General features: G+C 44.7%; 43 protein-coding genes, 1 tRNA gene, 1 pseudogene and 1 riboswitch (2 of these 46 running past the window's edge). Of the genes and pseudogenes, 16 read left to right on the top strand and 29 right to left on the bottom strand.

Annotated features, from left to right (window positions below):
* From AABW11_RS05590 to AABW11_RS05575, 4 genes are all read right to left on the bottom strand, one after another.
* On the bottom strand, window positions 1-437 hold the 5' portion of the coding sequence (locus AABW11_RS05590; RefSeq protein ID WP_340103804.1) for a hypothetical protein. It extends 337 nt beyond the left edge of the window; only the first 437 of its 774 coding nucleotides appear in the window; its start codon is at window positions 435-437; the stop codon falls past the left edge of the window.
* 157 nt (window positions 438-594) lie between these two features.
* Window positions 595-1,884, bottom strand: coding sequence for an ATP-binding protein (locus AABW11_RS05585; protein WP_340103803.1), 1,290 nt, complete (start codon window positions 1,882-1,884; stop codon window positions 595-597).
* Window positions 1,885-2,559: 675 nt separating this feature from the next.
* Complete coding sequence (locus AABW11_RS05580; protein ID WP_340103802.1) at window positions 2,560-6,177, bottom strand: vitamin B12-dependent ribonucleotide reductase; 3,618 nt, start codon at window positions 6,175-6,177, stop codon at window positions 2,560-2,562.
* Between the two features lie 714 nt (window positions 6,178-6,891).
* Window positions 6,892-8,802 carry a TonB-dependent receptor plug domain-containing protein gene (locus tag AABW11_RS05575; protein ID WP_340103801.1) on the bottom strand — a complete coding sequence of 637 codons (1,911 nt, stop codon included), beginning with the start codon at window positions 8,800-8,802 and terminating at the stop codon, window positions 6,892-6,894.
* A 140-nt stretch (window positions 8,803-8,942) separates the two neighbouring features.
* Window positions 8,943-9,153, bottom strand: a riboswitch (cobalamin riboswitch).
* 745 nt (window positions 9,154-9,898) lie between these two features.
* Here AABW11_RS05575 and AABW11_RS05570 point away from each other — a divergent pair.
* Entirely contained in the window at window positions 9,899-10,639 is a 741-nt protein-coding gene (locus AABW11_RS05570; RefSeq protein WP_340103800.1) for an acyl-[acyl-carrier-protein] thioesterase, read from the top strand.
* On the opposite strand, the gene AABW11_RS05565 is transcribed toward AABW11_RS05570, so the two are convergent.
* The 7 genes from AABW11_RS05565 to AABW11_RS05535 form a co-directional block, all read right to left on the bottom strand.
* Window positions 10,636-10,800, bottom strand: coding sequence for a hypothetical protein (locus tag AABW11_RS05565; protein ID WP_340103799.1), 165 nt, complete (start codon window positions 10,798-10,800; stop codon window positions 10,636-10,638). The two genes, AABW11_RS05570 and AABW11_RS05565, sit on opposite strands and share 4 nt — an antisense overlap.
* A gap of 315 nt (window positions 10,801-11,115) precedes the next feature.
* Window positions 11,116-11,937 carry an aldo/keto reductase gene (locus AABW11_RS05560; protein ID WP_340103798.1) on the bottom strand — a complete coding sequence of 274 codons (822 nt, stop codon included), beginning with the start codon at window positions 11,935-11,937 and terminating at the stop codon, window positions 11,116-11,118.
* A 254-nt stretch (window positions 11,938-12,191) separates the two neighbouring features.
* The gene (locus tag AABW11_RS05555) at window positions 12,192-14,696 is read right to left on the bottom strand and encodes a T9SS type A sorting domain-containing protein (protein WP_340103797.1); all 2,505 of its coding nucleotides are present in this window, start codon (window positions 14,694-14,696) and stop codon (window positions 12,192-12,194) included.
* Window positions 14,697-14,773: 77 nt separating this feature from the next.
* Window positions 14,774-15,712, bottom strand: a complete 939-nt coding sequence (locus tag AABW11_RS05550) for a tetratricopeptide repeat protein (RefSeq protein WP_340103796.1) — start codon at window positions 15,710-15,712, stop codon at window positions 14,774-14,776.
* Between the two features lie 39 nt (window positions 15,713-15,751).
* The gene (locus tag AABW11_RS05545) at window positions 15,752-17,056 is read right to left on the bottom strand and encodes a dicarboxylate/amino acid:cation symporter (protein WP_340103795.1); all 1,305 of its coding nucleotides are present in this window, start codon (window positions 17,054-17,056) and stop codon (window positions 15,752-15,754) included.
* A gap of 10 nt (window positions 17,057-17,066) precedes the next feature.
* Window positions 17,067-17,894 carry a DUF92 domain-containing protein gene (locus AABW11_RS05540; RefSeq protein WP_340103794.1) on the bottom strand — a complete coding sequence of 276 codons (828 nt, stop codon included), beginning with the start codon at window positions 17,892-17,894 and terminating at the stop codon, window positions 17,067-17,069.
* Window positions 17,891-18,151, bottom strand: coding sequence for a DUF3098 domain-containing protein (locus AABW11_RS05535; protein WP_340103793.1), 261 nt, complete (start codon window positions 18,149-18,151; stop codon window positions 17,891-17,893). Before AABW11_RS05535 ends, AABW11_RS05540 begins: the two co-directional genes overlap by 4 nt.
* 179 nt (window positions 18,152-18,330) lie before the next feature.
* On the opposite strand from AABW11_RS05535, the gene AABW11_RS05530 reads away from it, so the two are divergent.
* From AABW11_RS05530 to AABW11_RS05510, 5 genes are all read left to right on the top strand, one after another.
* Window positions 18,331-18,939 (top strand): Maf family protein, encoded by a 609-nt coding sequence (locus tag AABW11_RS05530; RefSeq protein ID WP_340103792.1) that lies wholly within the window; start codon window positions 18,331-18,333, stop codon window positions 18,937-18,939.
* A complete protein-coding gene (locus AABW11_RS05525; RefSeq protein ID WP_340103791.1) occupies window positions 18,936-20,903 on the top strand; it encodes a tetratricopeptide repeat protein in 1,968 nt (655 codons plus the stop codon). The genes AABW11_RS05530 and AABW11_RS05525 overlap by 4 nt, the downstream gene beginning before the upstream one ends.
* 4 nt (window positions 20,904-20,907) lie before the next feature.
* Window positions 20,908-22,176, top strand: a complete 1,269-nt coding sequence (locus AABW11_RS05520; RefSeq protein ID WP_340103790.1) for an asparagine synthetase B — start codon at window positions 20,908-20,910, stop codon at window positions 22,174-22,176.
* A gap of 243 nt (window positions 22,177-22,419) precedes the next feature.
* Window positions 22,420-23,205, top strand: coding sequence for a nucleoside triphosphate pyrophosphohydrolase (mazG, locus tag AABW11_RS05515; protein ID WP_340103789.1), 786 nt, complete (start codon window positions 22,420-22,422; stop codon window positions 23,203-23,205).
* 224 nt (window positions 23,206-23,429) lie between these two features.
* The gene (locus AABW11_RS05510; protein WP_340103788.1) at window positions 23,430-24,581 is read left to right on the top strand and encodes a citrate/2-methylcitrate synthase; all 1,152 of its coding nucleotides are present in this window, start codon (window positions 23,430-23,432) and stop codon (window positions 24,579-24,581) included.
* A 105-nt stretch (window positions 24,582-24,686) separates the two neighbouring features.
* Here AABW11_RS05510 and AABW11_RS05505 read toward each other — a convergent pair whose 3' ends face one another.
* A complete protein-coding gene (locus tag AABW11_RS05505; RefSeq protein ID WP_340103787.1) occupies window positions 24,687-26,180 on the bottom strand; it encodes a T9SS type A sorting domain-containing protein in 1,494 nt (497 codons plus the stop codon).
* Between the two features lie 298 nt (window positions 26,181-26,478).
* Here AABW11_RS05505 and AABW11_RS05500 point away from each other — a divergent pair, with 298 nt between their 5' ends.
* Window positions 26,479-26,604: a hypothetical protein gene (locus AABW11_RS05500; protein WP_340103786.1), complete on the top strand. Its 126-nt coding sequence runs from the start codon at window positions 26,479-26,481 to the stop codon at window positions 26,602-26,604.
* A 93-nt stretch (window positions 26,605-26,697) separates the two neighbouring features.
* A pseudogene (locus tag AABW11_RS20095) lies at window positions 26,698-26,916 on the top strand (cupin domain-containing protein); the annotation flags it as partial.
* Between the two features lie 224 nt (window positions 26,917-27,140).
* On the opposite strand, the gene AABW11_RS05495 reads toward AABW11_RS20095, so the two are convergent.
* The 4 genes from AABW11_RS05495 to AABW11_RS05480 form a co-directional block, all read right to left on the bottom strand.
* The gene (locus AABW11_RS05495) at window positions 27,141-27,608 is read right to left on the bottom strand and encodes a nuclear transport factor 2 family protein (RefSeq protein WP_340103785.1); all 468 of its coding nucleotides are present in this window, start codon (window positions 27,606-27,608) and stop codon (window positions 27,141-27,143) included.
* A gap of 100 nt (window positions 27,609-27,708) precedes the next feature.
* Entirely contained in the window at window positions 27,709-27,996 is a 288-nt protein-coding gene (locus tag AABW11_RS05490; protein ID WP_340103784.1) for a hypothetical protein, read from the bottom strand.
* Between the two features lie 253 nt (window positions 27,997-28,249).
* Window positions 28,250-29,362 (bottom strand): alanine dehydrogenase, encoded by a 1,113-nt coding sequence (gene ald, locus AABW11_RS05485; protein ID WP_340103783.1) that lies wholly within the window; start codon window positions 29,360-29,362, stop codon window positions 28,250-28,252.
* Window positions 29,363-29,684: 322 nt separating this feature from the next.
* A complete protein-coding gene (locus AABW11_RS05480; RefSeq protein WP_340103782.1) occupies window positions 29,685-29,918 on the bottom strand; it encodes a hypothetical protein in 234 nt (77 codons plus the stop codon).
* Between the two features lie 267 nt (window positions 29,919-30,185).
* Here AABW11_RS05480 and AABW11_RS05475 point away from each other — a divergent pair, with 267 nt between their 5' ends.
* Window positions 30,186-31,061 (top strand): DUF58 domain-containing protein, encoded by an 876-nt coding sequence (locus AABW11_RS05475; protein WP_340103781.1) that lies wholly within the window; start codon window positions 30,186-30,188, stop codon window positions 31,059-31,061.
* Window positions 31,062-31,255: 194 nt separating this feature from the next.
* On the opposite strand, the gene AABW11_RS05470 is transcribed toward AABW11_RS05475, so the two are convergent.
* Window positions 31,256-32,578, bottom strand: coding sequence for a M23 family metallopeptidase (locus AABW11_RS05470; protein WP_340103780.1), 1,323 nt, complete (start codon window positions 32,576-32,578; stop codon window positions 31,256-31,258).
* Window positions 32,579-32,977: 399 nt separating this feature from the next.
* Here AABW11_RS05470 and AABW11_RS05465 point away from each other — a divergent pair, with 399 nt between their 5' ends.
* The 5 genes from AABW11_RS05465 to AABW11_RS05445 all read left to right on the top strand — a co-directional run bounded on the left by AABW11_RS05465 (window position 32,978) and on the right by AABW11_RS05445 (window position 41,149).
* Window positions 32,978-33,949 (top strand): hypothetical protein, encoded by a 972-nt coding sequence (locus AABW11_RS05465; protein ID WP_340103779.1) that lies wholly within the window; start codon window positions 32,978-32,980, stop codon window positions 33,947-33,949.
* Window positions 33,946-34,944 carry a vWA domain-containing protein gene (locus AABW11_RS05460; RefSeq protein WP_340103778.1) on the top strand — a complete coding sequence of 333 codons (999 nt, stop codon included), beginning with the start codon at window positions 33,946-33,948 and terminating at the stop codon, window positions 34,942-34,944. The genes AABW11_RS05465 and AABW11_RS05460 overlap by 4 nt, the downstream gene beginning before the upstream one ends.
* A gap of 44 nt (window positions 34,945-34,988) precedes the next feature.
* Entirely contained in the window at window positions 34,989-38,336 is a 3,348-nt protein-coding gene (gene mfd / locus AABW11_RS05455; RefSeq protein ID WP_340103777.1) for a transcription-repair coupling factor, read from the top strand.
* The gene (locus AABW11_RS05450) at window positions 38,333-39,277 is read left to right on the top strand and encodes an L-threonylcarbamoyladenylate synthase (protein WP_340103776.1); all 945 of its coding nucleotides are present in this window, start codon (window positions 38,333-38,335) and stop codon (window positions 39,275-39,277) included. The genes mfd and AABW11_RS05450 overlap by 4 nt, the downstream gene beginning before the upstream one ends.
* Before the next feature lie 144 nt (window positions 39,278-39,421).
* Window positions 39,422-41,149, top strand: coding sequence for a fasciclin domain-containing protein (locus tag AABW11_RS05445; protein ID WP_340103775.1), 1,728 nt, complete (start codon window positions 39,422-39,424; stop codon window positions 41,147-41,149).
* 193 nt (window positions 41,150-41,342) lie between these two features.
* Here the strand turns inward: AABW11_RS05445 and AABW11_RS05440 are convergent, their stop codons facing one another.
* The 6 genes from AABW11_RS05440 to AABW11_RS05415 form a co-directional block, all read right to left on the bottom strand.
* Window positions 41,343-41,978 carry an SDR family oxidoreductase gene (locus tag AABW11_RS05440; RefSeq protein ID WP_340103774.1) on the bottom strand — a complete coding sequence of 212 codons (636 nt, stop codon included), beginning with the start codon at window positions 41,976-41,978 and terminating at the stop codon, window positions 41,343-41,345.
* Window positions 41,979-42,064: 86 nt separating this feature from the next.
* Window positions 42,065-42,928, bottom strand: a complete 864-nt coding sequence (locus AABW11_RS05435; protein WP_340103773.1) for an SDR family oxidoreductase — start codon at window positions 42,926-42,928, stop codon at window positions 42,065-42,067.
* Between the two features lie 334 nt (window positions 42,929-43,262).
* Window positions 43,263-44,450: a thiolase family protein gene (locus tag AABW11_RS05430; RefSeq protein WP_340103772.1), complete on the bottom strand. Its 1,188-nt coding sequence runs from the start codon at window positions 44,448-44,450 to the stop codon at window positions 43,263-43,265.
* Window positions 44,451-44,521: 71 nt separating this feature from the next.
* On the bottom strand, window positions 44,522-44,863 hold the full coding sequence (locus tag AABW11_RS05425) for an endonuclease domain-containing protein (protein ID WP_445263742.1): 342 nt from the start codon (window positions 44,861-44,863) through the stop codon (window positions 44,522-44,524).
* A gap of 303 nt (window positions 44,864-45,166) precedes the next feature.
* The gene (locus AABW11_RS05420) at window positions 45,167-47,554 is read right to left on the bottom strand and encodes a 3-hydroxyacyl-CoA dehydrogenase/enoyl-CoA hydratase family protein (RefSeq protein ID WP_340103770.1); all 2,388 of its coding nucleotides are present in this window, start codon (window positions 47,552-47,554) and stop codon (window positions 45,167-45,169) included.
* A 97-nt stretch (window positions 47,555-47,651) separates the two neighbouring features.
* Window positions 47,652-49,439, bottom strand: a complete 1,788-nt coding sequence (locus tag AABW11_RS05415; RefSeq protein ID WP_340103769.1) for an AMP-dependent synthetase/ligase — start codon at window positions 49,437-49,439, stop codon at window positions 47,652-47,654.
* 277 nt (window positions 49,440-49,716) lie between these two features.
* Between AABW11_RS05415 and AABW11_RS05410 the strand changes: the two genes are divergently transcribed.
* Complete coding sequence (locus tag AABW11_RS05410) at window positions 49,717-50,160, top strand: hotdog fold thioesterase (protein ID WP_340103768.1); 444 nt, start codon at window positions 49,717-49,719, stop codon at window positions 50,158-50,160.
* A 146-nt stretch (window positions 50,161-50,306) separates the two neighbouring features.
* On the opposite strand, the gene AABW11_RS05405 is transcribed toward AABW11_RS05410, so the two are convergent.
* Both AABW11_RS05405 and AABW11_RS05400 read right to left on the bottom strand, forming a co-directional pair.
* Entirely contained in the window at window positions 50,307-50,516 is a 210-nt protein-coding gene (locus AABW11_RS05405; protein WP_340103767.1) for a YgaP family membrane protein, read from the bottom strand.
* A gap of 566 nt (window positions 50,517-51,082) precedes the next feature.
* Complete coding sequence (locus AABW11_RS05400; RefSeq protein WP_340103766.1) at window positions 51,083-51,844, bottom strand: creatininase family protein; 762 nt, start codon at window positions 51,842-51,844, stop codon at window positions 51,083-51,085.
* Window positions 51,845-52,235: 391 nt separating this feature from the next.
* On the opposite strand from AABW11_RS05400, the gene AABW11_RS05395 reads away from it, so the two are divergent.
* Window positions 52,236-52,322: transfer RNA gene (locus tag AABW11_RS05395), tRNA-Leu, on the top strand.
* 336 nt (window positions 52,323-52,658) lie between these two features.
* Here the strand turns inward: AABW11_RS05395 and AABW11_RS05390 are convergent.
* From AABW11_RS05390 to AABW11_RS05375, 4 genes are all read right to left on the bottom strand, one after another.
* Complete coding sequence (locus AABW11_RS05390) at window positions 52,659-54,047, bottom strand: PQQ-dependent sugar dehydrogenase (RefSeq protein ID WP_340103765.1); 1,389 nt, start codon at window positions 54,045-54,047, stop codon at window positions 52,659-52,661.
* A gap of 92 nt (window positions 54,048-54,139) precedes the next feature.
* Window positions 54,140-55,156, bottom strand: a complete 1,017-nt coding sequence (locus AABW11_RS05385; RefSeq protein ID WP_340103764.1) for an SMP-30/gluconolactonase/LRE family protein — start codon at window positions 55,154-55,156, stop codon at window positions 54,140-54,142.
* Between the two features lie 523 nt (window positions 55,157-55,679).
* Window positions 55,680-56,141, bottom strand: a complete 462-nt coding sequence (locus tag AABW11_RS05380; protein WP_340103763.1) for a hypothetical protein — start codon at window positions 56,139-56,141, stop codon at window positions 55,680-55,682.
* A gap of 175 nt (window positions 56,142-56,316) precedes the next feature.
* Window positions 56,317-57,671: the 3' portion of an O-antigen ligase family protein gene (locus tag AABW11_RS05375; protein ID WP_340103762.1), read on the bottom strand. Its footprint extends 109 nt past the window's final position; only the last 1,355 of its 1,464 coding nucleotides appear in the window; the start codon falls outside the window, past its right edge; it ends in the stop codon at window positions 56,317-56,319.

Raw genomic sequence — 57,671 nt, 5'->3', positions numbered from 1 at the left:
ACAATGAGTTGAAGGAAAATTAAAAATTCGGAAGGATTATTATTTCCCTCCAAGATGTATTGGTTAAATCGGCTCAAAATTTCAATAAACTTTTTGTCGGCATTTCCTGATCTGGCGTTATTATAAAGCGTTTTAAACAGCCACCTTGCGAGTAAAGAAAAATTACAATTGAACGAAATTTGATCATTCGGTTCTATTATAGTTTTTATGTGTGTATCGTACAGCTTGCAAAAATAGCTGTCTAATTCTGCCAGCTTTTCGTTATTACATCTCCTGCAGACATCTCTTACTTGTAATGAGTTCGGACCTATAAACTTATTGGGTACAGAGTTGCTAGCATATTTTTTGTTTCCTTTTCTCTTTTCTAAAAGGCAAGAAGACCAAACATGTTCTTTTGAGATGTTATTACTATATCCACAGAAGACACATTCTCTCATGAGTATATTGTTTTAAATTTTGGCATAACGGCCTGCGGTTTAACCGGCTTGGCCTTAATGACTGGTAATGTGTTAATAACTCGGATTATCTTTCTAGCCAATGAATTTTGAGACGGCGAAGATTGGCCAAGTCCGCGTTGAAACAGTTGTTATTAATTTAACCTCGAAGCTGGCAATAAATTCTTAAGATTGGATTTATAAACTCATAATATCCTGTCATGTCAGGTACTTTTCTAAGTACAGGGCCGTATTTGGGATCAATCAGTCTCGGTAACTGTTGATCTATGTGTTTAATATCAAGGTCTTCAGCATCTCTTCTTGCTTTTTTCAAAACAAGCTTTCCTACTTCTGTGTCAAACATCGTCCTATCTTCTTTTTGATGCGCTAATATGTATAGTAAATTTTTTCTATCCTCAGATTGTCCAATTGCCCTTATGTATTGCCTTTCTAAAGTTGGAAAAGCCTTACCATTTGAGATGTCACTTTTTACTTCATCAAGCACTTCACTATCAATGATATCTGTGTTTGTAATATTTGCTTTAGAGACACATTCCTTTCCAATTAATTGTACAAGATATGGATAGCCTTGAGATAGGCTTGCAATCTCAGATTTAACTTCCTGAGTAAATTTAATCTCACCATCGAATAGAACTTCTGCTCGTGAGATTATTTCTTCACATTCATGAAGCGGCATGGGCTCAACATTGATACTTCCTTCCTCAAGCAACCTCTCAACAGAACTATGATCACTAATTATTTCAAATAAATCATCACCAATTCCACAGATAGCGAATTTTAAACTTTCAGATGATAAAGATTTAATTAATGATCCTATGCCAGATTTGTCTTGAATAACATCGATTTCATCAAGAATGATTAGCAAACCATCTCTTTTCATTTTCTTTTTTACTTGATGAGTTATAGCAGCGTCTACAAAATTTCTAAATGTTTGAACAGTATTATTTTCAACAACTTTAGCGTACCTAGAAGATTCAATACCTTTTGCTCCCCAATTTATGACTTTTAAATCCATGCCGACGTCGGTTTCATCTGCCCTTGAGAATTCGACGATTTCTTTACCTTCATTTGGTATAAGTCTTAATAAACCATCACTATCATTTTGATCATTCAATAGCCTTTCAAGTAAATCTTCAACATTCTTTATAATGGAATCACATTGATAGTAAACAGTAACATACTCTCTAGATCTTTCAGGAATCTCATGTTTCAAACCTGAATTAATAAGAGTTTTGTAATTACCTACTGCGATTTGTTGAATTTGTCTTGCTAAAGAAGATTTTCCAACACCTCTTTTCCCATGTATTCCTATTAAGCTTAAAGGCGTATTTACCGCTTTTAGACAATTTCTAAGCAACTCAGTACGGCCAACAAATCGATTTGGATTTGTAATTACGTCAGAAGTAAAACCAATTTCAGGATTTATCATTATGTGATATTTCAGTTTAGCTTTTAAAGCAATAACATTTAATTCCGCATCATGCTACTGTTTTCCGGTGTTACTGTCGCAAAAAGTTTCAATGATTTATTATTATCAAACATCAGACTTTACCTGGTATATGATATATTATACTTTATGACCTTTTATCCTGTAACAGAGATTTTACTTCGGCATTTGTTTCGTAACAGCATAAAGTTTTCATCCCAATCACCCAAGCTCAGAAAGCCATCCGCTGCCCCCGCGGCATAGAGTCTCTCCTAAGCTCTACTACCAAAAAAGCAACTCAAATTAAACTCTCTCCATACCCATCAAAAAAAAGCCCGCCGGGTATTTCTCCCAACGGGCTGGAAATTGAATGTGAAAGTATGTGTGTAGTACCGGTTTTTCTGTCCGCGGGGTGTGAAAGCAAAGGGTTGAGCTCATATGTCAAAAAAAAGCTCATGAACACCCCTCGCATTCATTCGGGAACATCCGAATGAATGATCTCTCCTCGAGCCACACTTGGTGCCGAGGCTTCGGCGGGGAGATCTTCTCACTTTTCACCTTTCACTTCTCTACCCAACAAAGCCTTCGCGAAGGAGGATGCTCCAGACGCTGACAGGACCTACGGACGCTGTCAGGTCTTGAATCCTGCACCTTGCTCCCTGTACCCTGCACCTTAACTTACGAACAACCTGTCGTCGACCCACACGTAATGCACTTCTGGCATGTGCCGTTACGGATCATCGTCATGCTGCCGCATTCGGGGCACGAGTCGCCGGTATAGCCAAGCTGCTTGGCGCGGTCGTAGTCGCTTTGAGGTTTGTCTTCGCCGGCCATCATTTTTTTGCTGCCGGTTACGGTTGTTGAAGCAACAGGCTCAGCAGGTGTTGGCTCCTTTTCGGGTGCCGCGGATGTGGTTCCGGAACCTGACGCAGAACCGCCTTTGCCGGATTCATCCTCATCAGACGGACGAAGATTTCTCTTCATGATATCTTCAGACGGCACATGTGCCAGGTCTTCGCGGCCGAGATAGGTGACTGCCAGCTCACGGAAAATATAGTCGATCACAGAGGTGCTCATCTTCACGTGCGGGCTGCCTTTTACCATGCCGCTCGGCTCAAATTTGGTGAATACGAATGCATCCACAAATTCTTCAAGCGGAACGCCGTGCTGCAGACCGAGTGAGATGGCAATCGCGAAGCAGTTCATCAGGCTTCGGAACGCGGCGCCCTCGCGGTGCATGTCCACGAAAATTTCGCCAATCTGGCCGTTGTCGTATTCGCCGGTGCGCAGGTAGACGCTCTGTCCGCCAATTTTTACTTTTTGCGTATAACCCGATCGGCGGTACGGCAGGCGCTGACGGTTCGCCACATACTTGTGAATGATCTTCTCAGCAGCTTTCACCACTGTGTTTTGCGCCTCTTCGGTATCTTCATCCTCGTCTTCCAGCTCCTCGAGCACATCGCTCATGGAGTTCAGCGGCTGACTCAGTTTCGACCCGTCACGGTACAGCGCGTTGGCTTTCAGCATTTTCTCCCACGACTCCATGTAGGCATCTTTGATGTCCTCGATGGTCGCCTCGTTCGGCAAATTAATCGTTTTGGAAATTGCGCCTGAAATAAACGGCTGTGCGGCTGCCATCATGTTGATATGGCCTGACGCGGAAATGTAGCGAGTTCCTGTACGGCCGCACTTGTTGGCGCAGTCGAAAACGGCAAGATCTTCATCTTTAAGATAAGGGGCACCTTCCACGGTCATAGTACCGCACACATAGTCGTTTGCTTCCTGGATCTGCTCACGGCTGAACCCGAGGTAACGAAGCATATCGAAGTTCATGTCGTTGAGCTGCTCTTCGGTAATGTCGAGCACATCCTTGCAGAAATCTTCGCCGAGTGTCCATTGGTTAAACGCGAACTTGATATCAAAACTGCTGGGCAGCGCCTTGTTAACCGCCTCAATCTTATCATCAGTAAAGCCCATCTCTTTCAGGCTTTCCGGGTTGATGTGAGGACAACCTTCCAGCGTTCCGTGACCTTTGGCATAATCAATGATCTCTTTGATCTCACGCTTCTCATAACCGAGATTTTTCAGCGCAAGCGGCACACTCTGGTTGATAATCTTGAAGTACCCGCCGCCGGCCAGTTTCTTGAACTTCACAAGCGCAAAGTCCGGCTCGATACCGGTTGTGTCGCAATCCATCACCAGGCCAATGGTTCCGGTCGGCGCAATCACGGTGACCTGCGCATTGCGGTAGCCGTGCTTTTTGCCAAGCTCCACTGCTTCGTCTGAATTCTCTCGCGCTGCCTTCAGCAGGTAAGCCGGGCAAACGTGTTCATCAATTCCCACGGGAGTGATGGTCAGATCTTCATACTCGGAAGCCGCTACATTGTAGGCTGCACGCCGGTGATTGCGGAGCACTTTCAGCATGTGCTCTTTATTGGCATCGTACCGCTCAAATGTGCCCAGCTCTTTCGCCATTTCGGCACTTGTGGCGTACGATTTCATGTGCATCATTGACGTGATGGACCCTGCAATTGCACTTCCTTTTTCACTATCGTAGGGAGCGCCCTGCACCATCAGCGCAGCGCCGAGGTTAGCATAGCCCAGTCCCAGCGTTCTGAATTTGTAAGAAAGCTCAGCGATCTCTTTGGAAGGAAACTGCGCCATCAGCACAGAAATTTCCAGCACGACGGTCCACAGCCGTGATGCATGGTTAATAGATTCAATATCGAACTCCTGGCAGTCCTTATCCTTGAAGTATTTCATCAGGTTGAGCGATGCAAGGTTGCACGCAGTATTGTCGAGGAACATGTACTCTGAACACGGATTACTCGCTTTAATCGGCCCGTCTTCTGGGCAGGTGTGCCACTCATTAATAGTGTCGTGATACTGTGTTCCGGGATCGGCACAGCTCCACGCTGCGTAACCGATATCTTCCCAGAGATCCTGGGCACGCATCGTCTTCATCGGTTCGGGATCGCGTCCCTCCTCGCGGGCGTTCCGCTTCTCAATGCGTCCGTATAGATTCCACTCTTTGTCCTCTTTCACGGCTTTCATAAAGCTGTTGGGCACGCGAACGGAGTTGTTCGAGTTCTGGCCGCTGACCGTCAGGTAGGCTTCGGAATTCCAGTCGGTGTCGTATGTATCAAATTCGATATCGGTGAAGCCCTGTGCGGCAAGCTGAATCACGCGCTCAATATAGTTCAGCGGCACCTGGCTGCGCTTGGCTTCTTTAATCGCCTGGCCCAGTTCTTTATTTTTGAGCGGATCGCGGCTCATGGCGCCGTTCATCTTCCGCCCATCTACTTCAACCGGCGTGTTGCAAAGCTTGATAATCTTTTTGAGATGCTTTTCGGTCATTTTAGACCCGGACACGATCGCCGCTACTTTCTGCTCTTCGCGGACCTTCCAGTTGATATACTCTTCAATGTCGGGGTGATCCAGATCGAGCGTCACCATTTTTGCAGCACGACGAGTCGTTCCGCCCGATTTGATCGCGCCCGCGGCACGGTCACCGATTTTCAGAAAGCTCATCAGGCCTGACGATTTTCCGCCGCCACTCAGTTTTTCACCCGCACCACGAATATCGGAAAAGTTAGAGCCTGTGCCTGATCCATATTTAAACAGACGAGCCTCACGAACCCACAGATCCATAATCCCGCCTTCGTTCACCAGGTCGTCATTAACACTTTGGATAAAGCAGGCATGTGGCTGCGGATGGCTGTAAGCATCCTTAGATTTTTTCAGTTTGCCGGACTTGCCGTCCACGTAATAGTGACCCTGCGCAGGTCCGTTAATCCCATATGCCCAGTGCAGCCCGGTATTAAACCACTGCGGGCTGTTGGGTGCCGCCATCTGGGTGGCCAGCATGTAGCAAAGCTCGTCATAAAAAATCTTGGCGTCTTCTTCAGAATCAAAATAGTCGTTCTTCCATCCCCAGTATGTCCAGCACCCGGCGAGCCGCGAAAACACCTGGCGGCTGTCAATTTCATGAGTATACCGGTCATCTTCATCAATTTTTTTGAGTGCTGCTTTATCTTCTTCGGATCGCTGCAGCCACTTCGGCACATCTTTCTCTTTTACTTTCTTGAGTTCGACCGGAACTCCCGCTTTTCTGAAATATTTTTGAGCGATGATGTCTGTGGCAACCTGCGACCAGCTCTTAGGAACATTTACGTTTTCCATTTGAAAGATCAGAGACCCGTCAGGATTCTTGATTTCTGATTTACGGGTTTCAAAATCGATATTGTCGAAGGGAGTTTTCCAGCTTTTTTTGGTGTGGAATCTGCTAAATTTCATAGGTGTAGGCTCGTTAAAAACTTAATATTCTATCGGGTACAGGTGCTGATCTGATGGGTTCGCCAGAAGATGGCGATTACTTTCTTGTTGGGCTTAATAAGATATTCCCGAATGCGGCAAGCATCAAATTATTTCTGAAATACTTTTCCACAAATACCGCGGGTTATCCACAATCAAAAAAATAGACAAAACATAAAAATTGAATTTGAATGCCTTAAGGGGCAATCGTCGAGAATCAATTCTTTTAGAAACCCACTGAGAGTTCTCCTGAAGGGGTTATCAACATTCAGGATAATCAAAAACGCATCATAAGGGCGCTAAATGAATAATATAGAGTTATCCACAATATGACCGAGTTATCCACAATTCGAATCAAACATTCTAAAACGAACTAATCCCGTTCGCTCCAGGCAGAGTCATATAATTTGACGGCAGGACGTTTTTTCTGACTAATTGTATAATTCAATATTAAAATTATTAATCACGTTTTACCATCTGTTTTTATACATGAAAATCAAATAAGAAGATCGTCTGATCTTATACGTGAGCTCCCTCTCTTACATTAGCTGAGCTTCGGAAAAGAGGGAGATTTGAACGCGTATGGAATCAAATACTCACAAACTGAATTAGTGGATCAATTGGTTTTCATAACTGCTGCAATGCTTGCAATCACGGCCTCGGCAGCTTCGAGAGGATCCAACCTAAATCAAACAACTAAAAATTGACCTTCACACCCGCTTTCAGGGAGGTTCCGATCGTGTTATATCCGTAGACTTCAGTGAAGTCGGTGTTGAACAGATTTTGCACATCACCAAACAGAGTAAGCCGCTGATCGAGCAAACTATATTCTGCATACACATTCACCAGCGTATAGGCGTCCAGTGTCACGTCTTCGGCTGCAAAATTGTTATTGGGATTGAAATAAAGTTCCGATCTCTCACTATTATATTCTCCATTCAGCCGGATGGTGAGATGCTCCAAAGGCTGCACATCCGCCCGAAATCCAAAACTATTTTCCGGTCGCCGGATGAGGTTACTTTCGGTTACCGATCCGTTTTCACCTTCCTGAGTGATCTCACCGTCGAGGTTATTGTACCAGCCGCCGAGAGTTAGATTACTATTAACAATCCAGTCACCCGACAGTTCGATGCCCTGGTCGTTTTGCCGGTCGCGATTAACAAAACCAGCGGTGGCGTAAATGATCAAATCATCAATTTCACGATTAAAGTATTGAGCGCTAAATTTCAGCGACTGATCCAGAAGATAGGCTTCAACTCCGGCATTCATGTAGAGACTACGCTGAGGGTCGAGGTCAGGGTTGGCACCAAACTGCCCGAACAGCTCGTCCAGTGTCGGGGCTTTAAACCCGGTCGTTACGGAACCAAATAGTTTAACATTTTCAGCCAGTTTGTACGACGGGGCTACGCTAAATGTAGAATTGCTGCCGTACTCAGTATGGTTATTGAGCCTGTAGCCGAGTTCAGCGCTGAAACCGGCGGCATCGTTAAGATATACGGTGGCATACGGGCTTATGATCGACGCGTTGCGCGATGAACCACCTTCGGCCGCAGGAATCGAAAACCCCTGGTAGTTCAGGCCCGCTAAAACCTGCACATAATCAGTGAGGCTATAATTCCCAAACAGATCAGCATTATGAAACCTGCCTTCAAACTCGTTCTCGCCAAAAGAGTTTACAAAAGAACGCTCTGTGCGAGTATAGTTATACTCCGCGTTAACCCGGGCCCGCTCTGCATTGTACTCCACCTGTAATCTGGGGCTGAACATCTTTAGTGTAAACTCGTTTTCAGCATCCGAAAATGCACCGCCATCATAATCGCCATCATAGCTGGAATACTGGAGAAACGGGCTGATGGTGAGATTTTCAACCGGGGTGATGTCAATGCGGCCAAAAAATGAATCGTTGTTAAATCCATCCTTATCAAATGAGCCTTCAGATCCTGGATTTTCTGCGGCGCTGATTCCCTCAGCTGACTCACGGCTGTAGCTTACATTATATCGGACGCCCTGAGTAACAGCGCCGTTAACCCCAAGACTTCCGTTGAATGTATCGTATGACCCGTATGAAAACTGCCCGTTTCCGTTGATAGAGTCATCGCCGCCTTTCCGGGTAATAATATTGATGACACCGGCAATAGCATCCGTTCCATATAATGTAGACTGGCTACCCTTGATGATCTCAATTCGCTCGATGTTCTCTGTCGAAAGCAGTCTGAGATCAAACAAACCGCCGGTACCTGATGGATCGCTGATAGCCAGGCCATCCACGAGAATAAGTGTATTCGTGGCGGCAGCACCCTGCATATACAGAATTCTTCCGTTTGATGGAGCTCCAAACGAGTCGTTCACACGAATGCCGCTCTGCTGGTTCAGGATCTGTGAAAGATTGCGGCCGGTATTTTTTTCAATTTCAGCTCGATCAATAATCTGTACCGGCTTGGTGGTTTCACGCCGGGCCTGGGGAATTTTGGATGCTGTTATTACGATGTTGTCGAGCTCCAGTGAGTCGACAGTCGCCGATTCTGTCGATTGCGCGCTGACCTTCACCTGTAAAAGCAAAAGGCATAGAATGAAACATATTGTAATTAGTGGATAGAGTTTGCTCATGGTTATGTTTAATTTTAAAGATTTAAACCGATGAGCTTCCGAATATGAAAAAAGATGGGAGATTCCGATGGCAGGGGTTTGCGTATGAGAAGAAACACTGACCGACCGATCGTTCATTCCCGGCCTTTCCTCCGAAAGCCTGAATTATGTGCAATCAGGCAGGTCTTCTGACTTACTCCACCCCGGCGGCCTTCCCGATCTTATGTGAAGATCAGTGGCAATTGAGTACCGGGGCGTCTTGGAGCTTACAGCTACGGGGATAGTCCCGGATTTTCACCGGATTCCCTTTTCATCCGTTGCGAGCGAATTTATGATGTCGCCGCCAACGGAACCTAACGCGTGATTATGGTACGGGCTTCAGGAACCGAAATCAATCATCAATAAGTATTTTCTTGATGGTTTTTTTAGCGTGTACCGATAGCTGAAACTCTAAGGCAATCGCTGGGTGACCTGGGATGATTGGCGACTTCAATGCTTCAATACCCATCCACACCACACCCAGAATGTATCATCCGCTTAGCGGATTTTACCCGGGTGGATCGTCGCATAGAACCCGGCAATGAATTGCCGGGCTACCAAGCGTCCGTCTCTTCGAGACTGTGGAGGGCGAATTGAGAGGCCATTCAATCCCATGTCAATGTCCCGCCGAATATATCATTCATCGTAAAAAAATTATTTCAATGCTTCAATCCACTCCACACCACACACCCTGAGTCCGAACGGGGCGAACGCTTCGTTTCCCCACGTTTCGCCGCAGGCACTCATTGGGCAACGTGGGGTAAATGGCGGACACATTGATACAAAAGAGTCCGTGGAACGGACGGGACTCCAAATTCCCGATGAATTATGTAGCCAATTTATCGTAATCATACCCACCCAATGCTGGATTTTGATGATTGATATGAGATCTTTATCCAAACCAGGATGTGCCATCGTTTTCCTGTATGAACGGAATAAAGATTTCCAGCCGGTACAACTACTTTCAGATAAAAGACCGCACACTGAAACAGTGCAGCTGAAAATCTATGTTCATAAATTCAAAACTGTATTTTGTATTATTACTTAACAAATATCAATTCATCCTAATAAAGCAATTATGAGCGTCATCAAACACACAGAAGAATTTGTGGTTCGGTCCTACGAAATTGATCAAACCGGAAAGACTGCCCTGCCTGTCATTGCAAACTATTTCCAGGAAGCGGCCGGTAAAAATGCAAAAGACCTGACATTTGATATCGAGGATCTTCACAAGAAAGGAGTCACGTGGGTGTTATACCGTTTGCACATCAAAATGGACAAATTCCCAAGGCGCTGGCAGCGAGTTGTCGTGAATACCTGGCCGTCTTCGGGTGATGGGATTCGGGCATTCAGAGATTATGAGCTTACCGATGAAAACGGCATGACGATGGGCGTCGGCGTCAGCCAGTGGATGGTGTTGAATATCAAAAATCGCCGGCCTGTTCGTATTCCGGAAGAGATTATAGAAATGGGGCTTGATGTTGATGAGCACAAACTATCAATCGAGAAGTCATCATTTCCATCAATGGATTCACCTGACCGTATAACGACTCTAACGGTAAGCAGCCACGATATAGATATGAACCACCACGTAAATAATGTGACTTACATTGAGTGGATGACAGGATTCATGCCCGATGAGATGCCGCCAAAATTGACGTGCCACGAAATTAATATACAGTTTCACAAAGAGGCGAGTTTATACCAGCAAATTGTGATAAATACGAGATGGCTGAACGACAATACCTATCTCCACACAATTGAAAAGGCAGACTCCGGCCACATATTGGCCGAAGGGATTTCGGTATGGAAAGATTAAGGCTTCTCCTCTTCTGTATCAATCACGGCTGCATCATTTCGGCGACGGTAGTCTTCAGGATGTTTTTCCATCTCTTTGAATTCCTTAAAGGTATAAATCAATCCTATCAAGAACAGAATGACTACTATTATACCCGATGAAAATATAAACTGAATACTCATGGCATACTCCTGTATTTAATGATTTTAAAGTATGCTCCAAATCCGAGTATAGAGGGAACCCATATTCCAACAAATAAACCTGCATCGGTATTACCACTAAACCATAAACCGATGGATAGCATCATTGAAATAAGAGCGGCGATGAGTATGAAGTAATCTGAGGTTTTTAACATGCGATTGATAACGTAGTTGAAAATATTTTTGAGAAATTATAAATCAGAACGTGTTATTGCTGAAGCTGACTATTAATAAATCGATAGCAGCAAAAAATACATCTGAGCACTGTAAACTTAATTAAGATAATCATTTAATCGTTCATTTTGACCAATCGGGTGCAAACGATGGATTCACGAGCCTAAGGCTCTTATCCAGCTCATCAATGCTTTGAAATTCTTCGTCTGTCAGTTCAAAATCAAAAATATCGATGTTTTCTTTGAGATGCTTTTCACTGCTCGCTTTAGGAATTGCAACTACATTTTCCTGTTCGATAAGCCATCGTAAAGAGACTTGCCCCGCTGTCTTCCCATGATTTTGACCTATATCTTGTAAAAGCTCGTTTTCGAACACTTTGCCCTGGGCAAGCGGACTGTAAGCCGTAATCAGGAACTCCTGCTCATAAGAATATTCAAGCAGATCAAATTGTTCCAAAAAGGGGTGAAATTCAACCTGGTCGCAAAATATCGGGATCTGCAGTTCTTCTGTAACCTCTTTTACCAGGTCAATCGGGAAGTTACATACGCCGATATTCATCGCCTTGCCCTGGTCTCTAAGTACCAGCATGGCTTCCATCGTTTTTTCAAGCGAGTATTGCTTATTAGGCCAGTGAATCATTAACAAATCAACGTAGGGCGTTTTCAGCTGTTCAAGGCTGTCTTCCACTGTTTGCAACAAATCATCGTGCTCCAAATTAGTATGCCACACTTTTGTGGTTACAAAAATTTCTTCACGATCCACATGCGATGTTCTAATTGCGTCTCCGATCTCCGCTTCATTCTTGTACATTTGCGCGGTATCCACCAATCTGTACCCCAGGTCGAAGGCCTTCATTACCGTATTTTTGCACTCTTTCCCGTATAGTTTATATGTGCCGAGTCCTATTTCGGGCACGTCTACACCTTGAATTGTCTTATACTGCATGTATGTTGTAATAATGGTTTAGTTTAAATTAAATAATGGTTTAAAATCGTCGTCAGCCGTCTGTTTCAATGGGGATTTTGCAGATATTTGAAACCAACATTCTAACTTATCAGTTAATTTACAGATCTGAAAGATTGATTGTGCTATTAATACCCTTTTCCGAAAGCCAAACATCTCCATTTAAGATTTCTCAACGAAAATATCGCCCAATTCTATCCATTATCAGCAATCAAATGTGAAACACAAGATACCATTCACTTAATGAGCGTAATTTTACGTGTTTGTACTGTATTCATCGCTTCCATCTGTACTATATAAACGCCACTTGGCATATCCATGGCATTCCAGGTTATCGTATGATCTCCCGGACCAAGGCGCTCATCTACCAATTGTCCTACTTGTTGTCCCACAACGTTGTAAACCCCAATTTGAACGTCAGTTGCTTTGGGCACATAAAAACCGATTGTTGTGGTTGGATTGAATGGGTTCGGGTAGTTCTGTTTAAGCTTGATGGATTCCGGCGTCTCACCTTCATCTTCGAACTTCCCGAGATCTCCTGTGGATGAAATTCGTATATAAAATCGGTTATACTCTACTTTTTCAACAGGCTTAAATGAGTGATCCGGATCGTTCATTCCTTCCCTTAAAACCTCAGATCGCTCAAAAAATGAATATGATCTCTCCTCTCGCATGTTAATTTTCTCTCCCAGTTCGGCATCTACCAGCTCTAGCTCCCACTGCTCAGGCAGTGTTTCAATTGAATCCCACACAAAACGAGCACTGTTAATGGCTGCCGGCAATTTCAGGCCAACAGGCACCTGTAACAACTCTTTGGGCGTGAATGAAAAATTGAGATAGCTGTTAGCCGGATATGCGGTATCAGCTGATTTAAAATACAGCATTGGATCACGCTCCTCAGGTCTGCTCTCTTCAAGTGGTGTCCACAATTTAGGCAAACTAAAATCCGTGCTATGGTCTTGTGATGGCGATTCCCAAAAACCTATAAGGGACCGATCATACTCGATGGCCTCAGAGTCCTTGTCTGCGTCTGAAACAAGCGATAACACAACCGAACGTGTCAGGCCGGACCAAACATTCTTTCTATTAGAATCAGTGATGTGCCCGGGCAGCATTACCTCTGCTTCTCCTGAGGCCATGTAACTGTTCCAGGGAGACAAAGTGTCCTCTTCTTGCCATACCAGCTCAAACTGCTGCGAACTATTACTCCAGGTCAAAAGGGCCGGGTAACCCTGATTCCCTTCCTGAGTAATTATATCACGTATCATTGATTGATGTGTGATGCTGAGGCTAACTAAGGGTACTTCCTGAAAAATAGCGTGGCGTTCTGATTTTCTTTGATCGGATTGAGACTCACCGTCGCTCTGCCCTGACGCATACACTCTTACAGGATCGGCTTCAGACGGATGAAAGTAAATATAGGGAGGAATGGCTTTGTCGGTATCATTCGCGGCTGATTTATCTTTCAATGAGGCTAATTCAGGGCTCAGCTCTCTGTTCAGTGCATCTGAAAGCTGACCCGGCGGTTCCAGCAGGTACCAGCCGCTTTTTGTGATGGTTTTGCTGTAGAAATGGCTTTCGGGTTCAATGTGGCCAGGAGTGCCAGAAAAAACCCGGCTCCACTCTTCTGTTGCCGGTTCAAAATGACTAAGGCCAGAGTAGCCATCGAATGCATTTGCGAGATTATCCATCTGAACTGCAGTTCCGGATTTTGAACTTCCGAAAAGTGCTCGTGCCACGTCATTGCCATCGATGATAAGCGAAAGGCTGCCTGAATTTGTTTCTACTAATGGCTCTGAGTAATGATAATCTGTAAAATTATAGGTGGTGCTGTTATTCTCACTGCTTCCCGTTAAAACTATCGGCTTGTAGGGTTCCGCAATGACATTACGCTGAACTACAATTCGGTTTTCACCAGACTGGAGAACCAGCCCCTTTAAATTGATTGGATTTTCTGTGCTATTGTATAATTCAACGTATTCCAGTTTACCTGACTCAGTCTCAAAAGCAGGCATAATTTCTGAAATGATAAGCGAGCCGGAATGGATTTCTTTTGGTTCAGCCTGTTTAGCAAATATTTCAATTTTTTGAAGTGCCAATGGAATAAAACTATTGCCCTCACTCGTATCTGTTGCCGTCCAGCGAATGTACAGATGATCGTTTGGAAGCAGGTAGAGCTGATCAAGCATAATTTGCATGGAAAAAGAGTTCCAGCTTTCCTCTTTAGCCTGGAAAATATCTGACGTGAAAAATCCGCCTGACGGCGATATCCAACGGCCATCATTAACCTTGTACGACAACTGATAGTTAATTTCAGATTTGGTTTGCGCAGGCTTGTACACAAAATCAAAAGCGATTGAGACACCTGCAATGTTGTGCGGAGTTCCGTTGCGGACAGGCAGCTGAGAAACTACATTTGACTTGCCTGAGTGGTAGTATCTTCCCAGAGACGCCCCGCCCCGGGTGTCGACATAATAAAATCCCTTTTGATTATCCGGGCTTGATGTAAACCGAAAAGGTTGTCCGTCGTCTATCTCAAGGCCGGACATTTGTTTCGCTTCCTGCATAGACAGTTTTACACCATCCTTGTCCAGGTTTGATTCTTCGGACGTAAACGAAATCTCAAACGACCGGAGATCAACAAGTGGTACCTGGCCATAACTTAGTATCGTTTGAGTAGAACTCAGGACCAGAAAGAGAACAAGAATCTTAAATAAGTTAATCTGTAACTTTTTGCCCATAGGCTTGATTGAGTTCAGAGCAAACACACAAATAGTCTTGAATAATATGTGAGTGTGCTTAAGGAGTTTAGTAAAAATTATTGGTCAATCAAACCGAGAGCATAAAGTTCATCAACACGGGTTTTGCTCATCTCAGTGAGTTCATGCAGATTTTCGTTATTCAGCGATATCACAAGCCTGTATTTTTCTGCAGCTTGTTCCGTATTCCCGAGCAGCTCATAGAGTTCTGCGGCTTTGTATAAAAAAATTACGTTTTCTGAATATCGATCAGTAAGTCGTTCCGCATATTCAACAGCTTTAGTTATCTCCTTTTCTTTTTCGTGCAGGTACATCAGCATCATCATGGCGTCATAACGAACGGCATTATCGCTTTCAGCTGCTTTTTCCAGCTCCCTGAATCCCATCTCAATATCTCCGCGAATACCGGCCAAATTTGTGAGCCACCGGACTTCACCGGGAATACTTCCCACCATATAATAAAACATGCCACGCCCTATTTGTGCATCCGGTCGGTTTGAGTCTATAGACAGAAGCTGCCGGGTATAGGTAAAACCGGTCACACCGCTTTGCATAGCTATCCTGTACTCCTTTTCACTTGCAGCCACCAAGCTCCTGTAGCCGTGCAATCCGCTCAGTAGAAAAACCATCGTGGTATCACTCGGATTGTTTGCCAGCCGCTGTTCGCTTAAGTCGACGGCCCGTTCCGATTGGTTTAGAAATTTATCCGCAAGCTCACTCTTTTGATGGATAAAGAAATATTCCCAAAAAGGCATCATCGATTCAAAAAAGTGTGGCCTCGGATCGGTGGGGTGCTCGGCCTTAAGATCGTCAAAAAGCTCCTTAGATTTAGACCACCTGGTTTGATAAAATTGCTCGATCGCATACTCAAGCTTTTCTTCAAAAGATGATGTATCAGGCTTCTCAGGATCTTCAGTTCCGGTCTTTAGAAAAGATTTACCCATAGCAGAAACTGTAACGATAAAGAAAAAGAAAACCGCCAGAAACGTCTTCATCATGATAATCTAATCTGTTAATAAATGAATCTGCTGTATCTATTATTCATCATCAAAGTGAATATCACCGAGCATACCTTCGGAACTTGCTACAGCAACCGATACCGCGGCATCACCGGTGATGTTAACAGCCGTTCTTGCCATGTCCAGTATCCGGTCAACTCCCAGAATCAATCCAATACCTTCAACGGGTACCTGAACCGCCTGGAGCACAATAACCAGCATAATGATACCTGCACCGGGAACTCCGGCAGCCCCAATGGAAGCAAGAGTAGCCGTCAGAACAATTGTAAGCTGTTGAAATATTGTTAAATCGAGGCCGAGCGCCTGAGCGATAAATACGGCAGCCACTGCCTGGTATAAACTTGTACCGTCCATATTTATTGTAGCTCCCACCGGAAGCACAAAACTCGAAACCTCCTCGTCCACACCAAGATTTTTTTCCACCCTCTCCATCGTAACGGGCAGAGTGGCCGCACTTGAACTTGTGCTAAAGCCAAGCAGAATGGCCGGGCGAATAGCTTTTAAAAAACTCCGCAACTTCATTTTGCTGAATAATTTAAATAAACTGAAATAGACAATCGAAACGTGCAACAAAAGGCCAATCAGCACAGCTATGCAGTACCAGCCAAGAGCCCTGAGCAGCACAAGCGCCTGGGTTAAATCGTCGCCTGCCAGGTCAACAATCACCGTTGCCATCAGAGCAAACACTCCATAAGGGGCGGTTTTCATGATCAGGTCCACAATTTTAATGATCACATCATTAAGTGAATCGAAAAAGTTGATAAGTACCTCCCCTTTTTGCACCGGTATATTAATGATACCGATCCCCAGAATGATGGCGATAAAGACAACTTGCAGCATATTAGAGTTGTCAGATGCCGCATCAACGGCGTTTACCGGTACGATATCCACAAAAAACTGAAGAGGGCTTCGTTCAATCAGTTCCTGTGCAGCCTCGTCCCTCCCCTCAAGATTTTCGCTATAACTTTCCATCAGCGACGTGCGGGTTTCTTGGGGTAGTGTTTTTCCCGGCTGCATCACATTTACAATTGTCAGGCCAATTGTGATTGCAAGAACGGTAGTGACAAGATAAATGCCAATGGTCTTTCCTCCCATTCTGGAAAGTTTCGTCATATCGTTCAGGCTCGAAACGCCCACAATAAGGGACGCAAGCACAAGTGGCACAGCAATCAGTTTCAGCAGGTTAACAAAGATAGTACCAAAGGGGCCGATATAATCGACCGTAAACTGGTTCCAGTTAAGAAAGCTTGAAATTAACCCCCATACGAGACCAAGGATGAGACCGATAATAATTTTCCAATGCAGCTTTTGATACCACTTCATAGTAAATCTGTTAAATAATTAATAATAGAATGAGGGCAATCAGGCCGCCACTTCCTGTTGAAACCCAGTTCACAAAACTGTTTTGTTTATCCTTGTCAAGAGAATACCAGGGGTGATCGGACTGATCCGAATCGTTGCTGCGCTGATAAACCGCCCCGATGTAGGAATCAATTAAACACCCCGCAAATCCCGCGAATGAAACCACTGCGAATGTGTGAATAGCGTTTTCTCCAACTTCTTGTGATGCAAAAAACCCGATGAGCAGCGCTCCTAATATTGAAAAAAACGTTCCTTTAAAACTTATGCCGCCTTCGGTACCGGGCGGCACGGATTTCCTCGTTTTAATACTGATGGTCTTCCCCGGTTTGCGTATGCCCGTTTCGGTTGCCCAGGTGTCGGCGGTGGCTGTAGCTATAACCCCGAATGCAGCTCCCAGAAAAAGGTCGAGCGGGAATAAAAACAATAGGAAACAGAAAAAAGCAGCCCAGAATCCGTTCGCCCACACTTGGAGTCCGTCTCGTCGCCTCTCAGGAAGTATCGACTGATCATTGGGTGTATCGAGATCGCGATTTAGCCTGCTGAACAGGCTTCCGGTGATAAAAAAGACAACAACCGCGATAGCAAGTATCCACCCTCCAAATCCAAAAATTGCGGTTCCTATCACAATTACAGGAAGGGTTGCATCAAGTGTGAGCCAGGTGAGAAAAAATGCGAGATAAGCCACAACCAGCGAAATTGTAAATCCCTGGATCAACATCACATGATCGCTGGCATCACCCTCGAGAATCGCCAGGTAGATGAGCGCAAAGATAAACCCGTAAGAGGTTAGTCGGTTCAACGTTGTTGAGGGGCTCTGTCTGATTCGTCATTTAGTGCAGAAGCCGGTCGCTTTAATATGGATACCGCAACAACAATATACCCAGCCATAATTACCACTGGAGCGATGTAAAGCGAGATAAAACCGTACACTTCATTTTCGAGGCGCATGATGGTGAAACCGATGACAATCAAAAGAACGCCAACACCAAGAATTTTATAGTTCAAAGCATGGAAAGCCATCGGCTTTTGCGATCTTTTTTTGCGTTTTGCTGACATAAAAATTTTTCGTTTACTGCTATTGTTATTTCTGAAACTGATCCGCTATCATTGAAGACTATTCGCAGATATTATAAAAAGGTTTGTGCATGTATATTAACTGATAGCAACAACCTTATTCAAATGAAGGTATTCAAAAGTATTCTAACTGAAAAATTACGAATGAAAAAGGATATTTGATGAGCAGTATCATTCTCGCCTCAGCCAGCCCGCGGCGAAAGACGCTTTTTAACATGATGGGCGTGTCCTGTACGGTAGATCCATCAACAATTGAAGAAATTATTAACGAAAATTTGAGTCCCGGTAAAAATGTATGCAGCCTTGCGGAACAGAAAGCTGCGGATGTTGCCCAACGCAGAATGAATACTATCGTCATTGCCGCCGATACTATTGTTGTGAAAGACGGTGCAATCATGGTCAAGCCGGAAACCTCGGCTCAGGCATTTGAGATGCTGCGATCTCTGAGCGGCCGCCATCACTGGGTGTACAGCGGCGTTTCAGTAATGGGTGTGGACATTGATGGTTCGATTCGGCAATCTGTTGCTTTTTTTGAAAAAACTAAAGTAACGTTTAGTACGTTGGAGGATACCGAGATCAACCGATATATTGCAACCGGCAGCCCGATGGATAAGGCCGGAGCATACGGTATCCAGGATGATTACGGAAGTTTATTTATAAAAAAGATCGAAGGTGATTATTATAATGTTGTTGGTTTTCCGGTAAACAAGTTTTACCAAACGCTTAAGAGTGATTATCCCGCTATGTTTAAAGAGGTATTTAATTTATGATCAGATTTTTTTCGTTAACTGCTTTTCTGACGGTAGTATTATTCATTTCTGCACTGTCACTAGCTGATGCACAATCCAACGAGTTTAGAATTGCGAATCAATATATGCAGCAGCAGAAGTATGAAGATGCTCTGCCAATTTTACGTGAACTGCATCAGCAATATCCCGGAACTTATACCTTTTACGATCACCTGGCTGAGACGCTCATTAACTTAAAGTATTACGATGAAGCCATAGAAATATCTAAAGCCTCCCTCCGAAACGGACATAATGTTACTCGTACAAGAATTAAACTTGCCGAAATTTACCACATCAGCGGAGATACCGAACAGGCATATGACGCCTGGCAAACGGTACTTGATGAAAATCCGCGCCAGATCCAGATCTTTCATAGTGTAGCCTCTTCCATGATGGAAAGACGTGAATACGCAAAAGCTGTGGATATTTACACGATGTCGCGCGAGATATTTAGAAACCCATCGCTTTTTACCAACGAGATTGCAAACGCATACATGCAGTCCGGTCAGTTTGAAAAAGCTGTAAATGAATACTATTCTGTGATTACAGAAACGCCGCAGCAGATGAGTTTTGTTCAGCAGCGTTTTTTACGAATGAGAGATGACAAGCTTTATAGCATAGCTGCACTTGAGCTTGAAGACTATCTTCTTGAGTTGGATAATCAGCACCCGGCCTACTCGCAGCTCTACCAGCTGTTAAGCTGGCTGCTGCTTGAAACAGAGGAGTACAGGCGCGCTTTTGTGTTCGCCCGGCAGTATGAATCACGAACCGAACAGACCAATTACTCGCTATTCTCGCTTGGAAACCGGCTTCGATCGGCCAGGGAGTACGAGATTGCTGCTGATGCCTACAACTATTACATCGAATCGCAGACAGGGCCCGTTACCCGAGCTACCGAAGAGAAGGCAACCACCTATATTCAATGGGCCCGGCATCTCAATCAGCAGGGACTTGGCACATTTCAGCAGGCTGAAGATCTTTTCAGGGAAGCCTACCGTCTGAATGAATCTATCATTGAATCTGCACCAAATTATAACCGGAAAGACCGCGTCTTGACAACGCTGATTGACCTTTCGCTGGATCATTTTAAAGAGATCGAGAAAGCAAATCGCTGGTTTAAAGATCTCAAAACATACTCTGTGCGCGAAACTTCCGGCGAGCCTTACACACTTTATGCTGAAGGCCGTATCGCACTATTCAATAAAGATTATACGACATCCCGGCAAGCCCTCACCCGAGCCGACCGCGTTACTGAAGAGACAAATCTATCCGAAAAAGCTCGCTACTATCTTAGTCTGTCTGATTTCTTTGCAGGCGATTTTGAATTCGCCGAAGTTCAGTTAAGCTCACTGGAACGGCGGAATACCTCTTACTTTGCCAACAATGCCATTCAGTTGCGTATGTGGATTAAAAACGGCATTCGAATGGACAGCACTGCTGCAGATCTGCGCAAGTTTAGTAAATCTCTTCAGCTTCTGCACACCGGCACTTATGATGAAGCCATTGATGCATCAAGCCAGCTTCTGGAAAAACCGTCTCATCCATTTTCTGACGACCTGATTGTCCAGTTTACAAACGAGTTGCCGAGCCAATTCCAGCCATTCATTTTGTCACTTTTACAGGATCAAATCAGCAATAATATTCAATCGCCTATCCGAGAGCGGCTCATGTGGGAGCGTGCCGAAATTGCTGATCAGCTTTTAACTGCGAGCGAAGGTGATAAAGCTTCCCTTAAAAATGAAAGTTATTACTCGCATGATGAAATAACCACCGGCTATCAATATCTTGGTTCCGAGAATCGATTCTTCAACCGGCAGACAGAAGTGCTACTCGACCGGAACAGTGTCAATGAAATGTACGAAAACATACTTCTTGAATTTCCTGAAGGATTTTATGCCCACTATGCCCGCGAGAAACTACAACAGTCTGACGCACAAACTCTGTAATATAATGAGACTCATATTCCTGTTTTTTTCGATGTTATTTCTTTCTGCCACGTTTTCACTGCAAGCACAGGATCGAGTGTTAATCCCTATGGATGCCAGCCAAAGCGATCACCTGAAAGCGTATGGCGTGGTTTTCAACCATCTTGGAGAGAACCAATCAGGTCAGTGGCTGCTTAACTATAGGGGCGGAAGTTTTATAACAACACAAGCAGGAGATATTGTCAGGAAGAGCCGCGTGAGAGGTGTCTCAATAGAATTGATTTCGGAAAGCGAAGCAGCACGGATCATTAGCGAAGTGGAACAGCCAAACGCAAATATGGCTGTTGTAAATCTGGAAAAGGTGCCCTCCATTGCGGTTTATACGCCGGCAGACGCTATGCCCTGGGATGATGCTGTTACGCTTGCTCTCGATTATGCGGAAGTGCCCTATGACAAAATTTATGATGAAGAGGTCCTGAATGGCGATCTTGACCAATATGATTGGCTGCATCTGCACCACGAAGATTTCACAGGCCAGTTCGGAAAGTTTTACGGCACCTACAGAACTGCCCCGTGGTATATTGCGCAGGTGAATCAACAGCAGGATCTGGCAGCGAAGTTTGGGTATAACAAAGTAAGCCAGCTTAAGCTGAACGTGGTTCAGAATGTGAAAGAATACATCGGTAACGGTGGTTTTCTATTTGCGATGTGTTCCGGAACCAACACGTTCGATATCGCCCTTGCGGCTCACGATCACGACATTGTTCCAACTGAAATAGACGGCGACCCGGTTGATCCCAATGCCAATGAACGCCTCGATTTTGACAATACCTTTGCCTTTGCCAATTTTTCCGTGGTTACAGACCCATTTGTTTATCGACATGGGAATATTGATGTGGAAGTTGATCTGAACCGCATCAGCGAAAGCCTTGATTATTTTACTCTGTTTGATTTCTCTGCTAAATGGGACCCGGTGCCCGCCATGCTTACTCAAAATCATGTGAGCAGCATCCCCGGTTTTTATGGCCAGACAACTGCCTTTCGGGCTGATAAGGTAAAAAACAATGTCGTGAAGCTTGCAGAGTCAGCCGGACGCGACCAGGTTAAATATCTGCATGGAAATTACGGTCAGGGCACATTTACGTTTTATGCCGGCCACGATCCCGAAGATTACACTCATCGTGTAGGTGATCCGCCAACTGATCTCAACCTTCACAAGAACAGCCCCGGTTACCGCCTTATTTTAAATAACATCCTCTTCCCTGCCGCTGAAAAGAAGAAAAGAAAAACTTAGTTACGGTTATCAGTTCTCAGTGTGGCAGTGAACAGTATGTCGGTGTACAGTTGTCGGTTATCAGTATATGGAGATAGTTTTTGGCATTTGGTTAATAAAGAATCAACTAAAAATGATGGTAAGCTGCGTAAATTGAAAAATTACACAGGTTTGTAAATTAACTCGGCATAAACTTTTCCTTCACTGACACACTGATTACTGGCTCACTGACCCACTGATTAACTGACAAACTGAATACTGAAAATGGACTACACCCACATCAAACCCAGCCGCGATTTTTCTGATTTCCTTGAACTTGTTGCCATTCTAAGAAAAGAGTGTCCCTGGGACCGGAAACAGACGCATCACTCCATCAAAGAAAATTTAATAGAAGAGGCGTATGAAGCCGTTGAGTCGATAGAAAACGATGATTACGACGAGCTGTCCCGCGAGCTGGGCGATCTGTTGCTACATGTAGTGTTTCACAGCAAAATGGCGGATGAAAAAAATAATTTTGATATCGGCGATGTGATTTACAGAATATCAGAAAAGCTTATCCGCCGTCATCCTCATATTTTTTCTGATACCGTGGTTAAAAGTGAGAAAGAGGTGGCGGAAAACTGGGAGTCCATCAAACTAACTGAGGGACGCAGTTCAATACTTGATGGCATTCCGGCTCACCTGCCAGGCCTCATCAAAGCACACCGCATGCAGGAGAAAGCAGCAAATGTAGGCTTCGACTGGGCCGAGTGGACACTCGCCTGGGAGAAACTAAACGAAGAGATCGACGAGTGGCGCGAAGCGGTTGATCAACAAAACAAAGAGGAACAGGCCGACGAATTCGGGGATCTTCTGTTTAGCCTGGTTAATGTGGGTCGCTTGTTAGACCTCAATGCGGAAGACTCCCTGCGAAAGGCCAACAAAAAGTTTGACCATCGGTTCAGATATATCGAAAAGAAGCTTAAAAATCAGGATAGAACGCTCGAGCAGGCCGATCTTGAAGAGATGGACCGCTACTGGAATGAAGCCAAACTTAGCGGAAGCTTGTAAAAATAATTAAACCTCTACCCCGATCATTTCATCGGGCACATTACGGTGAATAGCGCTTCTAAAAGAGCCACTATTTTTGTATTTTTTTAAAGATGAATTGAACGTCTCTGTTCAAGGAGTGTACCCACTCGAAAAACTGAATCCCGTTTGACCGCTGGAACGGTAAACTGACTAATATACTTGCAGAGGCAGCAACTAAGAAATCAAAATTTACGGACAGTAATATGGCCAAACAAAACTTGGAAAACATAGACTTAAGCGAATATCCACATATCAACAAGGGACTTGAGGGAATCGTAGCGTTCTCTACCACAAAGAGTTTCATTGACGGGCAAAAGGGAGAGCTGATCTATTCAGGGTACAACATCGACACTCTTGCAGAAAACGCAACGTTCGAAGAGGTATGTTTCTTGTTGTGGAATGACCGCCTGCCAAATAAAAAAGAACTGGATGAGCTAAACGACAAAATGGTGGGCCAGCGAAAGCTACCTCAGCCGGTAATCAACTACATCAAGTCTACCAACAAACAAGCTGAACCCATGGCTGTACTGAGAACGGCTGTTTCCATGCTGGCTGATTTTGAGGATAGTTCAAGTAATACCGATGCTGCTATTGCCATGGCGGCGCAAATGCCAACAATTGTCGCAGCATTTGCACGATCACGCGATGGAAAAGAAATGGTAGAACCGCTTGATGAAGGCAGCACAGCGTTTAACTTTCTGTATATGCTGAATGGTGAAAAACCAGGAGAACAAGCTGAAAAAACGATGGATCTCTGCCTGATTCTCCATGCAGAGCACGGAATGAATGCGTCCACGTTTACCGGCCGTGCCATTTGCTCAACTCAATCCGATATGTTTTCTGCCGTTACCGGAGCTATCGGGGCACTGAAAGGACCGCTTCACGGCGGAGCCAATACTCAGGTGATGAATATGCTGCTTGAACTCGAGGAAGATCCTGATACGGCTGATCCCGTTGAGTTTACCAAGAAGAAACTGTCCAATAAAGAAAAAATAATGGGCTTCGGTCACCGCGTTTATAAGACGTTTGATCCGAGAGCCCGGTTGCTCAGAGATATGTCGAAAAGCCTTTCTGAAGAGACGGGACACGAAACACTTTATGAGTGGTCAGAGGCGATTCTGAAAACAATGAAGGATGAGAAAGATATCGATCCTAATGTTGATTTCTTTTCCGCCACGGTATATTACTCTCTTGGCATCAAACCTGATTTGTTCACCTGTATATTTGCAATGAGCCGCGTGTCAGGCTGGACAGCACATTATATAGAGCAAGACGAGAATAACAGACTTGTACGTCCCCGTGCGCTGTACATCGCCGAGAAAAACCTGGACTGGACACCAGTTGAAGAGCGATAATCTCGCTTTTAAAACCATTTAAAAAAACAAACCCGGCTGATCATATATCATCCGGGTTTTTTTATTACCAGTTACTATCTGTTGATTTTACGGATACTGGTTTATCTACTTGATTAAAGACACGCTTCTTGTTTGCTGAACACCGGCACCATTCAAACGGACCAAATAGACGCCACTCGACAGTCCGGATGCATCAAACTGTACGGTGTGATTGCCGGCTGTCATAAACTCATCTACCAGCGTTGCCACATTACGACCCAGCATATCAAATACCTGAATGGTTACATCGGCAGCTGTTGCCGTTTGGAACGGAATAACCGTCGACGGGTTGAACGGGTTTGGATAAGCAGGATTCAGCCTGAAATTCAGTGATAGCTCATCAGTGCCGATGGATGTATTTACATCACTCCAGGTAAGTACAGCGCGACCGGTTGCGTGCATATGCTGAGCTGCCTTAAAGAAAAAATTATCCCAGCTTCCGAACTTTAGTACTTCTGTGAGCAGATTATCATTGTTATAGAGGTACTGCTCACTGAAAACCATCTGAAGTTCCATGGATTCTTCTTCATCAAAAGTCGAATAGAATGTCAATCCGGTTGGGACTTCACTGTCATCAAATCCCACAATGGCTTGATACGCGATCATCCATTCGTCAGGCACTCCGGTACTAAACTCAACTGATGTCATGACAGCTGAAGTCGCGCCATACTCAAGCTGATCTGAAGGTGATTTAATCTGACGTTCAGTAGCTACCCATGAACCATTTTCGCCGTCTTCAACCCACTCATAGGCTGTATAATCGGGCAGTAAAGACAATATATAGAGCGATTTACCATCATCTATCTGATCGATTAAACTGAAAAATTCCTCGTATAAATCAGATGCCGTTATATTTGAATACACATACTGCTCATAATTGATCCAGCTTTCAGAGAACTCATCGTACATTTCAGTCGTCTCTACAAGATCACCATTTATCTCTTCGAGTGTAAACCGGTCGACCAATGTCCAGCTGTCAATATCCCACTCCTCATAGGTTCCACCCACGATATTACCATTATCTACCTGGATTGTCGTTCGGTCCTCATTCACCCAGGGCTCCTCATCCCCACCATCCCTGTATTGATATGTAATTACTTCCGGCAGAGTTACACCAGCACTAGTCTGGTAAGTGATCAAAGTACGATCGCCCGATACAGGTTCATTTTCCATTATACTCAGGTAGACATTCGAGACAAGCAGGTCACTTTCATAGGTATATATTTCTCTGCTGTCCAATTCCCAGCTACCACCAAGTTCTGAAGTAAAATATCCGTTACTCTCAACCCGGTTTCCGGATTGATATGTATTATCGGTTTTCTGGAAAGGGATCCAATTTTCCTCATTTCGCACCTGCTGTTCAACCGTATTAAGTTGAAAAGCGTCGTTTGCTGTTTTGTACATTTTTTGAGGACCTGAGGCTTTATCAAGAGTAGTCAGAATCTTCAAAAGTGGATGATCCGGCAATGCCTTGATTGACGATTGGCTGCGATCTTGCGAAAATGCCGTAGTAGTAAGTACCGAGATGAGCAGGCCAATTAATAGTAATTGTGCTTTCATAGTAGTGAGGTTATAGTGTTCATACGTTTAGGTAAGCGACTTATATACTGAATGATCTCCCCGGTTTTTCCGACTATCATTCAAAAGACAAGAGTATAAAATCTAATTTTATTTTACGCAGATTTTAAATGACTATAAATATATAATAAATATATTTTCTGCTATTTGGCTGATTCACTGATCTGAATATGTATAAATATTGATAGAGACGATTTTGAAATTGTAGACTCCCTAAAAGTTGACGAGATTGACTTGATAAAAGTCAAACTGACTTTAACCCGTACCCCCAGAATTAGCAATGATCCGACTACTACTTCTCTCACCTTTGATCTTATTGCTTCTTAGCTGCTCGCTTGAATCGATCCACCCTAATCCACTTGCTGTTAATCTTGAAAACGTTGAGTGGGAAGAACCAGGCGATTGAAGCATTGCCCCTGCCGGCACGCGAACCTCACTGCAGTCAACTGACCCGAACACGGGTGGCATAAGCTACTATGGATGATTTCCAACCGGTGGATTTTTTGATCTCTACTGGCATACGCATGATGAATACGTTTCTGTAATCCGCGGCAATCTTACGTTTACACTTGGAGACAAAGTGTACGATCTTGAGCCAGGTGGATATGTTGTAACTCCCGGTAGTATGCATCACGCATGGGATATCCCGGAGTCTAATGATGCTGTCATTATGGTAAAACGAATGGGGCCGCCTGATTTCCATTTCGTGGATAGATGATGTGTATTATTTCTTCTGTAAAACCATTCGATTATATCTGAGAATCATCACATCTGGTTTCGTGTCAAGGTTAAGGTGCCGCATGCAAGCAACCTGTCAGCACCTACCGGATCTGACAGCGTTGGTTTTTGACGCTGACAGAAGTCTGGAAAAGCACCGGGAATGCTGTCAGGTCTTTATGCGACAAATGAGAATTGACATAACACTAGACAAAAATCTAAAAGTCAACACCCTTCCTGCCGGCGGGTATCAACGATCGAAAAGATTTTCCAGCCACTTTCTGTTTGAATCAGATTCATCGTATTCACGCCGCAGTGACTGAACTCCCCGTTGTAGTAAAAACTGTAGTCCATCCAGGCAGTTGACAGGTTACCATCTACATGAGCTGTGAACGATGTAAGTTGCTCATCAAGTGAACCTGCTTCAGAATTAATAACGCTGTTCATAAAAGCAGAGATTTCAGTCTGACGAAGATGCGTGCTGCCCTGTTCTCCTGATACAACTGTTTTCAGAGTAGCGCTTTCAGTAAGAAATGATCTCATATCGGCAGCATCTGAGTTACGCATACTTTCAAAAAAGTCCCCAATCATTTTTTCAACCTGCTCTTTTGGATCAGTGTTTACCTGATCGGAATACTTTTGGAACGGAAAAACGCCAGATAAAACAATACATAAAATAATTAACCACTGCATGGAGATTCAATTTAGTTGAGAGATTCGATTGTTGGGAAGACAGAAGTTCGGGAAATGAGTTGTCTTTTTTCTCACGCTCTTAAAAAATTGCAAACGTGTTTTATTTGGGATCGATACCTCCCATCCACCGGAGGGGACAGCGTGACAAAAGATCGCGAAGCGAGACTTTTGGTGCACAGGGGTGGGTTCCGTGGCAGGACACGATTCGCCGGCCCCACAAACCTACCTCTGCCTCGTCGCTGTCCTGCCTGCAGCAGGCGCTTTGGAGGTTATGAGGCTGTCCAAAAAGGGTGTCATCCCGTACTTTTCCAATGGGATCCCTTATACGGGGGATACGAGATCTCCAATCTTTGATATGGGCAGGAGATACCGGATCAGAATCCGGCATGACTTTTTGATTATGAAGTTCTTTATTAAACACCCTTTTTGGACAGCCTCAGGTTTTTTTACTCCACTCCAGCGCAGGGATGGGTTCCTTGAGAGAGCAGCGACCCAAAATTGCTGCTCAAACGGACAGTGATTTTTGATTTGGCGATTTGTGAGATTTTTGATTTCCGATTTCCGATCCACTTCCTCTCCCCTCCATGAGGCGTGCCTTTCGGCGGAAGAAGTAGAGACTGAAGGGGCGTGGGTCAGATACTTTAAAATACTTCTTCAACCGGAGTATACTCCATGTCAAATGCTTCAGCGACGTCTTTGTACACAACCTCACCATTTGCAATATTCAACCCTTTCAAAAGTTCGGGGTCTGCTTTCATTGCTTTTTTCCAGCCATGATTTGCAAGCTGCACAGCATAGGGAAGCGTTACATTCGTTAGGCCAAGCGTAGACGTGTACGGCACAGCACCCGGCATATTGGCTACACAGTAATGCACAATATCATCGACCTCATATACTGGATTATCATGAGTAGTTGGCTTTGATGTTTCAAAGCATCCGCCCTGATCAATGGCCACATCTACAACTACACTGCCGGGCTTCATCAGCGACAGCATATCTCTTGTAACAAGATGCGGAGCTTTCGCACCTGGTTTCAGCACGCCGCCGATCACGAGATCTACCCGGGGCAGCATATCACGAATATTTGCCTCATTGGAAAATTGTGTAGATACATTTTTCGGCATCACGTCATCCAGGTAGCGAAGCCGGGGAATATTAATGTCCAAAATCGTAGTTTTTGCTCCCATTCCGGCCGCGATCTTTGCAGCATTCACACCCACAACGCCTCCGCCAAGTACGGCTACATTTGCAGCAGGCACGCCTGGGATGCCGCCCATCAGCACACCGCGTCCGCCCATGGGCTTCTCGAGATACTTCGCCCCCTCCTGGGCTGACATACGTCCGGCAACTTCACTCATAGGTATTAACAGGGGAAGCGATCGATCCGATTTTTCAACCGTTTCATAGGCAATAGCGATACATTTCGATTCAACTACGGCTTCCGTAAGCTCTTTGCTTGCCGCAAAATGCAGATATGTAAATAAAATCTGCCCTTCGCGGATTCTTGAATACTCAGGTTCAATCGGCTCTTTCACCTTCATAATCATATCCGATTGTTCCCACAGTTTGTCGATATCTGTAAGAATTTCTGCTCCGGCATCAATATACGCCTGGTCAGAAAATCCGCTTCCTTCGCCGGCACCCTTTTCAACAAGCACGCGGTGGCCGTTTCGTTTAAACTGCAAAGCGCCGCCCGGCAGAAGTGATACTCTGTTTTCGTGGGTCTTAATTTCCTTAGGAACTCCAATAATCATATCTGTTAATCTAAGAGTGTTTATCCATTCAATTCTTGGGGCGAAAGGTAGAAATTTTTAGCGTATTTAACAGGGTTTGTTTACCGATTTCAAATTATGTTGTAAATCTAATCTATTTATTTTGTAAGCGCTTTTTTAAACATAAGAACCTGATTCATAACCCCAAACTGTTGACTCTTTTGGAGCATTTAGATTAGATTTGAAAAAGCATGAGTTCGCGTAACAAATCATTCTATTTCGAGAAGTTCTTGAAAGAATAGAATATTTAAAAGTGCGGCTTTGTCAGTTGAACTTTGGTGACTAGTAGAAGTGCAGTTTAGCCTTATTTGCCGGAACTATTCATCAATGATTTAACCTTAAGAAGTCCCTTTTTGGTTAAAGAAATATGTCCATACAGCGAGGGACCACCGATAGATTCTGCCTTGATGAACTGAAGATCGATCATATATTGAAACAGGTTCCGGATTTCAACCCGATCCATTTTTAACGTTTCCGCCAGCGCTTCGACAGGTATTTTTTTCTCTGCTTCGAAACCTGACTCACGCCCGGCTGTCATAAGAATCTTTTCACACCGTCTATTAAAATCGGATCCAATCAACATATGTATGTGGTTTGATGTACGACAATGTTCAAATCAAACCTTACCTACATGTTAAGCCAGAATTATGGTAATGTTAACAATTGGGCGGTGCACGTTTTCAATTTTCTGATGAAGTTGGAAAATGATCCTCAGAAAGCTACTTTTCATTCGTCGGTAAATTTGTTTGCATCACAAACTATCGTCAGTTAATAAACTAAATGATGTATTTGAAACACCAGCTGCATGATATCCAAAGAGATCCTTTCAAAAATTAAAAAGCTTGAAATACAGACAAAAGGCCTCGTCAATAACCTGTTTGGAGGTGAATACCAATCGGCGTTTAAAGGGCGCGGAATGGAATTTTCCGAGGTCCGCGCCTATACCTTCGGGGATGATGTGCGCCTGATAGACTGGAATGTGACCGCGAGAAACGATGAGCCCTATATTAAAATTTTCGAGGAAGAGCGTGAGCAAACACTTATGCTTTGCGTTGATATATCTCCAAGCGGATTTTTTGGCAGCCACAGCCAGACTAAGATGGAACTCTCTATCGAGGTTTGTGCAGTTATCGCGTTCAGCGCCATCAAAAATGGTGATAAGGTTGGCATGGTTCTTTTTAGCGATACAATCGAAAAAGTTATTCCGCCCAAAAAAGGGCGTACTCACGTTCTCAGGCTCATCCGGGAACTCTACGTTACAAGGCCCGAAGGACAGAAAACAGATATTGGGGAAGCTCTCTCCTACCTGAACAGGCTGCTTAACAGACGCTCAATAATTGTGTTAGCCTCAGATTTCCAGGACGATCATTTTCAAAAACAGCATAAAATTACCAACCGGAAACATGATCTGGTCAATCTTGTCATTCATGATGAATTTGAAGATGAGCTGCCTGATGCAGGCTTGATCAGCCTGAAGGATGCCGAAACCGGCCGGCAAAAACTGGTGGATACATCAAGTAAAAAAGTTCGCCTGGCTTACAAGACAAGGCGTCTTGAGCAGGAACACGAGTTGCGTGAGTATTTCAGAAAAAACAAGATGGATTCAGTCAGTCTGAAAACCAACCAATCGTACGTAAAACCGCTGATTAACTTTTTCCAGAGACGCATACACAGACGCTGAGAATCATTAGTCAGAGGCTATCCAAAAAGGGTGATCAAAAAAGAACTTTAGAATCGATCCCGTCATACCGGACTTCGATGCGGTATCTCCCAATTATATCAATGACTCGAGATCCCGTATCGAGTACGGGATGACATCCTTTAAGTTATGTACTGGCTCTAAGAGATATCATTAGTTTAGAAATACAAACTGACTTAGAGTGATGCGCGTTCTGAGTTTATATTCTCCTCCAAGCCCGCTACTTTTTCATTGAAATTCAGCGCATCAAGCAAACTGCGGTAACGATCCACCACTCTCTGGAAATCTGGCATCAATGATTCTTCAAGTGATTCTGATGCGGGGAGGTCTGCGGACACAGAATTAATGGGGCGATCGTTCACATACATTCTGTAGCAGAGGTGTGGTCCTGTTGCGAGTCCCGTTTGGCCCACATATCCTATTACCTGTCCCTGTTCAACTTTTACGCCTTTTCGAATACCGGGAGCAAATCCATTCATATGGAGATACGCAGTGCGGTAAGAACCGCTGTGGCGTATTTGTACAATATTTCCATTGCCGCCTCTGCGCTGTGCTTCCGTAACAATTCCTTCACCTACAGCAAGTATCGGCGTTCCGGTCGGTGCCGCATAATCGGTTCCATAGTGCGGTCTGTTTCTTTTCAAAATAGGGTGAAACCTGTTTCTTGAAAATCCTGAGCTTACTCGCTGACTATATCGAAATGGCGCTTTTAACAATTCTTTTTCGAGACTATTGCCGTCCTCATCAAAATATCCCCTGCGCTCCTCATGGTTAAGAAAGAATGCCTGGTGAGTTTCTCCGCGGTGCTGAAATTCCGCGGCTTTCACATCACCAATACCAACAAACTCATCACCTGCATAACGCTCTTCATAAATCACTTTAAAATGATCACCACTCCGGAGTGCAAAGAAATCAACCTGCCAGGCAAAAACTCCTGCAAGCTCTGATCCCAGGTACGGCGAGTGCCCCTGAGCTACGATTGTTTCGTATAACGAACTTCTGATGATACCGGAAGCTTCTTTTGTCACAAACCGAATTGGTATTTCGCCAGTCCCAACTCTGTATTCATTCTGCCAGTCAACCGTTATATAGCGCGTCAATTCCTGGTGCCAGACAAAAGATACCGGCTGGTTGTCTTTAAAGTAAACTCTGTAGCGCTGTCCGGGTACCATGCGATTAAGGTTGGCAACACCTTTCGACTCTTGCTGAATCTGATAAATTTGTTGAGGAGATATATCGTAGCGCCGCAGTATTATGTAGAGACTTTCATTTTTCTTAATCTCATGTTCTTCAAATTCGTAAATCCCTTTTTCAAATCCATAGCGATCCCGGGCAGGAAGGGGCTCTATTTCTTTTACGCTTTCCAGGGTTATCAGAAACGGATCTTCATTATCTTTGATGACAGATCCGTTGGAGTAACCCACTAAAAAAATTGCAATGGCAAAAACTGCCACACATACTATAGTGAATATCAGAGGTGTTCGAACTTGCATTGGCATTCCTAAAAGCAGTATTTTGATGGTAACACAGTTTTGATCATAATAGGATTTTATCCACGGTATTCATAAAAAAATTGATTCTTGAATGACTCAATAATTAATTTTTGAACGCGTTGAAATCCTATACATTAAATTATATCTATCAGAGCCACGTTTCAATAAGATATACACATGGCAATAGAATAGAATTGTGTAGCAACGTTTTGTTGCTGTACTTAAGACTTTATAAACAGTTACCGATTCCCAATTAATTCCACGATATTTGACTGTTCTGTCATTTGCTAATCTTAACTGTCACTATCTCCCTACGACTTTATTTTGAATTTCAAATTTCTACTTCATTTGCTTCCGGGGTCAATAAAACGATCCATCGCGATAAAATTTTTTGTTTTATTATTTTTGATACCGGTTGGCCCGGGCCTGATTCACGCGCAACAAATTCACACCATTGTTGATGCTGACTCAGTTCGAGTTGGAGACATGATCAACGTATCTGTTGTTCTTGAAGGAAATTACTCGCTTCAAAGTTATCCCGATTCAACTGACTTTTCTGACGAGTTGGAATTGTTGTCCAGGGAAAGGTACCAGGCCGCTGCCAACAGAGACAGCATTGTCTACAGGCTCCAGTATTTTGGAGTTGAAGATCTTGTAATCGATCCACTCGAATTCAATCTCAGGGTGTCTAACCGCGATACAACTCTCAGAACCAGCCGAATACCGCTATTTTTCAAATCAACGCTGACATCACAGGAAGAGGAGTTACGGCCATTAAAACCTATTTTTGATTTTGCCCGGTCATACTGGCCTTTTATTCTTTTGGGGATTCTGCTGATTATTCTTGGTGTTGCCATTGCCCGGTATTTAAAAGAGCGTGCAAAACGAGACACTTTCATACCCGAAACATTCCGCGAAGAAGAATTTATTAATCCTCTGGATGAACTGGAGAAAGATATTGTAGCCCTGCAGAGTGGACCCTCTCCATCCGACAGAGACGAATTTGAAGCATTTTATGTTCGCCTGGCAGACTCCATCAGGCGCTATCTAAAACGCGTTTACGATTTCCCTGCGCTTGAAATGACGACCGGCGAAATTATTCGTGAACTTCAGCGGGAACGGGCATCATCAGAGTTAATTCGTGACGTTAAAAAAGTGCTGCGCGATGCCGATATGGTTAAATTCGCGAAATTCAACCCCGCATCTGACCAAGTGTCTGATGCCATTCGAACAGGGCTTGACTTCCTTGAAACCGCGCGTTCAGTTGATATCGACCGGGTTGAATACCTTGAATATCAGCACAACGAAGAGCAGGAAGCGCTCAGGCAAACACACATTGAAGAACAACAGGAACTCAAACAGGAATTTGAACAATGAGCTGGGCAAATCCTGAATATTTTTGGTTATTGGCGATCCTGCCGTTTTACATCGGCTATTTCGTTTGGAAACATTTTACAGGAAAGAGGGCTTCAATCGCCTTTTCCTCAACATCGGTTTTGGACGATCTGCCGGGCAACTATCGGGCGAAGCTCGTCTGGCTGACCCCGCTTTTCTACATGGGAGCCTTCGCGCTTTTTGTGACGGCACTTGCACGTCCGCAGCTGCAAAATACAACGGTTGAACAGTATGTAGAGGGCATTGATATTATGATGAGCATTGACATTTCAACGTCCATGCGGGCTGAAGACCTGGAGCCTAACCGCCTGATTGCCGCCAAACAGATTGTGGCTGAGTTCATTCAAAACCGGGATAACGACAGAATTGGAATCGGGGTGTTTGCCCGCGAGAGTTTTACAGTCGTCCCTCCCACTATCGATCATGACCTGGCCATTGAGATGCTCGAAACAATCGATATGGGCATGGTTCGTGACGGGACCGCCATTGGTGTGGGACTGGCCACATCTCTCAATCGTCTGCGGGACAGCGAGGCGGAAAGCCGGGTTGTGATCCTGCTCACTGATGGGATGAACAACGCGGGTGAAATTGATCCGCTAACTGCAGGTGAACTGGCTGCGTCTTATGGGATCAAAGTTTACACGATGGGTGTAGGATCACGCGGAACGGCCCCCTACCCCGTTGACGATCCGGTGTTTGGCCGCCGCTATCAAAATGTATCGGTAGATATTGATGAAGAAATGCTTCAGGAAATTGCCCAAATGACCGGCGGACGCTATTTCAGGGCCACAACCACAGAAGAGCTCAGCGAGATTTATGGAGAAATAGACGAGCTTGAAACCACAGAAATAGAAGAAATAATCTACCGAGACTACGAAGATCTCTATGCTCCCTGGCTTTTTTCAGGAATTATCTGCTTGCTCTTTGGTTTTGTAAACGAACGATGGATTACCGGCTCCTCTTTACTCGAACGGTAGGTATGCATCTCTGACAGCATCACCGCCAATATTTTATAGATTTTATGATTGAACATATACAAAACGCACTCAAAAAAGAGATCGATTTAAAGCAGGTAAGGGAGGAACTGGCGGGCGGAAGTAACGTGAAGCTCAAACAGTTTAACGGCTCCGCACCTGCATTTCTATTCCAGGAACTTGAATCTTCATTCGACACACTGCTGATTCTTGCGGAAGATTACGAGCGGTCGGCCGCAATCGCTTCAGATATTGAACAGGTCGGTGCCGATGGCGTCTTTTTGTTTCCCCCCACCCGACGTAAACCCTACGATCTGCAGAAAATAGTAGATACATCAACGATGGTGCAGCGCTCGGAGGTTTTGGAAAAAATTCAGCTTGGAGAAGCCAAATTCGTGGTGGCCCCGATGGAAGCAATCTTCGAAAAACTTGTGCCCCCTGAACAGTTTTCCGGCGCATCGCTGATGATTGAAAAGGGAATGGTTCTCTCCCCTGAAAAACTCTCCGAACGACTGACCGACCAGGGATATACAACCGAACGATTCGTCGGTGCGCCGGGAGAGTTTGCCGTTCGGGGCGGAATATTCGACATCTTTCCATTTTCCGGCGAATACCCGCTGCGCATTGAATTTTTTGGTGACGAGGTGGATACTATCCGTGAATTTGATCCCGATTCTCAGCGGTCTGTCGCCTTTTTGAATCACGCCCGTATTGTGCCGAACGCCGCATTTTCGACCGAGGAGGCGAAAGAGAGCCTCATTACCTATCTTCCGAAAAAATCAGTGCTGGTTCTGGAAAAAGCTGATCTTTTTGCAGACATGATTGAAGAGTTCCTGGAGGAAGCCGACGAACAATTTGAAAAACTTGATGACGACACCATCAACCCGCCAAAAGACGAGTTCCTTACTGTTGATGAATGGAATAAGGCACTGGATAATTTTCCCTTGCTTACAACCGGCTCCCTTAATAACTCCATCAGTACTAAACTGACGGTTGAGATTAACAGCTCACCGCATCCGTCGTTTAACGGAAGTTTCAAGATTTTGAGATCGTTCATTGAAGAGCAGTCTGCCAGTGGCGTTCGAACGATCATCTTGTGCAATCACGAAAATCAGAAAGAGCGGTTTGATGAACTCCTTGGAGAACCTTCTGATGATTTTGAGTATCTGCTGGCGGTACAATCACTCCACGAGGGGTTTATTCTGCCCGATCAGCACCTGGCCGTTTTAACCGATCACGAGATTTTCAACCGCTACCACCGCCCGAAAGTGAAGCGCAAGCAGGTTCGCGGCGGTATTTCAATGAAAGAGCTGAAAGATCTGAACGTGGGCGATTATGTGGTTCATGTGGATTACGGGATCGCAACGTTTGCAGGATTTAAAAAGATCAACGTTCGAAAAACGGTTCAGGAAGCGGCCGTGCTGCGCTATAAGGATGATTCGATCCTCTACGTGAATGTATCAAGCCTGCACAAGCTTCAGAAATATTCAGGAAAAGAGGGGAAACAACCCCGGATAACAAAACTTGGTTCGGGCGAGTGGGCTCGCAAAAAAGCCACGACCCGCAAAAAAGTAAAAGATATAGCACGGGAGCTGATCCAGCTATACGCCAAGAGAAAAGCCATGGAGGCTTACTCATTTTCTGATGATAACTCCTGGCAAATGGAGATGGAAGCCCGGTTTGAATATGAAGAGACGCCCGATCAAATGGAATCCATCCAGGCAGTCAAACGTGATATGGAGTCAACCCAGCCTATGGACCGATTAGTTTGCGGTGATGTGGGATTTGGAAAAACAGAGGTTGCCATCCGTGCGGCGTTTAAGGCGGTGATGGATCAGAAGCAGGTGGCGGTGCTTGTGCCAACGACTATTCTGGCCGATCAGCACGCAAAAACATTCCAGGCAAGAATGAAAGACTTTCCGGTTGTGGTGGAATCTCTGTCACGTTTCAGAACCGCGGCTGAGCAAAAACAGATCATCAAGGATCTGGAAGCCGGTAAAGTCGATATTCTAATCGGCACGCACCGCATTGTTTCCAAAGACGTGAATTTCAAGGATCTTGGTTTGATGGTTATCGATGAGGAACAGCGGTTTGGTGTCTCTGTAAAAGAGAAACTGAAAAGATTTCGCGCCTCCGTGGATGTGATGACCATGACGGCCACACCCATTCCAAGAACGCTTCAGTTTTCCCTGATGGGCGCCCGTGACCTGAGCATCATCAACACTCCGCCGCCTAACCGACAGCCGGTCTACACGGAAATCCACAGCATGGATCCGGAACTGATTCGGGAGGCAATCCTGCAGGAAGTCACGCGAGGCGGCCAGGTTTTCTTTATAAATAACCGTGTGAAGAACATCAATGAAATCACGGAGATGATACGGGAACTGGTGCCAAATATCCGCATCCGAACGGCGCACGGGCAGATGAAACCGTCGAGCCTGGAAAAGATTATTCATGATTTCTATCATCATAAGTTTGATGTGCTGGTATCCACCAACATCGTGGAAAACGGGATTGATATTGCCAACGCCAACACGATTATCATCAATAACGCCAACCATTTTGGCCTGTCGGAGCTCCACCAGTTGCGCGGACGCGTGGGACGGTCGAACCGAAAAGCGTACTGTTATCTTATTACACCGCCGATCCGAAATTTGTCAGCAGATGCGAGAAAACGATTGACGGCACTTGAAGAGCATTCCGATCTTGGGTCAGGTTTCAATATTGCCATGCGTGATCTTGATATTCGCGGGGCCGGTGACATTCTGGGTGCTGAACAGAGCGGGTTCATCACCGACATCGGGTTTGAGATGTACACTAAAATCCTGGACGACGCCGTGCGCGAACTCAAGGAGACTGAATTTAGCTCAATGTTTTCAAGCGAACCAAGACCTGTGGATCTGCCCGATACCCAGGTCGAATTCGATCACTCCGCTTACATCGAAAACACGTATGTATCGGATAATGTGGAGCGGCTCAATCTTTATAGAAAACTTAGTGAAGCCGACCAATCATCAGTGATTGACGACTGGGAAGAAGAGGTTAAAGACCGCTTCGGCCCGATGCCGGAAAGCACCGTATTCCTGTTGCTGGCAACCCGCCTTAAAGTGGAAGCGTCACAGCGGCTTGTCAAAAAAGTAACGACACGTGCCGGCAGAATGTGGCTGCAAATGCCCAAAAACAGTTCGAAAACCGGCGAACATCTTTATGGCGAAGGATTTTTCCAGACGCTGCTCAAAGATATCGAAACTAAGAAAGAAAATGCCTTTGAGGTGATTCAGAAGAAAGATGCCGTCCGGCTTGTCATACATGATATCGAAGACGGTAACGCAGCACTTGACTTCCTGAAAAATCTCCCACGCTACGCAGAGCAAGAGGAGCAGGTGACGGCATGATCGTCAGCGCGCAAAAAGCGGCAGAACTGATTCGTGAGGGACAGGTTGTGGCGATACCGACCGAAACGGTTTATGGCCTTGCAGCTGATGCAACAAATATTCAAGCCGTACGGCATATTTTTGAGCTAAAAGGACGACCGCCCGATAACCCTCTGATTGTACACGTAGCTGAAATAAACCAGGTGGCTTCATTTACTGATGACAGGCCAGATATACTATTCAAGTTAATTGACCGGTTCTGGCCCGGGCCGCTGACTTTTGTTCTTTCCAAAAAAGCCTCCGTTCTTGACATCATCACTGCCGGACTAGATACGGTTGCACTGCGGATGCCTGATCATCCTAAAGCCCTGTCAGTCATAAAGAAGACAGGACCTGTTGCGGCCCCGAGCGCCAATCGATCAGGACGCCCTAGTCCTACCAGGCCGGAACACATTACACTCGATTTTGGAGACGACCTTCCTGTAATTGATGGCGGCCCGTGCTCTATCGGGCTTGAGAGTACAGTGCTTGATTTGTCAGGTTATATTCCCACTATATTGCGACCTGGTAAAATAACGGCCGATCAGATCGAGGATATGCTTGATATAAAAGTTTTACGAGAACCAGCCGGCGAAAATCAGATTAGGCGCAGTCCCGGAACACGGTATTCTCATTACAAACCTAACGCATCTGTTAGCTGGATGTCGTCAATCGAATCAATACGGTCGTATCAGCCTGATACACTTTACATCTTCCACACTCAATCTCCGAAAATAACCGACGATAACATCATAACTTTTGAGGGCAACTATTTGGATTTCGCAAAGTCGCTCTATGATCTGTATCGCACGGCAGATAAAAGAAATTATAAGAAAATTTTTATCGAACCCCTTCCGGATACTACTCTCTCCCCTATCATACCTGCGCTTCTCAATCGAATCCAACGATCTGTTTCGCATTAACTTAGACGCATTTCTTTTTAGAGCAGATTTTTTTAAAAGATTAAGAAACGAATTAAACATTGTGGCGTGTTATAAGCCCAACTGAAATGAATTTGTTGATTACATATTCAATCAGAATCTTTAACCCCACAAATCTTTCTTATAATGAATACACTAATCAAACGACTAAGTTTGTTTGTCATCTTACCTATCTTCGCAGCATTTTTTTTAACTTCCTGCAGCGATGACGATGGCATTCCGACGGCCGATGATACCGACCAAGAGCTAAATATTGTTGAAACAGCCGAAGAGGCTAGTAATTTTACCACACTTCTTACAGTAGCAACTGATCTTGGTCTTGCTGAGACCCTACAAAGTGAAGAGCTAACCGTATTCGCTCCAACTGATGCTGCATTCGACGCCCTTCCCGATGGTTTACTCGATCAACTTACAGATGAGCAACTTACAGAAATAATTCTATACCATGTACTTGCCGGAACGGTAGAGTCTAATCAAATTTCTGCTCAGCAAGATGCTGTTACGGAACAGGGAGAGCGAATTTTACTACAAAGCAATGCAAATGGAGTAACCATAAATGGCAGCACATCCGTCATATCAGCTGATATTTCTGCAAGTAACGGAGTGATTCATGCAGTGGATGAAGTGCTGCTTCCGGCTGCTTTCCGTGAACCGGGAATTATTGAGACAGCCCAGGAAAATGGAAACTTCACCATTCTTCTCGGAGCTATCGAAGATGCGGGTCTTACAACCACGCTGCAATTTCTCGGAGACTTTACAGTTTTTGCCCCTTCTGATGCAGCTTTTGAAGATCTAGGGATTGAAACTGTTGAATCTCTCACTGATGATCAATTAACAGACGTTTTAACCTACCATGTACTGGATGGTGAAGTTCCATCAACCGCGCTCCAGCCTGAACAGACAGTAACGGCACTGAACGGATCAGACCTTTTTATCACATTGGATAATGATGGAGTTTCCGTCAATGGTACGGGTAGCGTATTTTTAGCCGATGTTGAGACAAGAAATGGCGTCATTCACGCTGTTGATCAAGTGCTTTTGCCTGATGCCTTTGGTAACGTAGTTGATAATGCAGTAAAGCGTTACGAGCTATCTACGCTTGTTGATTTGGTTACACAGCAAAATCTTGCCGGAATTCTTGCCGATGCTGATGCAGAGTACACGGTCTTTGCACCTACAAATGCAGCATTTGAAGCGATAAGCTCAACGCTTGAAACTCTGACCAGTGATCAAGTTACGAATACCTTGCTCTACCACGTCCTCGCAACTGCTGTTGAGTCAGGTGACCTTGCACAATCACAGCAAGTTATGACGCTGAATAACGATGAAGAAATCCTTATCGAAGTCTCAGAAGGAGTTGTTTCAATAAACGGAGACGCCACTGTTCAGATTGCAGATATTGTTGGAACAAACGGTGTCATTCATATCATCGACGCCGTTCTGATTCCTGAAGCACTCGGTGGTGGAATTCCTACTGATGGTGAGGTATCAGCCAATATTACAATAGATAATGTTGGTACAAGTGCCTGGAATATCGATGAAATCGACGGTGAAGGTGCATCAGGTGATATCGGTGTCGACAATGCGACACTGACACTTGAAGAAGGACTAAGATACACCATCACAAATCTCGGAGCGGCGAACCATCCCTTTCAACTTCTTGATAGTAATGACAATGTATTAATCGCTGCCGGTGGTAGTGGAAGTCTGCAAGACGATGCTGACGCGAATGTAGTCTTAGACGATGAAGAGGGTACGATTTCATTTACTCTGACAGGTGCACTTGCGGACCAGGTTGCAGCATACATTTGTGAATTTCATCCCTCTATGGTTGGCGACATTGTCGTGAACTAAATCTGAGTCTACTAACACTTAGATTTATTTTCAACAAACAAAAAAAGGCGTCCTGATTTATTCAGAGCGCCTTTTTTCTTTGAAAAATTTACATCGACAGGAATACACGTCGCGATTTTTTTTGCCTTTACTTTACGTGTCCTCGTGGCAAGAGCAGCAGAGTGACAAGCTATATCCGAACAATATTCAGATTCTAATCCAGCTGGTTCAGAGCGTTCTCAATGGGTTGGTCACCTGAAAGAAGATCAAACGATTGACGATGGGTCGACTCATTTTCAAGCGATGCAGCTATGACTGACGCCACATCTTCTCTTGGTATCTCTCCTCCTTCAAGATCACCTACTTTTATTCGACCTGTTCCCTCTTCATCAGTCAGCCTTCCGGGTTTGATGATAGTATAGTTCAACCCGCTGTTGATCAGGGCTTCATCTGCCTCAGCTTTGGCTTTTTGATACACCTGGAATACCTCGTTTCCACGTGGTTCGTCGAGGCCCATTGCGCTGATCATAATATAGCGGTTGATTCCATTTGCCTGACAAGCGCGCATCAGCTTAATGGCACCGTCGCGATCTACGGTATACTTTCGTTCTTTACCACTCCCCGGCCCGGCACCTGCAGCAAATACAACGGCGTCGACATTACCGACAGCCTCAGAAATGTCCGGTGATTGTTCAATATCTTCTACCACAGGTTCTGCTCCTAATTTTTCAAGAGTGTCTGTCTGCTCCTCTTTTCGAATGATCCCCCTTACGCTGTGTCCGTACTCTATAAGTTTGGGATGGAGCAGCTGGGCGATACTTCCGTGTGCACCTACAACTGTAATATTCATTATATATCCGATTTTAATTTTCCTTTTGATGAGGCAGAATAACAATCAATCCGGGAAAAACATTTTTTAATCAATTCACTTCCTTTTCACTTCTCACTTTTGCCTTTCTCCTTCATCATCTTGAACATGCCTTTCAATTTCTGACGATCCATCATTCCATCAATAAAATTAAACTGTCCGCCTGAAAGCTTTTCACCGCCGTCTATCGTAACACATTCTCCGGTAATATAAGGCGCCATATCACTCATCAGGAACGCGGCAAGATTGGCCAGTTCCTCGTGTTCTCCATACCTGCCCGCCGGTATTTTGTTCAGATACTGCTGCTCAAATTTCTCGTCTGGAAACAGACGTGTCCAGGCCCCTTCGGTAGGGAAAGGACCCGGTGCTATGGCATTGAGCCGAATACCATACTCAGCCCATTCAAACGCCAGTGATCGCGTCATTGCCAAAACGCCAGCTTTACCGCAGGCTGAAGGAAGCACAAATGCCGATCCTGCATCTTCAGCGTAGGTTGTAACAATATTCAAAATATTGCCGTCAGACTCAGAATCGATCAGGTAGTTTCCAAAATGGTGGGTGCAGTTAAAACTTCCATGAAGCACAATATCGACCACAGTTTTAAACCCGCCAGGTGACAGGTCTTCTGATGTGCTCAAAAAGTTACCGGCGGCATTATTTACCAGTCCTGTCATCTTTCTGAAATCTGCTACAATTTGCCGGATCATCTCACCGACTTTTTCATAATCCCGCACATCCACCTGATACCATCGAACGTTCGTTCCAAAATCCGCCAGTTTCTCTGTTGCGTTCTTCAATTTCTCTTCCGTTCTGCCACAGATGGCTATATCAGCTCCAAGGTCAACAAACTTTTTGGCCATTGAAAGCCCGAGACCGCTTCCGCCGCCTGTGATGAGAATGACGTCATTTTCGAGTGTGTTGTCTTTGAACATAGCATTTTAGTTTTTAGTGGTGATTTTTTAGTCACTTGAAACTAATTGAGTGATGAAGTTTATAATCCCCTCTCGAGAGGGGAAAAGTGAATATCGAAAGCACACAGTGCTATTCGTTAGAGCGAGGGGTGTGTTTACGGAGCGTTGATATAGGTTTTGAATGTATATCCGTTCTCCAGCCCCACCAACACACCCCTGATCAAATTCACTATACGCGAATTGATCTGTCCCCTCTCGAGAGGGGATTTTCTTATCCTTACACCATTTTAAAACTAACGGTCAAGCTAATTCAGGGATTGACATCATCTCAATACTCACTACTCATGACTCAATACTATAATCTTTCAAAAATTCCGGCAGCCCCCATGCCGCCGCCGATGCACATCGTTACCATACCAAACTGTTTGTCGAGGCGCTGAAGATCGTGCAGGATTTGGGTGGTAAGTTTAGCTCCGGTGCAGCCCAGCGGATGCCCCATAGCAATCGCTCCGCCATTGATATTTAACTTGTCCTGATCCAGACCAACTTCACGAATAACAGCCAGTGATTGCGCCGCGAATGCTTCATTTAATTCAATCAGATCGATATCGTCCAGCTCCAGTCCTGTTTGTTTAAGAACTTTTGGAATCGCCTCAACCGGACCAATTCCCATAATTTCCGGGGCCACGCCGGCAACTGAAAATCCATGATAGCGTGCCATCGGCGTCAACCCAAGTTCCTCCGCTTTTTTTCGGCTCATCACCATCACGCCGGAAGCGGCATCATTCATCTGCGAAGAGTTTCCAGCCGTCACACTCCCGCCCTGCTTAAATGCTGCGTTCAATCCGCTCAGAGCATCAAGGCTTGTATCTTTTCTCGGTCCTTCATCCTGCTTGAACGTGAAATTGTCCTCAGCCATCTCCCCATTGGACGCCACGTATTTGTGTACCACCTCAACCGGCGTAATTTGGTCGTCAAAATACCCTTCTTCCCATGCGTTTACTGCTTTTTGATGACTCTTTAGAGCAAACTCATCTTGATCTTCACGACTCACGTCATATTTATCAGCCACATTTTCCGCCGTCAATCCCATGCTAATGTATACTTCAGGCCGCTCATCAGCCAGGGTTGGATTGGGCTGAAATGAGACGCCGCCCATTGGCACCTGGCTCATACTCTCCACCCCGCCTGCAATCAGAATTTCAGCACCCCCGGCCAGGATTCTCTCCGCAGCCATGGCAATCGTTTGCAGTCCGGACGAGCAAAAGCGATTGACAGTCATTCCCGGCACAGAATCAGGCAGCCCGCCTAAAAACGCACTTTGCCGAGCCACGTTCATTCCCTGTGACCCTTCCGGAAACGCACATCCCACGATCACATCCTCAATCATGGAAGGTTCAACGCCGGGCGAATGCTTCAGCAGATCCTTGATGATTTCTCCCATCAGAGTATCCGGCCTGGTAAATCGCAGCGACCCTTTGTTCGCCTTTCCACATGGGGTTCGTTTTGCAGCAACGATGACTATTTCTTTTTGATTATTCATAGTTTGTAAATTTCAACAAATTTGGGATTCAAAAGTCCCCTCCTTCTCAAGGAGGGGATTTAGGGGTGGTTCTATTCGTATTTTGTTATCAAGGGAATACCAATATTCCTCGCTCTTTCCTTAAAAATATCTTCCAAATACAAAACAATGCTTTCATAATCATCTTCAAGATCATAATTATTCAACCTAATCAGCTTTATTCCTTCATCTTTGAGTAAATCATTTTTCCTGGAATCACTTAGTTTTTTACTAGTGAATTCGTGTACATCTCCATCAACTTCAATTGCCAATTTCAATTCCGGACAGTAAAAGTCTATCACAAAATTGTCTATCCCATACTGTCGCCGAACTTTAAACCCAAGCATGTTCTTTCCTTTTAAATCATTCCACAGTATGACTTCCCACTTCGTCATATTATTTCGGAGATATTGCCGCTGCTTCTTGGTTTTCTTTGGATTAAGCATATCGTTCGGATTTAGCTAATTCTTCACATTTCTCACTATCAATAATAGAAAAAGAGGCTTAAAGGATTAAAAATCCTGCTATTTAGCTGTCTTTATTATTGGATCTATCAAAAATCTAAACTGTAAAAAAATCCTTGATTCAACCACCCCCAACCCCTCCTTGCAAAGGAGGGGAGCGTTTTATCCATTTCCACACTCAAGACTCATATCTCAAGACTCATATCTCAAGACTCAAGACTTATAACTCAGCACCTAATTCCTCAGCGGCTTCCCCGTTTTCAGCATGTGCTCCATTCGTTTGTGGGTTCGTTCGTCCTTAAAGCACTCCAGGATCGCTTCGCGTTCAAGTTTTAAAATGTACGACTCAGGCACATCTTGCGGTTCGCTCAGGTCACCGCCGGTCATGATATCGGCAACTTTGCCGGCCAGCACTTTATCGTAGGGAGACGCCCACTTCCCTTGCGTCATAATGTAAAGTGTAACGTCCAGAACACTTTTGCCGGTCTTGCCCATTAGCTTAATAGTTGGCTCGGCCGGAGGTCGATACCCGGCATCAGCTATGGCTCGCGCCTGTTCTTTAGCTGTTTTCAGCAGCAAATCTCGATGCATCACGATCATATCTGTATCCCTCAGGTAGCCGAGCTTTCGGGCTTTGGGTGCGCCATCTGAGACTTTGGCGAGTCCAATCGTTTTAAAAGCATCTTTCAGGTAGGGCAGTGGATCGGCATTCTCATTTTCATTTACTTTATTCATCGCCCGAAACAGCAGCTCTTTTGTTCCGCCGCCAGCCGGGATCAGCCCAACGCCAAGTTCTACCAAGCCACAATACAGTTCATGATGAGCAACAACCTTATCGCTATGCATCATAAACTCCACACCGCCGCCAAAACATCGCCCTGCCACCGCACTGATCACAGGAAATGGCTGATAGCGCAGGCCCACAGCCACACGCTGGAAATTTTCAACGGCCTCAACAATCTTATCAAAGTCTCCATCCTTAAGCGCCTGACCGGCCTCGCCCAGGTTTGCCCCATAGCTGAAATTTTCGTTATCGTGGCCAATTACAAGAGCATCAAACTGTTCCTTTACGATTTCACAACAGTGGTGCAGTGAGCTAACCAGTTCAAAACCGAGCGTCTGCTGCTTGGTTCTGAATTCGAACAGCGCCACGCCATCACCTATATCATACAGTCCGGCACTGCTGTTGCCCCACACCTCTTTTGCATCCTTCTTCAACTGTTTTACGGTAATGGCTCCCCTTGCCGGTGGTGATAGCTGATCAACATCACCTGTTGCAAGATTATATACGGTGCCATCATTCTTATAAAATGTATCGCGGCCGCTGTCGAGCATGTTCTGCACAGAATCCGGAACCTCGCGTCCATCTGATATCATCCTCTTTACTGATTCTCTAACCCCGATGGCATCCCATCGCTGGAATGGACCCAGCTCCCAGTTGAATCCCCACTGCATAGCACGGTCAATCGATTCAACAGACTCGGTAATTTCCGGAATCCTGTTGGCTGAATACAGTAGCAGGTCGCAGTGAATCTTCCAGAGAAACTCGCCCGCTTTATCATCCTGATTTACTAAATATTTTAGCCGCTCACCGGATGATTTGAACTCCTTTTTGGCCTTTTCGGCTGATTCAAATTCTACATCTACCTGCGGCTCATACTCAAGCGAATCGGGATCAACCACGTGATACTCTTTTCCTTCATCGGTTTTTACTTTGTTATAGAATCCATGCCCGGTTTTATTACCGTGCGCACCTTCCTCTACCATTTTTTGGAATTCTTCAGGGACTTTAAAAACCTCACGCCGTTCATCATCCGGAACCGCCGGATAAAGATTTTCCGCCACGTGATTTAGCACATCAAGCCCGGCCATATCAGCCGTTCTGAAGGTCGCCGCTTTTGAGTAACCAGTAAGCGTTCCGGTGAGGTAATCGATCTCTTCGGCCCGGAATGTACCATCAAAAAACCACGGCATTATGGTGGCCATTGAAAACACACCAATCCGGTTTGCTATAAAATTTGGTGTATCTTTGCACTGAACCACTCCCTTGCCGAGAATCTTCTCGCAAAACCTGGTCATGTAGTTTACGACATCCTCATCGGTTGTCCCGGTCGGAATAATCTCGAGCAGCTTCATGTAGCGCGGCGGATTAAAAAAATGGGTACCAAGAAAGTGCCGCTTAAATTCATCAGACACATTCTCACTGATATCAGAAATCGGCAGGCCGGACGTATTGGAACTGACAATCGTGCCTTTTTTCCGGACCTTTTCCACGTCGTCCATCATATCCTGTTTGATGTCCATTCGCTCTACAATCACTTCACACACCCAGTCGGCATCTTCAATCCAGGACAGATTATCTTCAAAATTTCCAGGCGTAATTCGATCGGCCCATTCCGGAAGAGCCAAAGGCGCCGGGTTCATTTTTTTCAGTTTCTGAATGTTCTCTTCAACCGTTTTATTGGGCCTGTCGGGATCATCCGCTTTCAGATCAAGCAGCTTCACATTCAGACCTGCGTTTATGCAGTGAGCCGCAATTTGGCTCCCCATAACCCCGGAACCGAGTATGACTACGTTCTGAATGTTAAATTTTTTTGGTTTGCTTGCTGGTTCTTGAGTCATAGATTGTGAGTTGTGAATGTTAGTTTTGAATTGCTGAGTCCTGAGTCCTGAGTCCTGAGATATGATATTCTAAATACTCATGACTCACTACTCAAGACTATTCCTCATCATACATCGATTCGATTTCCTCTTCGTAGTTCTCCTTAACCACCGATCGTTTCACCTTCATAGTTGGCGTAAGTTCGCCACTGTCGATACTGAGGGGTTCTTCGAGGAGAACAAATTTTTTCACCTTTTCCCACGGCGAAAGCTCTTTGTTGGCTTTATCTACTTCCTTCTGGATCAGTTCTCTTACTTTTTCATCTTCAGAAAACGGCTCATCAGGAGTGTATCCATCTCGCTTTAGACGTTTAATGACGTTATCATAAGACGGGATAATAAGAGCAGAGCAAAACTTTCGCTGATATCCAAGCACCACAATCTGGTCAATAAATCCGGAATTCGAGATGACGTTTTCCACATTCTGAGGAGCCACATATTTCCCGGTTGAAAGCTTGAACATCGACTTTTTACGGTCGGTGATAAATAAAAACCCATCCTCATCAATTTTGCCGATATCCCCGGTTTTAAACCAGCCGTCGTCCGTAAAAACTTCTTTCGTTTTCTCCTCGTTTTTATAATAACCTTTCATCACGTGCGGGCCTTTGGTTAGTATCTCCTGATCGTCAGCGATCTCTACCTGCACGTTACGGAGCGGCTTACCTGAGCTGCCAATACGCATTTCGCCGGGCGTCTGAACTGTAATAACAGGTGAGGTTTCTGTGAGTCCATAACCCTGCACACAGTTAAAACCAATGGCGTTTATAAACTTAAATACTTCAGGCGAGAGTGCAGCGCCGCCGCTTACCATCCCTTTCAGCTCATCTCCAAAGAGCTCGCGAATTTTACTGTACACAAGTTTATCCGCAATTTTATGTTTGATACCATCCAGCCCAGACGGCGGGTACTCAGGGTCATAATTCTCCGTTCTGTACAATGCCCAGTAATAGAGATTCTTTTTAAGCCCCGACATCTCCTGCCCTCTCACCTTCACACCGGTATGAATTTTTTCGAGCAGCCGCGGCACCGTTGCAAAGAAAAAGGGCTGAACATGCTTAAAATCATCTCGGATCTCGTCAATCGTTTCGATGAAGTAAATTCTGCTGCCCATGTTCAGGTACATATATTCGATCATCCGCTCGAATACATGCGAAAGCGGCAGGTAAGAGAGCATATTGTTCCCTTTGAAATCTTCAACAGGGAACGGCAATTTCTCGAGTGACGCCATCACATTAGACGCAATATTATCGTGAGAAAGCATCACCCCTTTTGGCATTCCAGTCGTACCGGAGGTATAGATCAGCGTTGCGAGGTCATCGGGTTTTACTTCTTTTCTGAGTTTATCAAAGATGTCAGGTTCCTTTTCTATCAGCTTCTCCCCCATTTCCATCACCTCATCAAACTGCTTTAACTTCCCGTGTTTAGAGCCATGGATGGATATCACCGCTTTTATGGATTTTACTTCTTTAATAAGCGGCTTTGTTTCTGAGAATAGTTCATCATTTGATACAATGTGGGCGACAGCATCAGAATTTTCCAGGATGTACTTAATCTGATCGCCGGGCTGTGAAGGGTAGATCGGCACATTAGCCGCACCGATTGAAAGGATGGCGAGGTCAGAAATGAGCCACTCCGTTGAATTTTCGGAATGAATCGCGACCTTGTCTCCGGGCCGAACCCCCAGTTTGTACAGACCCATCGCAAATTTGTGCACCTTATTCTTGTAGGTCTCAACGTCGGTGGTATGCCAGGATCCCTTGCGTTTGGTTGATGTAAACAAGCCCCCGGGATGTTTATTCAGCCCTTCATAAATGATCTCCGGCAGTGTTTTTTTTGATCTGTTCATGGGCAAAAAAGCGGTTTTTATACAAATGAAGTCAGGTTAACACCGTTACTTTAATTTACACTTTACAGAGACTTTTAAAAATTTGTTCGAAAAAAAATATTACCACCGGATGCAAGTGCTTTAATGCCAGATTTTGCTGATATACCTACCATTATTTCAGAATCACATCCCAAACTAATAACTCAATATTGTCCATTTTATAAAATGAAAACATCTGCCAGTTCTCTATTTTAAAAGAACAGATATTAAAAAGACTCACAAAAAGACAAAATTTTACATGCAGATAGAAGATCAAATAAAAATTAAAGCTGAGGCTATGCTCTCATCAAACCAAAAACATATGGGCCAGGCACTGGGAATTGAATTTCAGCTGATCAGTCGTGATGAGATGCGTGCCAGGATGCCGGTAAGTGAAAATACAATTCAGCCGTTTGGAATACTTCACGGCGGGGCGTCTGTTGCACTGGCTGAAACTCTGGCTTCGATAGGTGCCTATCTGAATATTGACGATGATAGTAAAATGGCTGTGGGACTGGAAATCAATGCCAACCATATCAAACCGGTCAGGCTGGGCGGATCCGTTGAGGGCATTGCAAGACCTCTTCACCGCGGGGCGAAAACACAGGTTTGGGAGATCAGGGTTCAAACGGAAGGAGGAAAGCTGGTGAGCATCTCGAGATGTACACTAGCTGTGGTTAAAAGGCGCAATTCAACGCCTTGAGACACCACCATTGATGGACAAAAAAAAGGGAATCACCGTGCGATGTACAATCAACCCCCATCGATTAATAGTCGCCGGTGATTCCCAACTCTCTGTTTTATGAATGAGTTCTCTTATTATTGGCTCATTTGTGAGTCAGTTTATCCTTAATTCTCCCTCTCAAGATTCGCGCTACATGTTTGTATACCAAAAATCCTGTAAATGGGGCAAAATGCTAATGCACCCGAGCCCACTAAAATGATTCCGGCCAGGCCCCACAAGTTATTGTAATAGAGTCCTGCTAAAATAATGATCATTCCCAATGCGACGCGTAATACGGAGTCTACGTTTCCCACATTCTTTTTTACTATTCTCATCTCATTCACCTTTGTCGGTTAATTGTAGTTTTCGGTAATTGATTAATGTCTGATTTCTATATCAAATATATCAATCATCTATCACATCATTCGTAATCCACAACCTGAATCCGATGTAGTTCAATCTACTACAAGGGGTGATCCCAGATGAATACTTATGAGTAAATGAGCTTTATCATTTTCATTGCCGGGAAGCCTTCTTCTATTTGGTGCTTTGCAAGAAATACCCGCGCTGCGGAATGGGCAGATGCGCCGGATTCAAAATCCGGTGGCAGCCATCACGCTTGGGTTCCAGGACAAATCATTGTGCAGGGGGGAACCTGGCGTAGGTGCGTAACATCAACCGCAAGCCGTATTGAGAAAAATACCTGACCTGCGATATACACAATCTCATCTATGCCAATGGAGCCCTCTTCAGCTCCAGCTACTATACTATTCCAGGGCCTTACAGAATCTCTCACAAATTTGTGTGGCATTATTTAGACGGGTTAGCCAGCTTCATGACGAGAATTATTAATGCAGGGTGTGACTTGATTAATCAACAAGGAAAACCATAACCCACCACGTCACTCATACAAATCATCGGTGTCAGCGCTGCACAGCTCTATATAGAACGACGCCAGTTTATCGGTCAGATCGTTGAAGAAACGCTCTCCCTTCTCTTTGTCCGATTGCGATGGGTCACCCACGCCGGTATCCTCCGTTACCTGAGACCATTTCCTTTCGGCCCATGCCCAGGGCTCACGAAAAGCTTTCACTTTGTGCTTTTTGTCGTGTCCACTCCCCGCCTCAGACAGAGGCCGCACCAAATCGCCGGCGAAATACATCATCAGGCTTGTTTCCATTTCGTCGGCATGATCGCCGCTGTTCTCAAAATATTGCGTTTTATCCAATGCCTGAAACCAGTTGCAGCAGCTAAGCAACATTTCAGGAAACGCCACTCCAAGTTCGCGCAGCATCATTTTAAAATCGTTTCCACCATGGCCATTCAGCACAAGTAGTTTCTTCATTCCCTGCCGGTCCAGCACTTCAATAATATCTCTCAACACAGCCTGCTGGGTACTGGGGTTCATGTTGATATTGAGGCGAATATCCGTTTGACCGGTATTCACTCCAAACGGCACTGTGGGTAACACCATAACCCTGCCTCCCTTATCCCACGCTTTTGCGGCAGATTCCGCAGCAATATGGTCTGCCTGTATATTATCAGTAGCGTATGGCAGATGATAGTTATGGGCTTCTGTTGCACCCCAGGGCAAAATCACAAGGTCTACTTGTTGGGTTTTCACCTCTTTCCAACTCGACTCTGCAAGAATATATGGCCTCATGTTTCCTTTTCTTTGATTTGGGTTCAATTTGTATATCATGATGCTAAAATAGTTCTCAAATGTTCATTCTACAAAATAAACCCGGAACCGCTCTGTTCGTCAAGATGTGTTACGATTTGATGGTTCAACCTCTTGCCTTAATTCTGCACGAACGATAAGTATTGCTAAAACTAAAAGCAGACATAAATGTGCGATTACTGATCGTTGACTATTGCTCAATTTTTGTACCCGGTGAATTAAATATCAGTGAACCCATTCATAATTTACAACCTGATACCGAAGTAATTCAGTCTGCTAAGGGAGTGTTGTGAAAGAACAGCTTTTCGTTAAAAAACACTTTGCTATTTTCATTGGCACAGAGCCTTCTTATATTTGATGCTATTCAAGAAATGCCCGGGTGGCGGAATTGGTAGACGCGCCGGATTCAAAATCCGGTGGCAGCGATGTCGTAGGGGTTCGAGTCCCCTCCCGGGTACCACTCAGAATAAAGATCATAGATGTTAGATTACAGGCAGGTGTTTTTCTTGAATTGTAAATTTAGGATACTCTTTGATTTTTTTCACTGTAAAACAGTTGTGAAACAACTTCTCTATTTATTTCACTACGTAATCAAACGTCACCTGAACGACAATGAAGCCGGCTTACGCTCTCTACTCTGCCTCTCATACACTTCGGGAAATTTAAATGGATTGGCCACTTCATTTATAAACACATCTTTAAGAAATCGAATAGCAGTCATTGGATGAGTCATACGGCAATCAAAGATTGATACAGCATGACTCATTCCTTCAACAACCCACCCAATAACTATCCGCTACTCACTATCACCGGTATAAACCACTCGCCAGATTCGGCCATCTTTGGAATCGGAGATATAAAGCGCGCCATCCGGTGCCACGGCAAGGCCCATCGGACGGTAGTCTGCCTCACCCGGCCCCGAGAGGGAATCCGTGCCGGCAAAGCTATCGGCAAAGGTTTCATAATCGCTCGATAATCCACCCTCTTCGAAGGGAATAAATGAAACTTTGTAGCCCTGTTGCGGAAGTGGTGCCCGATTCCAGGAGCCATGAAAAGCGACAAATGCTCCGCCACGATAGTACTCGGGAAATTGCTCGCCCGTGTAAAAAAGAAGATCGTTAGGTGCCCAATGGCCCGGAAAGGCTGTCACCGGATCAAGATAGTCTGCACAGCGTCCGATTTCCTCTCCGTCACCGCCATATTCAGGAGCGAGCACTTTCTGCCCCTGCTGCTGATCATAGTAGCAGTACGGCCAGCCCGCATTGGCCCCTTCACTTAGACGAAAAATCTCTTCAGCCGGCAGTTCAGCATTTTCTTCTTCGGTATAAAGATCCGGCCAGAGTGTGTTGAGCTGATCACGTCCGTGTTGAGCAACGTATAGCGCGTTTTCCGATGAATTCCAGTCGAGGCCAACCACGTTGCGAAGTCCCGTAGCGTATCGTATACCGTCCTGCTGAGTTTGACCGGGTGTGTCAGCCGAAAAGCGCCAGATGCCGGCCTGCCGCTCTAATTGCGGGCAGGGATCCATTCCCGGAGATCCGGCTGTCCGGGATTCCTGCTGGCAGGCATTCGACGGAGCACCCACATTTACGTAGATATACCCGCTATCATCAAAGGCAAATGATTTGGAGGCGTGTGAACTCTGTTCCGGAAAGCCGCTGACTATAATCTCCGGATCGCCATCAGGCACAAGCGCGCCATCTTCCGGCATTGGCCAGCGGTAGACAGCAACTTGATTGGAAGCCCAGATATATCCGTTGTGAACAACCATCCCGGTCTCCCACTGAATACCTGATCCCGGCTCGGTCATATTACTGAAACGCTCGATGATATCGACATTAAAGTCGCCCGTGGTATCGCGCAAAGCGGCAATGCCTCCCTCTTCACTGCGTGATTTTACGTACAGATCACCGTCGGGGGCTATAGCTATATGGCGCGATGGCCCAATACTGTCGGCTACGATACTTGCACAAAAACCGTCGGGCAGCGTGATACCACCATTATCTTCATCGCATATAATGTCTGCACTCATTTGGTTTTGATTGCTGTCATTGGCAGGATTTCCGCATCCGGCAATCAGGAGTATCGAGAGAAGAGATAAAAAGGGAAGAAGCCGGGCACACTTAGAATCATATATCGAAACTTCCATGGCTTCAGAATTGAGCAGTTTATTTTTGATGTCCATGATTATCGTTGTTTAGAGTTTTGGATGGATACAAAAGATATCAGTTATTGAGCGAAATCTTGAAGTTTATAAATTTCCAGGAGTTCAGAGCATTAATCAAGCGGCAGAAATCCAAGGGTACTTTGTGACGTCATTGGAATAACAAGCTGGTTGGATTCTGGATCATAACAAATAGAAGCGGCACTCGGGATGTTTTCAGCAATCAGCTCAGCCGTCTCTCCAGGACGAATTCGGGAGATTCCACCCTGTGTAACGCTGCTGACATATTTAGTCCCGTCGCCCATGATTTCTATTCCGTCGCCTCCGGCCTGGACTGCCTGTTCGGTTTTGATCAGCTCGCCATCAGGTGAAAACGTGAGCACATCCGGGTTGCCAAAATTGACAACAACGATGTTTCCATCGGGATCGATTGCGATACCGTTCGGAACGTTGATGGGTTCACCAACAGAAAAGACGGACTTCTCACCGTCGGGTATCACTTCCCATACGCGCCAGGATTGTGGATCAGCATCGGGACCGATGTCTCCGGTCTGTGTTGTGTAAATGGTTCCGTCGTCGGCCACAGCGATATCGTTTATCCAGGGAGATTCTTCGATACGGATATCACCCAAAGGCGCGCCCGTTTCCAGGTCGAACCGGCGAATCACGGCTACGGTTGGATCATCACTATTTGTCCCCCCATCACGATCGGCAAAATAGAGTACGCCATTGGCAATTTCACTTCCCAGGGGATCATTTAGGACTAACGGCGGTGACAGGCTGCTGCGCTGTTCCGGTACCTGTACTCCAATCCATTTGGTGGTATGAACAGAGCCGTCAGTGTTAATCAGTGACACCCATGCGTTATTTTCCTGAACTTGCTGCCGTGACCCCATGCTTGGCACGACAATCAGATTTCTTTTGGAATCGTAAATACAGCTTTCTGCAGTTTGAATGGCGCCATACACGTTTACATTTGAAGAGATCGGGTGAAAATCACCATCAGAGATCATACCAACCGGGGTGCCCACAGGATATGGATCGGTTTGCTGTGCTTGTACAGGATTACTTATCATACATAGCGAAGCAAACGCTAAAATTTGCGAGCCAATTGACGAAATTATATTCATTTGATATGAATCTTTTAAACGCGGTTTAAGATTTAATGTTTGAAAAGTATAGGCAAACAGTGAGTCAATAGTGCTGATGACATTTATCGCTTGGGAAAAGAATTGTCATCCTCAAGGCAACTATCAATCTCATAAAAATTACACAAACCAAAGGATAGCTGCTCCTAAATGGTTTTAATGAATTAATAACGACCTATAATTAAACATTTAGCGACAGACAGGCAAGCTTTTTGATTGGAGCACCGTGGATGAAAGTTTGTAGCGTAAAAATTTGAGAAGAGCATTGTCGAAGAAACTCATTTTCCGGTCAACATTTTCGGAAGGAACTCGACAGTCAAGGCATCTCCTCGTCTGACGACTTTAGAAAAGACAAACCCCAGGCCCCACACCCCACAGTCGTCTGACGAGTTCCCGGGGTCAAGCCCTCAACCGTTTCATACACTCAAGTTATGAGCCCTTTCCACTCGACAGTCGAAAAAAACCACAAAGTGAAACCTGGGGCAATCGACAGTCGAGGTATATCCTACTCAAACACAATCTCACGCCTGCCCACTGTTGCCGAGATTTGGTTTGCTTCGCTGCAGTTTCCCGGTGTTGCCAGAATTCCGTCACCATCGACAGTTCCCGGCTGGTATCCTTCACAAGACGACGGATGGCCAATGATTGTAATTGAACTGCCTGCCACTGCAAACACTTCAAGGGTTCCGTTTTCTGTCTGGGCAAACAGTCCGTCCTCGCTGATGCCCGATACCGGAAGAAGTTTCCCCCGGATGATGAATCCGTCAAATGACCTGCTACCACCGTTTAGTGATTCAGGCCTTAAAAAATAGTCCTGGGCAGATGAGGCAAGAGTAGAGATATCGATTGTAAGTGCATCACGGTTTGCTGATTGCGCAGCGGAATCAAATGTTGTGACGGCGACAAGTGATGCGATGCCGATGACGATTGTGACCAGTACAATTAATAAAAGTTGTTGTTGTCCCATAGATACTCCTCCATTTGTTGGTTTTACCGGCCCTGATCGTTCGGGAGAACGAATAACCTGCCGCTTTAGTGAATGTTACTAACTACAAGAGAATCAACAACCTGAATCGTTACATTAGATTTCTTTTACTTCAATTTGATGAGCGTTTAATAATATTTTGAAGACCTTAATTCCTTTATTCAAAAAGACCTTGCCCCCAAAATCTGGGATAAAATTTGCTCTCAGGATATTTAGATAAATAATTTTCATATCCTTGGTAAATAGTTGCAATATCGTCATGCACGAGACCTACGACTACAAGAATCAAAACAACATATACAATTGAAGCTAATCTTTGATTAGCAAAGTTTTTGATAACTGTGGTTTTGGTTCTGTTATATCCAAGAAGCCAAGCAACCATAAGGACAAACCAAATTTGGCTCATTGGAGTATGGAAAACTCCACTAAAAAAAGCATGGATTAATGCAGCAGATAATGCCCAGGAAACTGATATGTATAAGAATTTACTTTGAAATTTTTGATTCTCCTTTGGATAATTATTCAGCACATTTTTTATCAGAAACCCTATTAGAAACGCCAGGGCAATAAATGCTATAGACCCCCATTCGGTAATAAACTGGATATAAAAGTTATGCGGATGAGCAAAAAACGGAGCGGTCTCAATTTGTGAATAATGCATTGGACCGATTCCAAATAGCGGATTTTGCCACCAACTTTCCATAGCGCCTTGCCACATATTCAGTCGACCGCTGTCCGAGCTTCTGAGCAATGGCATGTTGCCATTAGAATTTGGAATTAATTTAAAAAAGATGAAATAAAATATGGCCCCGGCAGCAAGTGAGACTGACCCATATTTTAGAAACGGGATCAAATCTTTGCGCCATATTATTGTTAAAACAAAAATTGAAAGAATTAAACTCAGCACCGAACCTCTTCCACCGGAAGCAAAGATTAACATCCACCAAAACGAGGTTAATAAAAGTAGCAAAGCTGAAATTACCCATTGGGTAGAAAATTTATTCCGATGGTAGCAAATAATTCCCACCAAAATCGGAATTGTCCATGTTTGTGTATGATTGAAAAACCTCTTGTGAGTAAAGAACAGTGTTTCTTTCCCTTGTAGTTCTATCCCATTTATAATTATTGAAAAATCATATTTGCCAGGCCATAAAGTTATCATCGGGTTAAAGAATGAAGAAATGTAATTACCAAAGAACAACATCAAATAAGATACCGAATATAAAATAGCTGAAGCTATTATAATCTTACCAAGAAAGAGATGGTTCTTTTGATTTATAGGTGTGAGAATGAAAAGAAGACTTATTAGGAGAAATAAAAAAGCAAATTCGAGAAGAGCATATTCAAATCGTTCACTCAATAAGACCGATATACTTCCGACGCTAAACAAAAATAGAACGGCTACAAAAAAATATTTTGAAGAATCAGAGACTACGACGAAATTCTTTTTTGAAAGATTACCTCTTTTAAAATATGATGCAAAAAGAATTACTAGACTGATTCCTCCCATTA

Origin of the sequence: Rhodohalobacter sp. 8-1 (assembly GCF_038150125.1) — a bacterium.
Classification (GTDB): Bacteria; Bacteroidota; Rhodothermia; order Balneolales; family Balneolaceae; genus SW132.
Note: the sequence above shows the minus strand (reverse complement) of the source record. Positions and strands in the feature narration are given on the sequence as shown.

Excerpts from the sequence above, each read along its gene's own strand:
- AABW11_RS05400 (WP_340103766.1), bottom strand. The coding sequence starts at position 51,844 with ATGAGGCCATATATTCTTGCAGAGTCGAGTTGGAAAGAGGTGAAAACC.
- AABW11_RS05505 (WP_340103787.1), bottom strand. The coding sequence starts at position 26,180 with ATGAAAGCACAATTACTATTAATTGGCCTGCTCATCTCGGTACTTACT.
- AABW11_RS05420 (WP_340103770.1), bottom strand. The coding sequence starts at position 47,554 with ATGACTCAAGAACCAGCAAGCAAACCAAAAAAATTTAACATTCAGAAC.
- AABW11_RS05380 (WP_340103763.1), bottom strand. The coding sequence starts at position 56,141 with ATGGGACAACAACAACTTTTATTAATTGTACTGGTCACAATCGTCATC.
- AABW11_RS05500 (WP_340103786.1), top strand. The coding sequence starts at position 26,479 with ATGATCCGACTACTACTTCTCTCACCTTTGATCTTATTGCTTCTTAGC.
- AABW11_RS05570 (WP_340103800.1), top strand. The coding sequence starts at position 9,899 with ATGAGCGTCATCAAACACACAGAAGAATTTGTGGTTCGGTCCTACGAA.
- AABW11_RS05530 (WP_340103792.1), top strand. The coding sequence starts at position 18,331 with ATGAGCAGTATCATTCTCGCCTCAGCCAGCCCGCGGCGAAAGACGCTT.
- AABW11_RS05555 (WP_340103797.1), bottom strand. The coding sequence starts at position 14,696 with ATGGGCAAAAAGTTACAGATTAACTTATTTAAGATTCTTGTTCTCTTT.
- AABW11_RS05440 (WP_340103774.1), bottom strand. The coding sequence starts at position 41,978 with ATGAATATTACAGTTGTAGGTGCACACGGAAGTATCGCCCAGCTGCTC.
- AABW11_RS05585 (WP_340103803.1), bottom strand. The coding sequence starts at position 1,884 with ATGATAAATCCTGAAATTGGTTTTACTTCTGACGTAATTACAAATCCA.
- AABW11_RS05450 (WP_340103776.1), top strand. The coding sequence starts at position 38,333 with ATGATCGTCAGCGCGCAAAAAGCGGCAGAACTGATTCGTGAGGGACAG.
- AABW11_RS05575 (WP_340103801.1), bottom strand. The coding sequence starts at position 8,802 with ATGAGCAAACTCTATCCACTAATTACAATATGTTTCATTCTATGCCTT.
- AABW11_RS05520 (WP_340103790.1), top strand. The coding sequence starts at position 20,908 with ATGAGACTCATATTCCTGTTTTTTTCGATGTTATTTCTTTCTGCCACG.
- AABW11_RS05580 (WP_340103802.1), bottom strand. The coding sequence starts at position 6,177 with ATGAAATTTAGCAGATTCCACACCAAAAAAAGCTGGAAAACTCCCTTC.
- AABW11_RS05430 (WP_340103772.1), bottom strand. The coding sequence starts at position 44,450 with ATGAATAATCAAAAAGAAATAGTCATCGTTGCTGCAAAACGAACCCCA.
- mfd (WP_340103777.1), top strand. The coding sequence starts at position 34,989 with ATGATTGAACATATACAAAACGCACTCAAAAAAGAGATCGATTTAAAG.
- AABW11_RS05475 (WP_340103781.1), top strand. The coding sequence starts at position 30,186 with ATGATATCCAAAGAGATCCTTTCAAAAATTAAAAAGCTTGAAATACAG.
- AABW11_RS05435 (WP_340103773.1), bottom strand. The coding sequence starts at position 42,928 with ATGTTCAAAGACAACACACTCGAAAATGACGTCATTCTCATCACAGGC.
- AABW11_RS05425 (WP_445263742.1), bottom strand. The coding sequence starts at position 44,863 with ATGACGAAGTGGGAAGTCATACTGTGGAATGATTTAAAAGGAAAGAAC.
- AABW11_RS05545 (WP_340103795.1), bottom strand. The coding sequence starts at position 17,056 with ATGAAGTGGTATCAAAAGCTGCATTGGAAAATTATTATCGGTCTCATC.
- AABW11_RS05525 (WP_340103791.1), top strand. The coding sequence starts at position 18,936 with ATGATCAGATTTTTTTCGTTAACTGCTTTTCTGACGGTAGTATTATTC.
- mazG (WP_340103789.1), top strand. The coding sequence starts at position 22,420 with ATGGACTACACCCACATCAAACCCAGCCGCGATTTTTCTGATTTCCTT.
- AABW11_RS05490 (WP_340103784.1), bottom strand. The coding sequence starts at position 27,996 with ATGCCGGATTCTGATCCGGTATCTCCTGCCCATATCAAAGATTGGAGA.
- AABW11_RS05415 (WP_340103769.1), bottom strand. The coding sequence starts at position 49,439 with ATGAACAGATCAAAAAAAACACTGCCGGAGATCATTTATGAAGGGCTG.
- ald (WP_340103783.1), bottom strand. The coding sequence starts at position 29,362 with ATGATTATTGGAGTTCCTAAGGAAATTAAGACCCACGAAAACAGAGTA.
- AABW11_RS05560 (WP_340103798.1), bottom strand. The coding sequence starts at position 11,937 with ATGCAGTATAAGACAATTCAAGGTGTAGACGTGCCCGAAATAGGACTC.
- AABW11_RS05510 (WP_340103788.1), top strand. The coding sequence starts at position 23,430 with ATGGCCAAACAAAACTTGGAAAACATAGACTTAAGCGAATATCCACAT.
- AABW11_RS05480 (WP_340103782.1), bottom strand. The coding sequence starts at position 29,918 with ATGACAGCCGGGCGTGAGTCAGGTTTCGAAGCAGAGAAAAAAATACCT.
- AABW11_RS05405 (WP_340103767.1), bottom strand. The coding sequence starts at position 50,516 with ATGAGAATAGTAAAAAAGAATGTGGGAAACGTAGACTCCGTATTACGC.
- AABW11_RS05460 (WP_340103778.1), top strand. The coding sequence starts at position 33,946 with ATGAGCTGGGCAAATCCTGAATATTTTTGGTTATTGGCGATCCTGCCG.
- AABW11_RS05410 (WP_340103768.1), top strand. The coding sequence starts at position 49,717 with ATGCAGATAGAAGATCAAATAAAAATTAAAGCTGAGGCTATGCTCTCA.
- AABW11_RS05565 (WP_340103799.1), bottom strand. The coding sequence starts at position 10,800 with ATGAGTATTCAGTTTATATTTTCATCGGGTATAATAGTAGTCATTCTG.
- AABW11_RS05385 (WP_340103764.1), bottom strand. The coding sequence starts at position 55,156 with ATGAATATAATTTCGTCAATTGGCTCGCAAATTTTAGCGTTTGCTTCG.
- AABW11_RS05445 (WP_340103775.1), top strand. The coding sequence starts at position 39,422 with ATGAATACACTAATCAAACGACTAAGTTTGTTTGTCATCTTACCTATC.
- AABW11_RS05390 (WP_340103765.1), bottom strand. The coding sequence starts at position 54,047 with ATGGACATCAAAAATAAACTGCTCAATTCTGAAGCCATGGAAGTTTCG.
- AABW11_RS05535 (WP_340103793.1), bottom strand. The coding sequence starts at position 18,151 with ATGTCAGCAAAACGCAAAAAAAGATCGCAAAAGCCGATGGCTTTCCAT.
- AABW11_RS05495 (WP_340103785.1), bottom strand. The coding sequence starts at position 27,608 with ATGCAGTGGTTAATTATTTTATGTATTGTTTTATCTGGCGTTTTTCCG.
- AABW11_RS05550 (WP_340103796.1), bottom strand. The coding sequence starts at position 15,712 with ATGATGAAGACGTTTCTGGCGGTTTTCTTTTTCTTTATCGTTACAGTT.
- AABW11_RS05470 (WP_340103780.1), bottom strand. The coding sequence starts at position 32,578 with ATGCCAATGCAAGTTCGAACACCTCTGATATTCACTATAGTATGTGTG.